The organism is Streptomyces sp. 4N124, from assembly GCF_052245395.1.
Taxonomy (GTDB): Bacteria; Actinomycetota; Actinomycetes; order Streptomycetales; family Streptomycetaceae; genus Streptomyces.
This window is the reverse complement of record NZ_JBQQBS010000076.1, coordinates 1-42,122: the sequence shown is the minus strand read 5'-3', so window position 1 is coordinate 42,122 and position 42,122 is coordinate 1. Positions and strand designations below refer to the sequence as shown.

Sequence of the window (42,122 nt, the reverse complement as noted above, 5' to 3'; positions counted from 1 at the left end):
TGTCCAACCTGCTGATCACCCGGGCCGACATGGATCCCCGGCTCACCGACTGGCTGACCCGCACCGTGATCAACAGCCGCGACGGCATCGGCAACCACGTCCACTCGGCCCAGCTGGTCGACGTACGCACCGCGATCTACACCGACCCGCTGGCGCTGCATGAGGGCGCGCGGCGCTATTACCGGTCCGTCAAGCCGTAGGGCCGGCTGTCGGTCGAGCCGTGGGGCGTGAGGGCCACCAAGCGCTCCGCTGAGAGTGCCGCACCATGCCGCGCTATGCCGTCAGTCGCCTGCGGCACCGTCGTGGCTGGTCGCGCAGTTCCCCGCGCCCCTTCGGGGCGCTGCCGCACCGCAGTGGACTTCGCCGGGCCCCGCTTAGGACACCGGCTCCGACCTCGGCACCGTCACCGTCGCCGTCAGTCCCTGCGGCTCGTGATGGCCGAACGAGAGCGAGCCGCCTGCCGCCCCCAGCAGCGCACGCGTGATGGACAGGCCGAGGCCGGAGCCCTTGATGTTCTGGTGGCGGCCGCTGCGCCAGAAGCGGTCGCCGATGCGGGCCAGTTCCTCGTCGGTGAGTCCGGGGCCGTTGTCGGTGACGACGACGGTCGCGGTGTCGCCGTTGGCCGTGACGGTCACCTCCACCCGCTCGTCCTTCGGCGTGAACTTCACCGCGTTGTCGATCACCGCGTCCAGCGCGCTGGACAGGGTGACGGGGTCGACCCAGGCCGTGGTGGGCGGGCAGTCCCCCAGCAGCCGTACGCCCTTGGCCTCGGCGGTCGGCGACCAGGCCGCGACGCGCTCGGCGGTCAGCTCGCCGATGTCGGTGAGCCTGAGGTCCGCCTCGGCGTGCTCGGCCAGGGCGAGGTCGAGCAGGTCGTCCAGGACCTGGGCCAGCCGCTTGCCCTCGGCCTGGACGGAGGCGATCTCCTCATTGCCCTCGGGCAGCTCGAAGGCGAGGAGCTCGATACGCAGCAGCAGCGCCGCGAGCGGGTTGCGCAGCTGGTGCGAGGCGTCGGCGACGAAGGCGCGCTGCTGCTCCAGGACACCCTCGACGTTGTCCGCCATCTCGTTGAACGACCGGGCCAGCCTGCGGAGTTCCGGCGGGCCGCCCGCCGCCGCGACCCGGGATTTCAGGCTGCCGCTCGCAATCGCGTGGGTGGTGGAGTCCAGGACCCGCACCGGCCGGAGCACCCAACCGGTCAGTCTCAGCGCCGCGCCGACCGCCAGCAGCATCGCGGCGCTCTCGCCCGCGGCGATGATCAGCCAGCCGTGCAGGATCCGCGAACGCATCTGCCCGGTGGGCGAATCGGTGACGACGACGGCGACGACGTCTCCGTCTCTGATCACCGGCGACGCGACGACCAGCCGGTTGCGCTGCCAGGGCCACACCTGCCGCGGGTCGTGGCTGCGGCGGCTGAGCAGCGCCTCACCGAAGGCATCACGTACCTCACCCTTTTCCGGCTGGTCCCAACTAGTCGGCGCACTGGCCATGGGGGTGCCGTTGCGGTAGAAGACACCGGCACGAATGCCGTAGACCTCGTAGTAGCTGAGCAGCTCGCGCTTGAGGACCTCCTGGCGCTCGTCGACGACCGTGCTGCCGGTCCGCCCGCTGGGCGCGTCGGTGACGAACTGGGCGAGGGCGGCGAAGCGTGCCGTGTCGTCGATCCGGTCGACGACCACCTTCTGCTGCTGGGCTCCGGCCACGCTGACGGCGAGCGGGAAGCCGAGGGCGAGCAGCACGGCCGCCATCAGGACGATGAGCAGCGGGAGGAGACGAGTGCGCACCCTTGCCCGCTACGAGGTGGGGGCGACGAGCCGGTAGCCGACGCCGCGCACGGTCTCGATCAGGGCCGGCATGCGCAGCTTGGCGCGCAGGGACGCGACATGCACCTCCAGGGTGCGCCCGGTCCCCTCCCAGCTGGTGCGCCACACCTCGCTGATGATCTGCTCGCGCCGGAAGACCACCCCGGGGCGCTGGGCCAGCAGGGCGAGGAGGTCGAACTCCTTGCGGGTCAGTTGGACAACCGAACCGTCCACACTGACCCGTCGCGTGGGCAGGTCGATGTGCATCTGGCCCAGCTTCAGCACGCTCTCACCGCCGGCCGTGGCGTCCTCGTGGACGGTGCGCCGGCTGACGGCGTGGATACGGGCGAGCAGTTCTCCGGTGTCGTACGGCTTCACCACGTAGTCGTCGGCGCCCAGGTTGAGGCCGTGGATACGGGAGCGGACGTCGGAGCGCGCGGTGACCATGATCACCGGGATGCTGGTGCGCTTGCGGATCTTGCCGCACACCTCATAGCCGTCCTGGTCGGGCAGGCCCAGGTCGAGCAGTACGACACCGAAACCGGCGCCCTCGGGAACGAGCGCCTGGAGAGCCTCCTCGCCGCTGCGGGCGTGCGTCACGTCGAAGCCGTGCCTGGCCAGGACCGCGGACAGAGCAGCGGCGACGTGGTTGTCGTCCTCGACGAGGAGCAGTCTCATCCCGGCTCCCTTCAGTTCATCGGCCGTACGGTGACGGTGTGTAGAAAAACGCGGGCACGCGCGCGTGCGCACGTTGCAGTCACGCTGATGGATGAGGACGGCGTCAAGAGGGTTCCGGTTGCGCGGCGCATCCGTTACCCGGAAGAAACCCGCCCAGGTCACAACTGCTACGACAGGTGTCCGATTGCTATCGGATCGTGATGCTCAGATTCCCCTCAGATGTAGAGACGCAGGTCGCGTAGGGTTATTACTGTCCTCCGGAAACCGAGGAGGACGGAGCCTGAGTGCGATGACCAAAGTATCGGTGGCCAAGGAAGATGTGGCCGCAACCGGCGACCTGGTCGTCCTGAAGAGCGTCAACAAGCATTTCGGCGCGTTGCACGTACTCCAGGACATCGACCTGACGATCGCCCGCGGCGAAGTCGTCGTGGTCATCGGGCCCTCCGGGTCCGGGAAGTCCACCCTGTGCCGCGCCATCAACCGCCTCGAGACGATCGACTCCGGCGCGATCGCCATCGACGGCAAGCCGCTGCCCGCGGAGGGCAAGGAGCTCGCCCGACTGCGCGCCGACGTCGGAATGGTCTTCCAGTCCTTCAACCTCTTCGCGCACAAGACCGTGCTCGAGAACGTGATGCTGGGCCAGATCAAGGTCCGCAAGGCGGACAAGAAGAAGGCCGAGGAGAAGGCCCGCGCCCTGCTCGACCGGGTCGGGGTGGCCAACCAGGCCGACAAGTACCCCGCGCAGCTCTCCGGCGGCCAGCAACAGCGTGTCGCCATCGCACGCGCCCTCGCCATGGACCCCAAGGTCATGCTCTTCGACGAGCCGACGTCGGCTCTCGACCCGGAGATGATCAACGAGGTCCTCGAGGTCATGCAGCAACTCGCCCGCGACGGCATGACCATGATCGTCGTCACCCATGAGATGGGCTTCGCCCGTTCGGCCGCCAACCGGGTGGTCTTCATGTCCGACGGCAAAATCGTCGAAGAAGCTGTGCCGGACCAGTTCTTCAGCAACCCGCGCAGCGACCGTGCCAAGGACTTCCTGTCGAAGATCCTCCACCACTGACCCCCACCCGTCGCGCCTACGCGACGAGCTGCGTCACCCGCACCACACGGCATTCTCCTCATCACACCAAAGGGATGTTCACCATGAAGCTCCGCAAGGTCACCGCAGCGGCCGCGGCTGCGCTCGTCCTCTCCCTGACCGCGACGGCCTGTGGGGGCGACGACAAGGACAGCGACACCGGGTCGGGCTCCACCGACGGCGGCGGCACGATCAAGGTCGGCATCAAGTACGACCAGCCCGGTCTCGGCCTGAAGGAAGCCGGCGGCGACTTCTCCGGCTTCGACGTTGACGTGGCCACGTACGTGGCGAAGGAACTCGGCTACGCGCCCGACAAGATCGAGTTCGTCGAGACCAAGAGCGCCGACCGTGAGACCGCGCTGGCGCGCGGCGACGTGAAGTTCATCGCGGCCACCTACTCGATCACCGACGAGCGCAAGCAGAAGGTCGACTTCGCCGGCCCCTACCTGCTGGCCCACCAGGACCTGCTGACCAAGGCCGACTCGGACATCACCGAGGCCACCGACCTCAACGGCAAGAAGCTGTGCTCGGTGACCGGTTCGACCTCGGCGCAGAACGTCAAGGACGAGATCGCCCCCAAGGCCCAGCTGCGCTCGTACGGCACCTACTCGGAGTGCATCGCCGGTCTGCAGAGCGGCGCCGTGGACGCGGTGACCACCGACGACTCGATCCTCGCGGGCTTTGCGGCGCAGGAGCAGTACAAGGGCCAGTTCAAGCTCGCGGGCCTGAAGCTCAGCAACGAGAACTACGGCATCGGCGTCAAGAAGGGCGACACCGAGACGGTCAACAAGATCAACGCCGCTCTCGAGAAGATGGTCAGCGACGGCGCCTGGGAGACCGCGGTCAAGGAGAACTTCGGCCCGGCCAACTACAAGAACGAGCCTGCCCCGAAGATCGGCGACATCAAGAGCTGAAGCAGCGCCTGACAGGTGCGCCGCCCGGCGGGGCGGCGCACCCGGGCATCTCTACACCCGGAAGCGCGGGAGATCGTGTTCGATTTTCTTGAAGGTTACGACGTCCTAGGGGCGTTCTGGACGACGGTGCAACTCACCGTCCTCTCCGCCATCGGCTCGCTGATCTGGGGCACCCTGCTGGCGGCCATGCGGGTCAGTCCCGTCCCGCTCATGCGCGGGTTCGGCACCGCGTACGTGAACATCGTCCGGAACATCCCGCTGACGGTCATCATCGTCTTCACCTCACTCGGCCTCGCCGACATCTTCAGGGTGACGCTGGGCGCCGCCGACGACTTCGAGGCCCTGAGCTTCCGGCTGTCGATCCTCGGTTTCGTCGCCTACACCGCGGCCTTCGTCTGCGAGGCGATCCGCTCGGGCATCAACACCGTGCCCGTCGGACAGGCCGAGGCGGCCCGTGCCATCGGGCTGAGCTTCGCCCAGATCCTCTGGCTCATCGTGCTGCCCCAGGCCTTCCGTTCGGTGATCGGCCCACTGGCCAACGTGCTGATCGCGCTGACCAAGAACACCACCGTGGCAGCCTCGATCGGTGTGGCGGAGGCCGCCCTGCTGATGAAGGAAATGATCGAGAACGAGGCGCAGGTCGTGCTCATCGGCGTCGTCTTCGCATTCGGATTCGTGGTTCTGACCATGCCCACCGGCCTCTTCTTCGGCTGGCTGAGCAAGCGACTGGCGGTGAAGCGATGACCTCGGTCCTCTACGACGCTCCCGGCCCCCGGGCCAAGCGGCGCAACATCATTCTCTCGGTGGTGTTCTTCGCCCTCCTCGCCCTGCTCGCGTGGTGGATCTACAAGACGATGGACGACAAGGGCCAGCTGAAGTGGGCCCTGTGGGAGCCGTTCACCGAGTCCGAAGCCTGGACGACGTATCTGCTGCCCGGCCTCGCCAACACCCTGAAGGCCGCCGCACTCTCCATGGTCATCGCCCTGCCGCTGGGCGCGATCTTCGGCATCGCCCGTCTGTCCGACCACCGATGGGTGCGGATCACGGCCGGTGCGGTGGTTGAGTTCTTCCGGGCGATCCCGGTACTGCTGCTGATGCTGTTCGCCAATCAGTTCTACTCCAGCTACACGGACGTCAGCACCGAAGACCGTCCGCTGTACGCGGTCGTCACGGGTCTGGTGCTCTACAACGCCTCGGTCCTCGCCGAGATCGTCAAAGCCGGCATCCTCGCCCTGCCCAAGGGGCAGACGGAGGCGGCCCAGGCGATCGGGCTGCGCAAGGGCCAGACGATGACCAGCGTCCTGCTGCCGCAGGCCGTCACCGCGATGCTGCCGGCCATCGTCAGCCAGCTGGTCGTCATCGTGAAGGACACCGCACTGGGTGGCGTGATGATCGGCTTCACCGAGCTGCTCAACTCGCGCGGCACACTCGCGGCGTTCTACGCGACCGTCATCCCGAGCTTCATCGTGGTCGCGGCCATCTACATCATCCTGAACTTCATCCTGACCACCTTCGCGAGCTGGCTGGAGGGCAGGCTGCGGCGCAGCAAGCGGAGCACGGGCGCGGTGCTCGGCGGCGACGCCGTCGAGGACCTCAACGCGGCGGAGGTCGGCGGCTCCTACGGGACCGGCGCCGGCGGCGGCTTCGGGGGAGCCACCAACACCTGATCAACCGTCAAGTGGCACGACCGTACGGAGGGCAGTGGCATGATCGCCACTGCCCTCCGTCACTTGACGCAAGCACCGGCAATGGGTTGCATACGTTCTGTGATCGTGCACCCTGCTCCAACTTCCTGTTCACACACGTCCCTGAGGACACCGCTGCGGGCAGGGGGCGCCGCGCCGTGGACCCGGTGATCATCGTCGGGGCGGGGCCTGTCGGGCTCACGCTCGCACTCGCGCTGGCGCGTCAGGAAGTGCCGTCCGTGGTCCTCGACGAGGGCCCGGGCAAGGACGAACCGCGTCCCGCACGCACCGTCGTGCTGCGCGAGGACACCGCCGCCCTCGTGGAGCGCCTCACCGGCGTCCCGTCGGCCGAGGCCGGCTGCCGCTGGGCCGGATGGCGGTCGATGCGCCGCAAGCAGGTGATGCGGGCGGTCACCTTCGACGAGACCGAGACCGGGCTGGCCGCCCCGCTGCACCTCGCACAGCACGTGCTGACGGCCTCCCTGCGCGCGGCCGTCACCGGCGAACGGCTCGTCAACATCGCGACGGACAGCCGCCTCGACACCATCGAGCAGGAACCTTCAGGCGTCACCGCCCACACCCGCGGCCCCAAGGGAACGTGGTGGCGCGGCAGTTATCTGGTCGGCTGCGACGGCCCGCGCTCGACCGTGCGCAAGCTCCAGGACATCCGCTTTCCCGGCCGTACGGCGGTGGAGCGACACGCCGTGGCCGCGCTGCGTGCGGAACTTCCGTGGCCCGACGAAGCGTTGCTCCATCGGATGCCGCCGTGGCGGACATCGGGACCCTCGGGCGGGGAGGTGACCGGACGCCCGCTGCCGGACGGTGTCTGGCGGCTGGACTGGCTGCTGCCGCCCGGCAAGGACCTGGTCACGCCGGAGCTGCTGGTGTCCCGCGTCCGGGAGACGCTCGCGGGCTGGACGGGCGGTTCGACACCGCCGTACGAGCTGCTGGACACCGGAGTCCACATCGTCCACCACCGCCTGGCCCGGCGGTGGCGAGCGGGCCGGGTCTTTCTCGCGGGGGACGCCGCCCATCTGCTCGGCGCCCTGGGCACACAGGGGCTGGACGAGGGGCTGAGGGACGCCGACAACCTCGCCTGGAAGCTGGCGCTGGCCTGGCACCACGGGCCGCACGAGGCACTGCTCGACAGCTACCAGGCCGAGCGGCGCGGCATCGTCGCCGCCCGGCTGCGCGCCGCCGACCAGGCCCTGCCGCTGGTGCGCGGGGGCGGAGGGCTGCGGTCGTACGTCCCCGGATCGGCCCGGGGCCATGACGCCCTGCTCACCGACGGCCATCTGGGGCAGGGAGCACTGGGTGCGACGGGGTCGTACGACCGTTCACCGCTCGCGCCCCGGCCTCTCGAGGGCGAGACCGTCGTGGACACACTGCCCGGGGCACAGGTCACCGACGTCCGGGTCACCGCGGAGGACGGCTCCTTCGTACGGCTGCGGGACCGGCTCGGCCGCGGCGCGCTGCTCGTCGTGCTGGTCGCGCCGGGCACGGGCGTGTGGGAGCGGCGGCACTGGGTGACCGCCGGGATCATGCCCCGGCTGGCGGCAGCGGTGACGGCGCTGCCACACCCGGCCGAGCTACTGGTCACGGAGAGCTACCCGGGGGCGCCGGCCCACACGGTGCTGCTGGTGCGGCCCGACGGACACCTGGTCACCGCCCTGAACGGCGTGCGCCCGGCCGACCTGTACACAGCGGCCGAGGCGACACTGGGCGGGCCGGTACAGGCGAGGGCGGGGGCAGAGGCAGAGGCGGAGGCCACGGCGGGGTCGCGCTGAGCGGCACCCGTCGTCATCCGATCCGGTCCACATGGTGAGCGGCACCCAACCCTCGTCCGGTCCACATAGTGACGGTGAGTTGACCGGTCCACACCGACATGGTGTACTCCGCATCGTGATCGACACGTGTGTGCACCTGTGGCGGAGGGTCCATATGGACCTCGTCCGCTATGCGGGCTGCATGTGTAGCCGGTCCTGCTGAATTCGCATCCCTCTTCACCCGCGCGCGCCGCCGAAGTGCAGCCGCGGGCCTCCGCGAACGCTCATCAGGACGGTGTACGTGTCTGTCTCCCCCTCTCCCTCCAGCTCTGCCCCTGTCTCGGCGCCTACCGCGCCCACCCAGGCGGACCTTCTCGATTTTGTACGGCGTACGGCGGCCGACGCCGAGTTGATCGCCTCGCTTCCGCTCGACCCCGAAGGCCGCACCTGGGTGCGTCTGGAGGGGCCCGGCGGCAGTGAGGCATGGCTGATCGGCTGGCCGCCCGGCTCGGGCACCGGCTGGCACGACCACGCCGACTCGGTCGGTGCCTTCCTGACCGCCGCCGGCGAGCTCAAGGAGAATTCGCTCGCCGCCCGGCTGCCCACCGACGGCTGGAAGACCCTGGAACTCAGCGAGGACGTGGACCGGGAGCGCCGACTGCCGGCCGGCCGGGGCCGCTCCTTCGGCCACCACCACGTCCACGAGGTCCTCAACGAGTCGCCGGACCGGCACGCCATCTCCGTCCACGCCTACTACCCGCCCCTGCCACAGATCCGCCGCTACAGCCGCACCGGGCCGATCCTGCGCCTGGAGCAGGTCGAGCGCCCGGAGGACTGGCAGTGAGCGGCAGCAGCAGTACGAGTGAACGGCCGGTCGGCATCGACGAGTTGCTGGAGCAGGTCCGCGAGAGCTACGACCGCATCGAGCCGCAGGATGCCTACGACGCCGTTCAGGCCGGTGAGGCGCTGCTGGTGGACATCCGGTACTCGGCCCTGCGCGAGCGGGACGGCCTGATTCCGGGCGCGCTGGTCGTCGAACGCAACGAACTGGAATGGCGCCTCGACCCCCAGGGCAGCCACCGCGCACCCGAGGCCACGAGCCACGACCTGCGCGTGGTCGTGGTGTGCAACGAGGGATACGCCTCCAGTCTGGCGGTCGCATCCCTGCATCAGCTGGGGTTGCGGCGGGCCACTGATCTGGTGGGCGGCTTCCAGGCTTGGAAGGCGGCGGGGCTTCCAGTCACGTCGTAGGGCTTGGCTGTTCCGTCCCGGCGGAGGCCCCGCGGAGCGGGTCCGGCCCTGGGCGCGATGGGCGCCCCCGCGCGTCCACCGTGTCCGGGGCCGACCGACATGTCAGGTCTCCTCCGTGAAACCGCACCCCTTCAGAACCCCTCATCGCCGAGGAACTCCGTGTCCTCGCCCTCCTCTTCGAGCGCCTGCCGGACCACCCGCAGGGCCATGCCCTCGGGGTAGCCCTTGCGGGCGAGCATGCCCGCGAGGCGGCGGAGTCGCTTGTCGCGGTCGAGGCGGCGGGTGGCGCGCAGTTTGCGGGCGACGAGTTCGCGTGCGGTCGCTTCTTCCTGCTCGGAGTCGAGCTGCGACACGGCCGCGTCGATCAGCGTGGAGTCGACGCCCTTGGTCCGCAGTTCCTGGGCAAGAGCGCGCCGGGCCAGGCCCCTGCCGTGGTGCCGGGACTCCACCCAGGCGTCCGCGAACGCACTGTCGTTGATCAGCCCGACCTCCTCGAACCGCGACAGCACCTCCTCGGCGGCATCGTCTGGGATCTCGCGCTTGCGCAGGGCGTCCGCGAGTTGCTTTCGCGTGCGCGGGGTCCCGGTGAGCAGGCGCAGACAGATCGCCCGCGCCCGCTCCACCGGGTCCCCTGAAGGTTCCTCCCGCTCGGCCCTCGACGAGGAGGAGGCGCCTTCGTCCTCACCGGACGGCTCCACGCGGCCACGCCGTCGGCGCCCCCGCCCACTGCCCCCGGCGCGAGTTCCGCCGCCCGTGTCGCGGACCCCGCCATCCGCGTCCCGAGCCCCACTGCCCGCGTCACGAGTCCCGGCGCCCGCGCGACGAGACCGGCCACGGCGGTGTGAACCGCCCGCCGAACCCGCGCCGGGCACCGCACCACCGTCCGGCGGCCCTCCCCCGTCCAGCCACGCCGCACCGTCCGGCTCGGCGCCGTACTCCCCGCCCATGCCGTACCGCTCCGCATGGTCGTACAGCACGGCCGCGTCGCGGTCACCGCGGTCGTCCGCCGCGGCAGAGCCCCCGTCATCCGGTCTCTGCCGCTCACGCGGAGCGTCCGGGTAGACGTACTCGGCCCAGTCGGTTCGTCGTGTCACGGCGTCAGCTCTTGGCGGTCGCGGCCTTGGTCTTGGCGACCTTGGCGGCAGCCGGCGCGGGCACCGTCTTCGCGGCGTCGCCAGCGGTGGCGGAGACCGCGGCGTCCGCGCCCGGTTCGGCGGCCGGCTCCTCCGGTCGTACGCCGACGCCCAGCTTCTCCTTGATCTTCTTCTCGATCTCGTTGGCCAGGTCGGGGTTGTCCTTGAGGAAGTTGCGCGCGTTCTCCTTGCCCTGGCCGAGTTGGTCGCCCTCGTACGTGTACCAGGCGCCGGCCTTGCGGACGAAGCCGTTCTCCACGCCCATGTCGATCAGGCCGCCCTCGCGGCTGATGCCCTGGCCGTAGAGGATGTCGAACTCGGCCTGCTTGAAGGGCGGCGCGACCTTGTTCTTGACGACCTTGACGCGAGTGCGGTTGCCGACCGCGTCGGTGCCGTCCTTCAGGGTCTCGATCCGGCGGATGTCGAGCCGCACCGAGGCGTAGAACTTCAGCGCCCGGCCACCGGTCGTGGTCTCCGGCGAGCCGAACATCACGCCGATCTTCTCGCGGAGCTGGTTGATGAAGATCGCGGTGGTCTTCGACTGGTTGAGCGCACTGGTGATCTTCCGCAGCGCCTGGCTCATCAGACGGGCCTGCAGACCGACGTGGCTGTCGCCCATCTCGCCCTCGATCTCCGCGCGCGGGACGAGCGCGGCGACGGAGTCGATGACGATCAGGTCGAGGGCACCGGAGCGGACCAGCATGTCCACGATCTCCAGCGCCTGCTCGCCGTTGTCCGGCTGGGAGAGGATCAGGTTGTCGATGTCGACGCCGAGCTTCTTGGCGTACTCGGGGTCGAGGGCGTGCTCCGCGTCCACGAAGGCGACCTGGCCGCCCGCCTTTTGAGCGTTCGCCACCGCGTGCAGGGTCAGCGTGGTCTTACCGGAGGACTCCGGTCCGTACACCTCCACCACGCGGCCGCGCGGCAGGCCGCCGACGCCGAGGGCGACGTCGAGCGCGGTCGACCCGGTGGGGATGACCTCGATGGGCTCGTTCGGCCGCTCGCCCAGGCGCATGACCGCGCCCTTGCCGAACTGCCGTTCAATCTGTGCGAGCGCGGCGTCCAGTGCCTTCTCGCGGTCGGTACCTGCCATGGGTTCCACCCGGTTTGCTTGAGTCGATCGCTTCACGTCAAAGACGCTAACGCCTGCCACTGACAATGCGCCCCGACGCCCGTCCGGCCTGTGGATAACTCGGGCACTTCTCCATCCAAACCCGATGGAAATCCCCGTCGAGAGCCTCGCCGGAGCTTCCATAAGAATGGATGTTCGATTTTCGTGTCAAGCGCACCATGCGACACCTCCGAGCCTACGTTCACGGCCCGACAACGCCGCGAATACGCCGGATCCGCCCGGGAATCAGCGCTCCGTCGGGGAGTCAGCGCCCGTCCGGGGCCTGCCCGCCCACAGCTCACGCGCCCGCATGAACAGGCCGGGCCCGGACTCCCCTCTCCGATGCCCATGGACACGGGGGTCGTCCGTGACGTCGTACCGCTTCACGTAGGCCCCGAGGAACGCCTGCAGCGTGGCGACCGCCGGGATGGCGATCAGCGCGCCGACGGCACCGAGGAGGGCGGTGCCGGCGACGACCGAGCCGAAGGCGACCGCGGGGTGGATGTCCACGGTCTTCGAAGTCAGTTTGGGCTGCAGCATGTAGTTCTCGAACTGCTGGTAGATCACGACGAAGATCAGCACCCACAGCGCGTACCAGGGCTCGACCGTGAAGGCGATCAGCATCGGCAGGGCGCCCGCGAGATAGGTGCCGATGGTGGGGATGAACTGCGAGACCAGACCCACCCACACGGCGAGCACGGGCGCGTTCGGCACGTCCAGTATCTGGAGCAGGATGTAGTGCGCGACTCCGGAGATGAGCGCCATCAGGCCACGTGAGTACAGATAGCCACCGGTCTTGTTGACGGCGATCTCCCACGCGCGCAGCACCTCGGCCTGCCGGGCGGGCGGCAGCACCGAGCAGATCGCGCGCCGCAGCCGGGGGCCGTCCGCGGCGAAGTAGAACGAGAACAGCGCGATCGTCAGCAGCTGGAACAGGCCTCCCAGGACCTGGGTGGAGACATCCAGGACGCCGGTGGCGCTGTTCTGCACGTAGCTGCGCAGCCAGTCGGAACGGAGCAGGCCCTCCTGGACGTCCACCCGCTTCAGATCGGTGTGAAAGTGCGTGTTGACCCAGTTGATCACGGAGTCGAGGTAGTTCGGGAAGTCCTCGACGATCTTGATGATCTGCTCCGCGAGCATCGAGCCGAGCAGCGTGACGAAGCCCGCGGCCGCGATCGTCACGGTGAAGAAGACGAGGAAGGTGGCCAGTCCCCTGCGCATCCCGCGCGCGGCCATCCAGCTCACCGCGGGCTCGATGGCCAGGGCCAGGAAGAACGCGATGAGGATGTTGATCAGCAGGCCGGTGAGCTCATGGAAGGCCCAACTGCCCAGCTGGAACACGGCGAAGAGGGTGAGCGCGAGCACCATGGCGCGCGGCAGCCAGCGCGGCATGCGGGCGTTCGACCCGGCGCCGTCGGCCGGGGGCCGGGTGGGCGGCGTCGTGCCGAGCGGGGATGCCTGCGGGGTGACCTGGCCGGTCTCGTCAGTGCGTGCCACGGAGCAAGTCTCGCCCACGGAACCGACAATCGGACCCCGTCCTGCGATCTTCGTGACCTGTCAGCGCTTGTCCTGTGGCACGTTCATGACCGCGCAAACCACGCGCCATACGTCCTTGGCCTCCCAGCCGGCATCGAGCGCCCCGTACACCGTGCGCCCGTCCAGCTCCGCCATCACGTGGTCGCGCGCGAACGTATCGGCGTATCCCTGACCGAAGTGGTCAGCCATCCGCTGCCAGAAGACCGTCAACCGCATGACTCCAGTATCCCGCCCCTGAGAGTGGGCCTCGGCCGGGAGCCCTCGCCGGGACCACGTTGCGCCCTACGGTCTGTCGCATGGCCGAATCCGGAGCTTCCCCACTCCCCCCGACGCCCCCGGCGCACTCCCCGCTCTTCCGCGCCGAGCAGTTCGTCTGGCTCACCGCGCGCGTGCTGGAACAGCGCCTGTTCGCCCACCACTTCCTGCACGGCGGCCCCGACCCCGTGGAGACCGCGCTCGACGCCTACCGCAACGAGGACGGCGGGTACGGGCATGCGCTGGAACCCGATCTGCGCGGCCCCGTGAGCCAGCCCCTGCACACCGGTCACGCCCTGCGCGTGCTGGACTCCATCGGACGCTGCGCCGGGCAGCGGGTGGAGCGCGTGTGCCGCTATCTGACGTCCGTCTCCACTCCGGACGGCGCACTGCCGTCCGTCCATCCCGCCCAGCGCGGCTACCCCACCGCTCCCTTCGTGCCGATCGTCGACGACCCACCCAGCGAACTCCTGGCCACCGGACCGGTGGTCGGCCTGCTGCACCGCAACGAGGTGTGGCACGCCTGGCTGTTCCGGGCCACGGACTTCTGCTGGCACACGATCGAGTCCCTGAAGCAGTCCCATCCGTACGAGATCGAGGCGGCCGTGGCCTTCCTGGACTCCGCGCCCGACCGCCCGCGCGCGGAGGCGGCCGCCGACCGTCTCGGCCGTCTGGTGCGCGAGCACCGGCTCGCGGCACTGGACCCCGAGCACGTCGACGCCTTCCCCGTCGCGCCCGGCTACGCCCCGGGCGAGCACCACTTCCCGTACGACTACGCCAGGACGCCGAGTTCGCTCGCGCGCGCGTGGTTCACGGACGAGGAGATGGAACGCTCCCTGGACCACCTGGCGAACCGGCAACAGGAGGACGGCGGCTGGCCGATCACCTGGCGCCAGTGGGCACCGGGCACCGCACTGGAGGCACGCCCCATGGTGACGATCGAAGCGCTGCGCACCCTCAGGGCGTACGGCCGGACCATCGGCTGAGCCCGGTCACCCGCCCAGGGCGCGCACCCCGGCCGTCACCACCACGGCCGCCGCGACGACCAACAGGAACGGAGCGCGCAGCACCAGCGCGACAGCGGCTGCGGCGAGACCGGCGGCTCTGGCGTCCAGTACCAGAGCACGGCCGTCGGCGAAGGTCTGCTGGGCCGTGAGGGCGGCGAGGAGGGCGACGGGCAACAGGGCTGCCAGGCGCCTGACGAGCGGCCTCTCAAGGGCACCCGCGGGCACGAGCAGTCCGGCGAGCTTGACGGCGTAGCAGCCGACGGCGGTCGCGGCGATCGCGATCCAGATGGTCAACGGGTCTCCTCTTCCGCCTCGTCGCGTACGGTGCCCCTGCGCCGCCCCTCCAGGAAGAGCACCACCGGTGCCGCGAGCGCGGCAGCCAGGACCGGCACTCCGGCGGGCAGGACGGGCAGTAGGCCAAGGCCCAGGAGGACGGCGAGAGCGGCCACGGCCCGCTCGGTGGTGGACTTCAGCATCGGCGCGAGCAGTGCCAGGAAGACGGCCGGCCCTGCCGCGTCGATCCCCCACGCGTCCGTGTCGCCGATGGCCTCGGCCCCCAGCGCGCCGAGCAGTGTGGTGAGGTTCCACAGCACATACAGGGTCAGTCCGGTGACGGCGAAGCCGATACGGGCGCCGCGCCGCATCGGCTGCGCGAGCGCCACGGCCGCCGTCTCGTCGATGACCCACTGGGCGGCGAACGGCCGCACCGCGCGCGGGAGGGCCAGCAACTGCGACAGCCGCAGCCCGTAGAAGGCGTTGCGCACGCCGAGGAAGAAGGCACCCGCGGCTGCCGTGAGCGGGTTGCCGCCCGCCGCCAGCGCCCCCACCAGCGCGAACTGGGACGCACCGGTGAACACCAGAAGGCTCAGCGCACAGGTCTGCAGGAGCGTGAGCCCGCTGCCGGCCGAGGTCACCCCGAAGGCGAACCCGGACAGTCCTACGGCGACCCCGACTCCGAGGGCATCGCGGACGACGGCGGCGTCGGCCCTGTCTTCTGCTCCGGCGCGTATCTCCGGGAGAGCTGTCTGGTCTGCCACGCCTGGGACAGTAGGTGCGGCCCCTGCTGGGCGTCTTGTACGTTCTTGCGCTCACGCCGATACGCCCCCGGAGGGACCCCCACGATCCGGCTGAAGTGGCGGTTCAGGTGGGGCTGATCGGTGAACCCCACCGCCGCGGCCACCTCGGCGGGCGTCGAACCCGCGTCCAGCAGGCGCCGCGCCCGCCGCACGCGCGCGTCGGTCAGCCAGGCATGTGGCGGCATCCCGTAGACGTCCCGGAAGGCCCGAAGCAGCGCGAAGGGACTGGTTCCGAACTCGGCCGCCAGCCGCTCCAGGGTCGGCGGCTCGGCCATCCGCTCCTCCAGCACGGCACGCGCGCGTGCCGCGATCCGCGCGCCTGCCGTCCGCGGTTCTCGCCGCGGCAGCGGCCCACCGTTCAGCCTCAGCAGCCGGGTCACCGCGACCCTCAGCAGGGTGTCGGCGGCCAGCGCGTTGCCCTCGTCGGCGGCTCGGAGCACCTGATGCACCAGGCTCACGGTGTACGGATCGTCGATCACGGGGCTGAGGAAGCCGGGGGTACCGCGGATCGTCGTGGTCTCCGCGGCGATCTCGGCCACGACCTCCGGCGAAGGATAGACGGCGCCGTACCGCCATCCCTCGGGCACGCCCGCGCGGCCCGTGTGCGCGGTGTCCGGGTTGACCAGCGCGAGCGCTCCGGGGCCCGCGTGCTCGTCGGCACCGCGGTGGTGGAACACCTCCACGCCCTCGGCTATGGCGGCGATGACGAAGTTCTCGTGCGTGTGCCGCACGAAGGTCTTGCGGATGTACCGGGCCCGCAGCAGATCGACACCGGGCAGCTCCGCGTACTGCCAGTGCCGCGCTCGCTCACCCGAACCGGCCATGCCCCCATTCTCACCACGCCCCCGCCCAGCCCGCTGCCGGATATGTCGTCGCAGGTCAGAGCGATTGTCAGTGGCCGGGTGCAGGATGGACGCATGGTCAGCTCCGCACATCGAGCCCTGGACGGCTTCTCCCCCGCGACCCGCGGCTGGTTCACGGGGGCCTTCTCCGCGCCCACCGCGGCCCAGGCAGGCGCGTGGCAGGCCATCGGGGAGGGCTCGGACGTGCTGGTGGTGGCCCCGACCGGCTCCGGCAAGACCCTGGCCGCCTTCCTCGCCGCCCTCGACCAGCTCGCCTCCACACCCCCGCCGGCCGACCCGAAGAAGCGCTGCCGTGTCCTCTATGTGTCTCCGCTGAAGGCCCTGGCGGTCGACGTCGAGCGCAACCTCCGCAGCCCATTGACCGGCATCCGGCAGGAATCCGTGCGCCTCGGCCTGCCCGAGCCGGAGGTCAAGGTGGGCATCCGCTCCGGCGACACCCCGGCCGCCGAGCGCCGCGCCCTGTCCACCCGCCCCCCGGACATCCTGATCACCACACCGGAGTCCCTGTTCCTGATGCTGACGTCGGCCACCCGTGACGCGCTGACCGGCATCGAGACGGTGATCCTGGACGAGGTGCACGCGGTGGCCGGCACCAAGCGCGGCGCCCACCTCGCGCTCTCCCTGGAGCGGCTCGACGAACTGCTCCCGAAGCCCGCCCGCCGTATCGGCCTCTCCGCCACGGTCCGCCCGGTCGACGAGGTGGCCCGCTATCTCTCTCCCCGCCGCAAAGTGGAGATCGTCCAGCCCAAGTCCGGCAAGGAGTTCGACCTCTCGGTCGTCGTCCCGGTCGAGGACCTGGGCGAACTGGGCGGCTCCCCGGTGGCCGACGGCAGCGACGGGGCGGAACGCCCGTCGATCTGGCCGCATGTGGAGGAGCGCATCACCGATCTGGTGCAGGCCCACCGCTCGACGATCGTGTTCGCCAACTCCCGCCGCCTCGCGGAACGGCTGTGCAACCGGCTCAATGAGATCGCCTACGAGCGGGCCACCGGCGAACCTCTGGACGAGCACCACGCGCCCGCCGAACTCATGGGTGGCTCGGGAGCCGCCCAGGGCGCCCCACCCGTCATCGCCCGCGCCCATCACGGCTCGGTCTCCAAGGAGCAGCGCGCTCTCGTCGAGGAAGACCTCAAGGCGGGCCGCCTCCCCGCAGTGGTAGCCACATCCAGCCTCGAACTGGGCATCGACATGGGCGCGGTGGACCTCGTCGTCCAGGTCGAATCACCCCCCTCCGTGGCCTCCGGCCTCCAGCGCGTAGGCCGCGCGGGACACCAGGTGGGCGCGGTCTCCACCGGCGTGGTCTTCCCGAAGTACCGCGGCGACCTCGTCCAGGCGGCCGTGGTCACCGAGCGCATGCGCACCGGCTCGATCGAGTCGCTGAAGGTGCCGGCCAATCCCCTGGACGTCCTCGCCCAGCAGATCGTCGCCATGACGGCGTTGGACACCTGGCAGCTCGACGACCTCCTCGCCACGGTCCGCCGGGCCGCACCCTTCGCCTCACTCCCGGAGTCGGCGTTCACAGCCGTGCTCGACATGCTCGCGGGCCGCTATCCGTCCGACGCCTTCGCGGAGCTGCGTCCGCGCGTGGTGTGGGACCGCGTCGCCGGCACGATCACCGGCCGCCCCGGCGCCCAGCGTCTGGCCGTCACCTCCGGAGGCACGATTCCCGACCGGGGCCTCTTCGGGGTGTTCCTCGCCGGAGCCGACCCCAAGAAGGGCGGCGGCCGGGTCGGCGAGCTCGACGAGGAGATGGTCTACGAGTCCCGCGTCGGGGACGTCTTCACCCTCGGTACCAGCTCCTGGCGGATCGAGGACATCACCCGCGACCGCGTTCTGGTCTCCCCCGCGCCGGGCGTACCGGGCAGGCTCCCCTTCTGGAAGGGCGACCAGCTGGGCCGCCCGCTCGAACTGGGCCGCGCGGTCGGCGCGTTCCTCCGCGAGGTGGGCTCCCTGCCCAAGGACGACGCCCGCCTCCGCCTGCTCGCCGCGGGCCTGGACACGTGGGCCGCGGACAACGTCCTGTCCTACCTGGACGAACAGCGCGAGGCCTGCGGCCACATCCCGGACGACCGCACGATCGTCGTGGAGCGGTTCCGCGACGAGCTCGGTGACTGGCGGGTCGTCGTCCACTCCCCCTTCGGCGCCCAGGTGCACGCCCCCTGGGCCCTGGCGCTCGGCGCCAAGCTCTCCGAGCGGTACGGCATGGACGCCCAGGTCATGCACGCCGACGACGGCATCGTGCTGCGCCTGCCCGACGCCGACATCATGGGCCTGGACCTGCTCGACCAGGCACCGATGAAGGCAGGCACGGAGTACGACGCCGAGCAGGCGCCGGTCGGCGCGGCGGACGTGGTCTTCGACAAGAGCGAGGTCGACCAGGTCGTCACCGACCAGGTGGGCAGCTCGGCGCTGTTCGCGTCCCGCTTCCGCGAATGTGCCGCCCGCGCGCTGCTGCTGCCGCGCCGCAACCCCGGCAAGCGCACGCCCCTGTGGCAGCAGCGTCAGCGCGCCGCCCAACTGCTCCAGGTGGCCAGCGAGTTCGGCTCGTTCCCGATCGTCCTGGAAGCGGTCCGCGAGTGCCTCCAGGACGTCTTCGACGTCCCCGGACTCGTCGAGCTGATGGGCGACCTGGAGGCCCGCAAGGTCCGCCTGGTCGAGGTCACCACCCCCGAGCCCTCCCCCTTCGCCCGCTCCCTCCTCTTCGGGTACGTGGCCCAGTTCCTGTACGAGGGAGACTCCCCGCTCGCCGAGCGCCGCGCCGCCGCCCTCTCTCTGGACTCGCGGCTGCTGGCCGAGCTGCTCGGCCAGGCGGAGCTGCGCGAGCTGCTCGACGCCGAGGTTCTCACCGAGCTGGAGAAGGAACTCCAGTGGCTCACCGAGGACCGCCGCGCCAAGGATGCCGAGAGCGTCGCCGACCTGTTGCGCCTGCTCGGCCCGCTGACAGAGGCCGAGTTGGCCGAGCGGGGCGCCGAACCGCAGTGGGCCCAGGACCTGGCCGGCGCGCGCCGCGCCATCCGGGTCCGGATCGCCGGCGCCGACCACTGGGCGGCGATCGAGGACGCGGGCCGCCTGCGTGACGCGCTGGGCACGGCGCTGCCGGTCGGCGTCCCGGAGGCCTTCACCGAGCCGGTCAAGGACCCGCTCGGCGACCTCCTCGCCCGGTATGCCCGCACCCACGGCCCGTTCACATCGGCCACCGCGGCGGCCCGCTTCGGGCTGGGCGTGGCGGTCACCGAGGGCGCGTTGCAGCGCCTGGCGGCGAACGGCCGGGTCGTACAAGGGGAGTTCCACCCCGCCGGCATCGGTCAGGAGTGGTGTGACGCGGCGGTCCTGCGCCGTCTCCGGCGCCGTTCGCTGGCCGCGCTGCGGCATGAACTGGAGCCGGTGTCGCCGCCCGCGCTGGCCCAGTTCCTGCCCCAGTGGCAGCACATCGGCAAGGGCCACGGACTGCGCGGCGTCGACGGACTGGTGCGTGCCGTGGAGCAGTTGCAGGGCGCGTCCGTGCCGGCATCGGCACTGGAGAAGCTCGTCCTGCCGTCCCGCGTCGCGAACTACACGCCCGCGTTGCTCGACGAACTCACCGCCGCCGGAGAGATCGTCTGGGCCGGCGCGGGCGCGCTCCCCGGCAAGGACGGCTGGGTGTCCCTGTACCTCGCGGATGCGGCCCCACTGCTCCTGCCACCCCCGCACCCCCTGGAACTGACCGCGCTCCACCAGTCCGTCCTGGACGCCCTTTCCGGGGGCTACGGCCTGTTCTTCCGCCAGATCGCCGACCAGGTCCGGGCCACCACCCACCCCGACGCCACGGACCCCCAACTGGCCGACGCCATCTGGGACCTCGCCTGGTCGGGTCGTCTGACGAACGACACCCTCACCCCCATGCGCTCCCTCCTGGGCTCGGGCCGTACCGCGGGCTCCACGGCCCACCGCGCCAAGCGCGCGGTCCCGCGCGGTCGCTACGGCTCGCTGACCGCCGCCGCCCGCCCCGCCTCCCGCAGCGGCCCTCCGACAGTCGCCGGCCGCTGGTCCCTGCTGCCGGAGCGGGAGCCCGACACCACCGTCCGCGCCCACGCCCTGGCCCGCACCCTCCTCGACCGGCATGGCGTGGTGACGCGGGGAGCCGTCTCGGCCGAAGGCGTCGAGGGCGGCTTCTCGGCGACGTACCGCATCCTGTCCGCCTTCGAGGACAGCGGCCAGGCAAGGCGTGGCTACGTGGTGGAGGGCCTCGGCGCCGCCCAGTTCGCCATGGACGGAGCGGTCGACCGCCTCCGCGCGGTGGCGTCCGCCCGCGAACGGGGCGAGGCCCTGCCGCCCCAGTCGTACGACGCCTCCCACGGCTTCCCGCCCGGTGCCTCCGAGCCGCTGGACGGCTTCACGCCGGAGGGCTTCGACGCGCCCGACGGCTCCACAGCGGACGGCTTCGCGGAAACCGACGGCTCCGCTCCCGGCCGTGACTACGGCGCCACACCCGGTCGTGCCTACGGCTCCACTCCCGGCCATGACTTCGGAACCCCCGGCTTCGAAGATGCCTTCGGCACCCCCCGCTCCCACGCCTCCGGCCCCAACTCCCCCCGCTCCCGCGACGAGTACACCTCACCGCGCGACTTCCCCCCGCCCCGTACGACCCCGCACCGCACCCGCACCACCGACTCCCGAGCCGTCGTCCTCGCCGCCGCCGACCCCGCGAACGCGTACGGCGCCGCGCTCCCCTGGCCCGAGCCACCGACCGGCGCCGGGCACAAGCCGGGTCGCAAGGCGGGCTCCCTCGTGGTCCTCGTCGACGGCGAGCTGACGCTCTACATGGAGCGCGGCGGCAAGACGCTCCTGGCCTGGCCCTCCACCCCGGACGGCGCGGCCACGGACGACCCACGCCTGCGGGAGGCCGCCGACGCGCTCGCCACGGCAGCCCGCGCGGGCTCCCTCGGCACGGTCACGGTGGAACGCGTCAACGGCGCCTCGGCCCTGACTTCCCCCCTCGGCAGCCTCCTGGAAGGATCCGGGTTCATCGCCACCCCCAGGGGCCTCAGACTGCGGGCCTGACCCACCCGCACGCCGGGCACGGCATCAGAGCACCACGACGGCAGCCTCGTCGGAGCACCAAGGCAACCCCGTCAAAGGGGACAGCCCCCGAAGGAGAAACGGACCCACATGCCCGAAGGAGACACCGTCTGGCAAGCCGCAAGGCGCCTGCACGGCGCGCTCGCGGGCCAGATGCTGACCCGGAGCGAACTCCGGGTCCCCAAATTCGCCACCGTCGACCTCACCGGCCGGACCGTCCTGGAGGTCACTCCCCGCGGCAAGCACCTGCTCGCCCGCATCGAGGGCGGCCTGACCCTCCACTCGCACCTGCGGATGGACGGCTCCTGGAAGGTGTTCGACGCGGGCCAGCGCTGGACCGGCGGCCCCGCTCACCAGATCCGCGCCATCCTCGGCGCAGCCGCCCACACAGCCGTCGGCTACCGCCTCCCCGTCCTGGATCTCCTCCGCACGACCGACGAGCACCGGGCCGTGGGCCACCTCGGCCCCGACCTCCTGGGCCCGGACTGGGACCCCGACCGCGCCCTGGTCAACCTCCTCGCGGACCCCGCCCGCCCCCTCGGCGAGGCCCTGGTCGACCAGCGCAATCTGGCCGGTATCGGCAACGTCTACAAGAGCGAGCTCTGCTTCCTGCTCGGCGCCACCCCCTGGCTCCCCATCGGCGCCCTCCCCACCGAGCACGCCGCACAGCTCCCCGCCCTCGCCAAACAGCTCCTGGAGGCCAACCGCGACCGCCCTGCCCGCACCACCACGGGCCGCCGCGGCCAGGACCTCTTCGTGTACGGCCGCGCACCCCGCCCCTGCCTCCGCTGCCACACCCCGATCCGCGTGGCCGACCAGGGCGACGGCCGCCGCGAACGCCCCACGTACTGGTGCCCGACCTGCCAGACGGGCCCCGCCCCGGCGCCCGGCGCCCCTCGCAGGAGACGGAACCCACCCTCGTACGACTGAACGAACCGGTCGATGCGACGGAACCCGCCCCCGTCCAACTAATTGACGACCCGTCAGAAACCCTCGTACCGTCCCTTCATGCCCGTCAAGGCGTACGACCTCACCGGACGCACCGCATTCGTCACCGGGGCCGCCAGCGGAATCGGCCGGGCCTCGGCGGTCCTGCTCGCGGAGGCGGGAGCCACCGTGCACTGCGCGGACCGCGACACACAGGGCCTGCACGAGACGGCAACCCTGATCAAGGACACCGGCGGCACCGCCCACACCCACGCCCTCGACGTCACCGACCGCGCGCAGCTCCAGCAGGCCGTCCACTCCTGCGAGCATCTGCACGTCATGGCCGCGGTCGCGGGAATCATGCACAGCAGCCCTGTCCTGGACACCAGGGACGAAGACCTCGACCGCGTGCTGAACGTCAACTTCAAAGGTGTGCTGTACGCCTGCCAGGAGGCCGCCCGGCTGATGCTCGCCCAGCAGATCAGGGGCAGCATCGTCACCATGGCGTCGGGAGCCGTCGACACCGGCGGGCCCGGCCTGCTCTGCTACGGCGCAGCCAAGGCGGCCGTGGTCCAGCTGACGAAGACACTGGCGGCCGAGGTCGGCCGGCACGGCATTCGCGTCAACGCGGTCGCTCCGGGCTGGATCCGCACGCCCATGACAGACCGCCACGACAGCGAGGCCCAGGCGCACACCGAGTCGCTGATGGCCCGGAGGTCGCCACTGGGCCGGGTCGGCGAGCCGGAGGACGTCGCCCACGCGGTCCTGCATCTGGCGTCGGACGCGTCGGCGTTCACGACGGGCCAGATCCTGCGCCCGAACGGCGGGGTGGCGATGCCCTGGTAGCGAGGGCCACCCGCCAAGCCTCCCGCCAGCGCCCGGCCCGCACGGCGCCTACCGCCCGCGTCTTCGGCACGCAGTGCACCGGCAGCAGGCTCAACCCCCACCCCCCGGCGGCGACGGCGCCTTCCAGCACCCCGGCATCGGGCGCCAGCGCGAGCCGCAGCACGGCCCACCACCACAGCGCCCCGAGCCCGAGGACCGCCCCCCAGCGCACTATCGACCCCGTCATGGCTCCACCTCCGGCCCGACGCTAGGGGGCCGCCTCACCCGCCGGAAGGGCGCACCCACGGCACACGGATGCAGCACAGGCCAATACCGTCACAGCCGGGAGGCACGACCCCGCCAAGCACGGCGACCTCAAGCTCGCGGCCCGGATCAACCCGCGAGCACGACCACGTCACGGACCTGCGGCTCGGAACATCCCGCGAGCACCTCCACGTCACCCGTTCTCGGCCTGGAACATCCAGTGATGCTTCTCCAGGTCCGCGGTGACCCCGATGAAGATGTCCTGGCTGACCGGATCGGGCTCGGCGGTCGCCCCGATCCGTTCCCGCATGCGAGTGATCACCGCGCCCAGGGCATCCACCAGCGTGGCCACCGCGTCGCCGTCCGTGACCCAGCCCTCGCGCACCGGACCGATGCCGCTGCCGACCGCCACCGTCGCGGCACGCCCGTCCGCCGAGACACCCAGCGCCGAAGCGCGCTCGGCGACGGTGTCGGAGTGCGTCCGGGCCAGGGCCACGACCTCGTCGAGCTGAAGATGGACGGAGCGGAAGCGCGGGCCGACCACGTTCCAGTGGATCTGCTTGGCCACCAGGGCGAGGTCCACCAGGTCGACGAGGGCGCCCTGCAGCGCCTCGGACACGGTCTTCAGATCCGCGTCGGACAGCGGGCTCTTGACGACGTACATCCGAACCTCCGTTGGGTCGCCCCGTCACATCTCTCCACCATGACCGCCCCACCCGACACCGGCAAACGGACCAAAGGGGACACGTGAGGCACGAGAAAACCCCGGCAGCGCTCCCCCGGATCTTCCCGGCGGAGCCCCGACCGGGGCTTCACACACTTCGTCAGCTCATGCGCGTACGCGCATGACTCACGCGGCAACCACGTCCACGGCCTCGGCGGGCGCCTTGATGGTCACCCGTTCCGGTGGCACACCGGTCACCGATACGGAACCCAGCATCGGACGCACCGACGTGGGTACGGACTCGCTCGAAGTGGCCGCAGCGGACCGGGCCAGCTCGGCGAGTGCGAGCTCGTCGCTCACTTCCCGCATGAGTTCGGACATCCGTACGTCCAGCGCGTCGCAGATGGCGGACAGCAGCTCGGAGGAAGCCTCCTTCTGCCCCCGCTCCACCTCGGAGAGATAGCCGAGTGAGACTCGGGCGGACGAGGAGACTTCGCGCAGAGTACGGCCCTGGCGTTGGCGCTGCCGACGCAGCACGTCACCCAATAGGCGACGGAGCAGAATCATCGGTGGCTCCCTCCTCGGACCGCGTAGCCGCATCCTTCACGCCCCACCGTACCGCCTTGCGCCGCGGCCGTGCGGGGAGCGATGTCGTGTTCACTCAGGGCTGCAAACATCAAAACCCCCCGTTCTGTTCCGTATCCTGTGCCCGCTCATTCCCGGTCTGTTCGCTCGCAAGCTGCTGCAGGAGCAGAGCGAGTACGCTCCGTACACTCTCCATACGAATTTCCGCCCGCTGGCCGTTCAACCGCAGCGAGGCCACTTTCCCGCCACCGGTAGCCGTGGAGTCCGCTGTGAAGGGGCCGTCGACGGCGATGAAAACCGTGCCGACGGGCTGCCCGTCCTGGGGTTCCGGACCAGCGACACCGGTCGTCGCGAGGCCCCAGTCGGCGCCCAGCGCCTTGCGCACTCCTGCCGCCATCTGGGCCGCGACCTGCGGATCCACCGCTCCCCGCTGCGCCAGCAGGGTGGCGTCGACACCGAGCAGTTCATGCTTCAGCTCGGTGGCATAAGCGGTCACCGATCCGCGGAAGGCCTTGGACGCTCCTGGTGCCGCTGTGATTTCCGCCGCAACCAGCCCACCGGTCAGGGATTCGGCGACAGCCAGCGTCTCACCTCTCACAGTGAGTAGTCGCACCAGCTCGGCGGCTGCGGAATTCATGCGTCCGCCTCCTCCGACGCGGCCTTGCGCTCGGCGATTCCCTGCCTGCGCAGCACAATGGCTTGTCTCACATAGTCGAGCCCGGTCACCACGGTCAGAACCACGGCCGCCGCCATCACCCACCACCGCAGGGTGGCGAGCCATCCCGTGAGCGCCAGGACATACATCCCGACCGCGATGCCCTGGGTGAGGGTCTTCAGCTTGCCGCCGCGGCTCGCCGGAATGACGCCGTACCGGATGACGATGAAACGCAGCAGGGTGATCCCGAGTTCCCGGCCGAGGATGACGATCGTCACCCACCAGGGCAGATCACCGAGAGCGGACAGACAGATCAGCGCCGCGCCCATGATCGCCTTGTCGGCGATGGGGTCGGCGATCTTCCCGAAGTCGGTGACGAGGTTGTACGCGCGCGCCAGATGACCGTCGAACAGGTCGGTGATCATGGCGATGGCGAAGGCCGCCCAGGCGAGCGAACGCCACGCCGGGTCGTAGCCGCCGTCGGCCAGCATCAGCGCGACGAAGCCGGGGACGAGGACCAGCCGGAGCATGGTCAGGAGGTTGGCGATGTTCCAGACGCTGGCCTGATCGACGGCCGCGGCCGCCAGTTTCTTTCCACCCCGCGCCGACTTGGCACCGCCCGATGCGCCGGAGGGACCACCGGAGACGGACGCGGAAGCACCCCCGGAGACGGACGCGGCCGAGGTCACCGGTCCTTTCGCCTTGGCGGAGCCGCCCGCGGCGGACGCCGGGACTCCGGTCATCTGGTCGCCTCCTCTCCGTATCCGAGCGAGCCCTGCAGCGGCTCGGCCACCAGGTCGACACCCTCCGTACCGACCACCTTCGCCTCGACCATACGACCGACGCCGAGGCCTTCGCCGCTCGTGAGCAGCACCTGGCCGTCCGTCTCCGGAGCCTGGTGCGTACCGCGGCCGTACGCGCCCTCCTCGTCGTCGACCGATTCGACGAGCACATGCACGGTCTCGCCCACGCGCTCCTCCGCGCGCTGCGAGACGAGTTCCTCGGCCAGCCGGGAGACATGTGCCAGTCGCTCGGCGACGACGTCCTCGTCCAGCTTGTGGTCGTACGTCGCCGCCTCGGTGCCCTCCTCGTCGGAGTAGCCGAAGACGCCGATGGCATCCAGCCGCGCGCCGTTCAGGAAGCGCTCCAGCTCGGCCAGGTCGGCCTCGGTCTCGCCGGGGAAGCCCACGATGAAGTTGGAGCGCACGCCGGCCTGCGGGGCCTTGCTCCGGATGGTGTCGAGCAGTTCCAGGAAGCGGTCGGTGTCGCCGAAGCGGCGCATCGCTCGCAGCACGTCCGGGGCGGAGTGCTGGAAGGACAGGTCGAAGTAGGGCGCGACCTTCGGAGTCGACGTCAGGACGTCGATGAGCCCGGGGCGCATCTCGGCCGGCTGCAGATAGCTGACGCGCACCCGCTCGATGCCGTCGACCTCGGCGAGCTCCGGCAGCAGGGACTCCAGCAGCCGGATGTCGCCCAGGTCCTTGCCGTACGACGTGTTGTTCTCGGAGACCAGCATGATCTCCTTGACGCCCTGCTCGGCCAGCCACCGCGTCTCGTTCAGCACATCGCTGGGCCGGCGCGAGATGAAGGAGCCGCGGAAGGACGGGATGGCGCAGAAGGAGCAGCGCCGGTCACAGCCGGAGGCGAGCTTCACCGAGGCGACCGGGGAGCCGTCCAGCCGGCGGCGCAGGGGCGCACGCGGCCCGGAGACCGGAGCCACACCTTCCGGTAGGTCGGCCGGAGCGCCATGGCCGGGGATGGCGACGTCGGACACCGTCTGGCGCTCCGCCGGGCTGATCGGCAGCAGCTTGCGCCGGTCACGCGGGGTGTGGGCGGCGTGGATGCCGCCGTTCAGGATGGTCTGGAGCCGGTCGGAGATGTCCGAGTAGTCGTCGAAGCCGAGCACGCCGTCGGCCTCCGGCAGTGCCTCCGCCAGCTCTTTGCCATACCGCTCGGCCATGCAGCCCACCGCCACGACGGCCTGGGTTCTGCCATGCCCCTTGAGGTCATTGGCTTCGAGCAGGGCGTCGACGGAGTCCTTCTTGGCGGCTTCGACGAAGCCACAGGTGTTGACGACGGCGACATCCGCGTCCCCGGCGTCCTCGACGAGTTCCCAGCCGTCCGCCTCCAAGCGGCCTGCGAGCTCCTCCGAGTCCACCTCGTTACGGGCGCAGCCAAGGGTGACGAGTGCGACGGTACGGCGTTCAGGCATGGGCTCAAGACTACTTCGTCCCACTGACACCCCACGTCGACGGGGTTGGCCGATCTTGGCCAACCCCGTGAGTGCTTAACCCGATGCGACCGCTTATCCGACCTGCGGATCGCCCTTCGTGTACGTCAGCCGCTCGACCGCCCCCGGCTGCCAGTCCTCGTCGATCTTCTTGCCGTTGACGTAGAGCTGGATCGCGCCGGCGTCACCGAGGACGAGGTTGATCTTCTCGTTGTCCTGGAAGGTCTTGGACTCGCCCTGCTTGAGCAGGCCGTCGAAGAGCAGCCGGCCGTTGTGGTCCTTGGCCGAGATCCAGCTGCGGCCGTCGGCGGCGCTGACCTGGACGGTCACCTTGTCCTGGGGCGCGGCCGCGATGGCGCTGTCCGTCGGGTCGGGCTTGGGTTCGTCGGGCTTGGTCGGCGTGGGTGAGGCGGTCTTGCCGGTCGAGGGCGTGGACCCTTCGGCGACCTGGGTCTTGTCGCCGCCGCCGTCACCGCCCTTGAACGCGGTGAACCCGACGAAGCCGACCACGGCGACGATCGCGGCGACCATGGCCGCGGTCCAGTTGGGCCCGCGCCGCTCGGGGCGGATGCGTTCCGCCTCGAAGAGCGGGGCCGCCGGGGTCGGCGCCGGACGCCCGCCGTGGTCGGCGTCGTACTGGGCGAGCAGCGGGGCCGGGTCGATGCCGACGGCCTTGGCCAGGGTCCGGATGTGACCGCGGGCGTACACGTCTCCGCCGCAGGGGCCGAAGTCGTCCGCCTCGATGGCGTGCACGATGGGCAGGCGGACCCGGGTGGCGTTGGTGACGTCGTCGACGGTCAGCCCGGCCGCGATGCGTGCCTGCTGAAGGGCACGGCCGATCGAAAGGCGGGTTTCCTCGCGGTCGTCTTCGAACGGACGCTCGTCTTCAGGGGAGTTGCCGATGGACACGGGGGCGCCTTTCGAGCGTATAGCCACCTGTGCTGGAGGTTCAGTCTAGGGGGGGTGCGAAAGGGTGGGGCAACCGGGCGGTGGGACTTTGTACGCCATCGGAATGGCCGGGCATCCCGATGGTGGGGCACAAGCTTTTCGCTTCCCTCAACTTGACGTACGTCGAAGGGAAACAGTTGCTCAATGATCCCTTACGGGTGGGTCACGGTTGAACATCGGCCCGCCGCGCATCCACACGCAAGGTGACCACTGCGACCTGGTTCCTACCCGTCAGACTCCCCACGGATCACGGCCAGCACGCCATCCAGCTCGTCAGGTTTCACAAGAACATCACGTGCCTTGGACCCCTCGCTCGGTCCGACGACACCCCGGGACTCCATGAGGTCCATCAGCCGCCCCGCCTTGGCGAAGCCGACACGCAGTTTGCGCTGGAGCATCGAGGTGGACCCGAACTGCGTGGAGACGACCAGTTCGGCCGCCTGGCACAGCAGGTCCAGGTCGTCGCCGATGTCCTCGTCGATCTCCTTCTTCTGCTTGGTGCCCACGGTGACGTCGTCCCGGAAGACGGGCGCCATCTGGTCCTTGCAGTGCTGGACGACGAGCGCGACCTCTTCCTCGGTCACGAAGGCGCCCTGCATACGCGTCGGCTTGTTCGCCCCCATCGGCAGGAACAGGCCGTCGCCCTTGCCGATCAGCTTCTCGGCACCGGGCTGGTCGAGGATGACCCGCGAGTCCGCCAGCGACGACGTCGCGAAGGCCAGCCGGGAGGGCACATTGGCCTTGATCAGACCGGTCACGACATCCACCGACGGCCGCTGCGTGGCCAGCACCAGGTGGATACCGGCCGCGCGCGCGAGCTGCGTGATCCGCACGATCGCGTCCTCGACGTCCCGCGGCGCGACCATCATCAGGTCGGCGAGCTCATCGACGATCACCAGCAGATACGGATAGGTCTTGAGCTCCCGCTCGCTGCCTTCCGGCGTCTTGAGCTTGCCGTCGCGGATGGCCTGGTTGAAGTCGTCGATGTGCCGGTATCCGAACGCCGCCAGATCGTCGTACCGAAGATCCATTTCCCGTACGACCCACTGGAGCGCCTCGGCGGCCCGCTTCGGGTTGGTGATGATCGGCGTGATCAGGTGGGGAATGCCCTCGTAGGCGGTCAGCTCGACGCGCTTGGGGTCGACGAGGACCATGCGCACGTCCTCGGGGGTCGCTCGCACCATGACCGACGTGATCAGGCAGTTGATGCACGAGGACTTACCCGAACCGGTGGCTCCGGCGACCAGGACGTGCGGCATCTTCGCGATGTTCGCCATCACATAGCCGCCCTCGACGTCCTTGCCGAGCGCGACCAGCATCGGGTGGTCGTCCTCGGCTGCCGCCGCGAGCCGCAGGACGTCGCCGAGGTTGACCATCTCGCGGTCGGTGTTCGGGATCTCGATGCCGACCGCGGACTTGCCGGGGATCGGGCTGATGATCCGCACGTCCGGGCTGGCGACGGCGTACGCGATGTTCTTCGTCAGCGCGGTGATCCGCTCGACCTTCACCGCGGGGCCGAGCTCGACCTCGTACCGCGTGACCGTCGGCCCGCGCGTGAAGCCGGTGACGGCCGCGTCGACCTTGAACTCGGAGAAGACGGTGGTGAGCGAGGCGACGACGGCGTCGTTCGCGGCGCTGCGCGCCTTACCGGGGCCCCCGCGCGTGAGGAGGTCGAGCGACGGCAGGGAGTAGGTGATGTCTCCGGAGAGCTGGAGTTGCTCGGCGCGCGGCGGCAGATCGCGGATCTCGTCGGGGGCGGACTTCGTGAGATCCGGTACGTCCGCCTTGAGCTTCTCCTGCTTCGGCCGGGCGGCCGGGACAGGCGTCGGTGTAGGGGTCGGCGTGGCCTCGCGGTCGCCCACGCTCACGCCCTGGGTGAGGTCGGCGACGATCGGCGAGGGCGGCATGCCGTGCATGACGGCCCCGTCCAGCGCGGCAGCGGCGGCGGCTGCGACGTCCACGGCGTCCATCTGCCGGTCCATCGCCGGCTTGGGCACCGCGGAGCGCCTCGGGCGACCGCGACGCCGTGAGAGAGCCTCCTGCTCCGCACTGTCGGGGTCGTACGCCTCGGGCTTGGGACTGCGCCGGCGCGGGCGCGCGGGCAGCGCGTCCCGCCACTGGTCGTCGTAGCGCTCGTCGTCGTCGAAGAACTCGTCCTCGTCGTCGGCCGGGTCGTGGAGGAGCCCGAGCTTCCTGCCGAGCAGCCGCAGCCGCTGCGGGATGGCGTTGACCGGGGTCGCCGTGACGACCAGCAGCCCGAAGATCGTCAGCAGCACGAGCAGCGGTACGGCGAGCAGTTCACCCATGGCGTACGTCAGCGGGGTCGCCGCGCCCCAGCCGATGAGACCGCCGGCTGCCCTTATGGCCTGCATGCCGTCGCTGCGGGCGGGCGCGCCGCAGGCGATGTGGACCTGGCCGAGCACGCCGATGAGGAGCGCGGACAGGCCGATCACGATGCGGCCGTTGGCCTCGGGCTGCTCGGGGTGCCGGATGAAGCGCACGGCGATGAGGGCGAGCAGCAGCGGCACCAGCAGATCGAGGCGGCCGAAGGCGCCGGTGACCAGGATTTCGACCAAGTCGCCGACGGGACCGCGCAGGTTGGACCAGGTCCCCGCGGCCACGATCAGCGCGAGTCCGAGCAGCAGCAGGGCGATGCCGTCCTTGCGGTGCGCCGGGTCGAGGTTCTTCGCGCCCTTCCCTATGCCGCGGAAGACCGCGCCGACGGCGTGCGCGGCGCCGAGCCAGATCGCGCGCACGAGCCAGAAGATGCCCCCGGTGGGGTTCGGCGCCGGCTTGGGCGCGGGCTTCTTGGCCGCGGCCTTCTTGGCGGGCGCCTTCTTCGCCGGGGCCTTTTTGGCGGCGGCCTTCTTCGCCGGAGCCTTCGCCGAAGCGGCAGCCTTCTTCGAGGGCTGCTTCTTGGCTGCGGAGGGACGTGAGGCCATAGGTGTGAGGTTACCGGTGGAGACGGCAGCGGACACGTGTGCCCACTGCTTCACCCGTTCGTGTCGCCCTTGCCGGGGCGGGAAACTGACGCGCGCTCAAACACCACGTGCACGCAGCTACAACTGCGTCTGCGGCGGGCGTCAGTTCTGCGAGGGCACCGATGGGGCTCCACTGCCCGTGCCCGGCTCCAGAGCGTCCAGCGCCCGGCGCAGGCCGGTGAGTTTGCGCTCCAGGTGCGCGGCCGTGGCCACGGCCGCCGCGTCCGCGGACTCGTCGTCGAGCTGCTTGGACAGCGCCTCGGCCTGCTCCTCGACGGCCGCGAGCCGCGCCGACAGCTCGGCGAGCAGCCCGGCCGGCTCCTTCGCCTCGCCGACCGCGGTCTTGCCTCCGCCGCCCTCCAACTGGAGCCGCAGCAGGGCCGCCTGCTCCCGGAGCTGGCAGTTCTTCATGTACAGCTCGACGAAGACGGAGACCTTCGCGCGCAGCACCCACGGGTCGAAGGGCTTGGAGATGTAGTCGACCGCGCCCGCCGCATAGCCGCGGAAGGTGTGATGCGGGCCGTGGTTGATGGCGGTGAGGAAGATGATCGGGATGTCCCGGGTCCGTTCTCGCCGCTTGATGTGCGCGGCGGTTTCGAAACCGTCCATGCCCGGCATCTGCACGTCCAGCAGGATGACCGCGAAGTCGTCCGTCAGCAGTGCTTTGAGCGCTTCCTCCCCGGACGATGCCCGCACCAGCGTCTGATCGAGCGCAGAGAGGATGGCCTCCAGCGCCAGCAGATTCTCCGGCCGGTCATCGACCAGGAGGATCTTGGCCTTCTGCACCATGGCCCGCCCTCCTCGCCCCGGCTTGGGGCCTCCCCTGTCCTCAGGACTTGGGGTGACGCCGGTGCGCGCCGCCCCAGGGGACGACTCCCTTGCGCCGCCCGTCCTTGTGCCGGTCATGGTAGCCGCACCCTGCCTGTCGCCACACCCTGTCACCGCGATGTCACTGTGCACGTAGCAGAAACGCAGCAGGAGACCAGAAGGTTCCCCGTATCCCGTACTTCTACACGGCTACGGCCACACTGCGTCAGCAACTCCGGGTGAACACCGAAGGTTCCCACTACTTCCCCGCCGCTTCGCCTCGCGCCCCGACGGTTCTCGTCACTCCTCCCTCATCCACTGTTGCATGACCGCCAGCAGATGGTCGGGGTCGACCGGCTTCGTCACATAGTCGGAGGCACCCGACTCGATCGCCTTCTCCCGGTCGCCCTTCATCGCCTTCGCGGTGAGCGCGATGATCGGCAGGCCGGCGAACTGCGGCATCCTTCGGATAGCCGTCGTCGTCGCATACCCGTCCATCTCGGGCATCATGATGTCCATCAGAACGACCGCCACATCGTCGTGCTGCTCCAGGACCTCGATGCCCTCACGCCCGTTCTCGGCGTACAGCACCGACAGGCCGTGCTGCTCCAGGACGCTGGTGAGCGCGAAGACGTTGCGGATGTCGTCGTCGACGATCAGCACCTTCTGCCCGCCGAACCGGATGCCCCGGTGCGACCGCGGCGCCGTGGCCTGGTCGTCGGCGACCCAGCGCTCCTGCCCCGACTGCTCGGCCGCCTCGATGGGCGTGGCCCTGCGCCGACGCCGGAAGAGCGCGGCGGCGCCGTTCTGCGTCTCGCGGTACGACCTCACCTCGGCCGGCGTCTCGACCTCCACCTCGGACAGCTCCTTCCGATCGGCCGCGGCCCGGGACGCGGCCGCCACCAGGTCACCGGCCTCCAGTACGGGCAGCCCCTGCTGGTAGCCCTGCGGCGGCAGTTCGCTCGGGTGCAGGGGCAGATACAGCGTGAACGTCGAGCCGCGGCCCGGCTCGCTCTGCGCGTGGATCTCGCCGCCGAGCAGCTGAGCGATCTCCCGCGAGATCGACAACCCCAGACCCGTACCGCCGTACTTCCGGCTGGTCGTGCCGTCCGCCTGCTTGAACGCCTCGAAGATCACCCGCATCTTGCTGGCCGCGATGCCGATGCCCGTGTCGGTCACCGAGAACGCGATCAGATCCGCGTCCGCGTCACGCAGGGAGCCCGTCTCCAGGAGCTGCTCGCGAATCGCCAGCGGGACGTCCGCGCCGGCCGGCCGGATCACCAGCTCGACCGATCCGGAGTCGGTGAACTTCACCGCGTTGGACAGCAGGTTGCGCAGCACCTGGAGCAGCCGCTGCTCGTCGGTGTGCAGCGTGGCGGGCAGCTCCGGAGACACCCGTACGGACAGGTCGAGGCCCTTCTCCGCGGTCAGCGGGCGGAACGTGGCCTCCACGTAGTCGACGAGCTGGACGAGCGCGATCCGCGTCGGCGAGACGTCCATCTTGCCCGCCTCGACCTTCGACAGATCGAGGATGTCGTTGATCAGCTGGAGCAGATCGGAACCGGCGCCATGGATCGTCTCGGCGAACTCCACCTGCTTGGGAGTGAGGTTGGAGTCCGCGTTGTCGGCGAGCAACTTGGCCAGAATCAGCAGCGAGTTGAGCGGCGTACGCAGCTCGTGCGACATGTTCGCCAGGAACTCGCTCTTGTAGCGCATGGAGACGGCGAGTTGCTCGGCGCGCTCCTCCAGGACCTGCCGCGCCTCCTCGATCTCCGTGTTCTTGACCTCGATGTCGCGGTTCTGCTGGGCCAGCAGCTCGGCCTTCTCCTCCAGTTCGGCGTTGGACTCCTGGAGGGCCTTCTGCCGGTTCTCCAACTCCGCCGACCGCTCGCGGAGTTGCTCGGTCAGCTCCTGCGACTGCCTCAGCAGCACCTCGGTCTTGGTGTTGACGGAGATGGTGTTGACGCTGGTCGCGATCATCTCGGCGATCTGGTTGAGGAAGTCCTTCTGGATCTGTGTGAAGGGCGTGAAGGAGGCCAGCTCGATGACGCCCAGCACCTTGCCCTCGAACAGCACCGGAAGCACGATCACTTGCGCGGGCGGTGCCTCGCCGAGCCCCGAGGAGATCTTCAGATAGCCGCTCGGCGCGTTCTCCACGAGGATCGTGCGCTTCTCCTGGGCGGCCGTCCCGATCAGCGCCTCACCGGGCCGGAACGACGTCGGCATGGAGCCCATCGAGTAGCCGTACGAGCCGAGCATGCGCAGCTCGTACGCGTCCTCCTGACCGCTGCTGATGTCCTTGCCGTCGAGCAGCGGCATGGCGAGGAAGAACGCGCCGTGCTGTGCGGAGACCACCGGCGTCAGCTCGCTCATGATCAGCGAGGCCACGTCGTCGAGGTCGCGGCGGCCCTGCATGAGCGCGGAGATACGGGCGAGGTTGCCCTTGAGCCAGTCCTGCTCCTTGTTGGCGATGGTGGTGTCGCGCAGGTTGGCGATCATCTTGTTGATGTAGTCCTGGAGTTCCTGGATCTCGCCGGAGGCGTCGACGTCGATCTTCAGGTTCAGGTCACCGCGGGTCACCGCGGTCGCCACGCGCGCGATGGCACGTACCTGCCGAGTAAGGTTTCCTGCCATTTCGTTCACGGACTCGGTGAGGTCCCGCCAGGTTCCGTCGACGTCACGCACGCGTGCCTGACCGCCGAGCTGGCCTTCCGTGCCCACCTCGCGGGCGACTCGGGTGACCTCTTCGGCGAAGGACGACAGCTGGTCGACCATCGTGTTGATCGTCGTCTTGAGCTCGAGGATCTCGCCGCGGGCGTCGATGTCGATCTTCTTGGTCAGGTCACCCTTGGCGATGGCGGTCGTGACCATGGCGATGTTGCGCACCTGACCGGTCAGGTTGGACGCCATCTGGTTCACGGACTCGGTGAGGTCCTTCCAGGTGCCGGCCACGCCCGGTACGTGCGCCTGCCCGCCGAGGATGCCGTCCGTGCCCACCTCGCGGGCCACCTTGGTGACCTGGTCGGCGAACGAACTCAGCGTCTTCACCATGGTGTTGAAGGTGTCCGCGAGCTGCGCGACCTCGCCGCGCGCCTCGATCGTCACCGTCCGCGTCAGATCACCGTTGGCGACGGCCGCCGCGACCTGGGAGATGTTCCGCACCTGCATGGTCAGGTTCTTGGCCATCAGGTTGACGTTGCCGCTGAGGTCCTTCCAGATGCCGGTAACGCCCGGTACGTGCGCCTGGCCGCCCAGGATGCCCTCGGTGCCCACCTCGCGGGCCACGCGGGTCACCTGCTCGGCGAAGGACGACAGCTGGTCGACCATCGTGTTGACGGTGGTGACGAGTTCGAGGATCTCGCCCTTCGCGTCGACGGTGATCTTCTTGGACAGGTCGCCCTTGGCGACGGCTGTCGTGACCTCGGCGATCTGACGCACCTGGATGGTCAGGTTGTTCGCCATGAAGTTCACGGACTGGGTGAGGTCCTTCCAGGTGCCGGAGACACCCTGCACCTCGGCCTGACCGCCCAGCTCACCCTCCGTGCCCACCTCGCGGGCGACCCGGGTGACCTCCTCCGCGAACGACGACAGCTGGTCCACCATCGTGTTCAGCGTGTTCTTGAGCTCCAGGATCTCGCCGCGCGCATCCACGGTGATCTTCTGGGAGAGGTCACCCCGGGCCACCGCCGTCGCGACCTGCGCGATGTTGCGCACCTGGGCGGTGAGGTTTCCTGCCATTCCGTTCACGGAGTCGGTCAGGTCGCGCCACACACCGGCGACGCCGGGCACCTGCGCCTGACCGCCGAGGCGGCCCTCCGTGCCCACCTCGCGGGCGACCCGGGTCACCTGGTCGGCGAAGGCGGAGAGCTGGTCGACCATCGTGTTGATGGTGTTCTTCAGCTCCAGGATCTCGCCGCGCGCGTCGACGTCGATCTTCTGGGACAGGTCACCCCGGGCCACCGCCGTCGTCACCTGGGCGATCTGCCGCACCTGCGAGGTGAGGTTGCCGCCCATGAAGTTGACGGAGTCGGTGAGCTCCTTCCACGTACCGGACACGCCCGGTACGACGGCCTGCCCGCCCAGCCGGCCCTCCGTGCCCACGTCCCGGGCCATCCGGGTCACCTGATCCGCGAAGGCCGACAGCTGATCCACCATCGTGTTCACGGTGTTCTTCAGCTGGAGCATCTCGCCGGAGACGTCCACGGTGACCTTCTGCGACAGGTCACCGTTGGCCACCGCGGTCGTGACCTGGGCGATGTTCCTCACCTGTCCGGTGAGATTCCGGAACGCGGTGTTGACGGAGTCCGTGAGGTCCTTCCACGTCCCCGCCGCCCCCGGCACCTGTGCCTGACCGCCCAGCTCACCCTCGACACCGACCTCCCGCGCCACGCGCGTGACCTCGGAACCGAAGGACGACAGCTGGTCGACCATCCCGTTGACGGTGTTCTTCAGCTCCAGCATCTCGCCGGCCACGTCGACGGTGACCTTCTGCGACAGGTCGCCGCTGGCCACGGCCGTCGTCACGGCGGCGATGTCCCGCACCTGGGTCGTCAGGTTCCGGAAGACCGTGTTGACGGAGTCCGTCAGGTCCTTCCACGTCCCCGCCGCGCCCGGCACATTCGCCTGACCGCCCAGCTGCCCCTCGGCACCGACCTCGTTGGCCACGCGCGTGACCTCGTCGGCGAAGATCCGCAGCGTCTCGGTCATCTGGTTGATCGTGTCCGCGAGCTGCGCGACCTCGCCGCGCGCCGACACCGTCACCTTCCGCGACAGATCACCGTTGGCGACCGCCGTCGTCACCTGCGCGATACCGCGCACCTGGGCCGTCAGGTTGCCGGCCATCAGGTTCACCGAATCGGTGAGGTCCTTCCACACGCCGGCCACACCCGGCACCTGCGCCTGCCCGCCCAGCTCACCCTCGGTGCCCACCTCGCGTGCGACTCGCGTCACCTCGGAGGAGAAGGAGGACAGCTGGTCCACCATCGTGTTGACGGTGTTCTTCAGCTCCAGCATCTCGCCGGCCACGTGAACCGTGACCTTCCGGGACAAGTCACCCTTCGCGACCGCGGTCGTCACCAGCGCGATGTCCCGCACCTGGGCCGTCAGCCGGTACGCCATGGTGTTGACGGAATCCGTGAGGTCCTTCCACGAACCCGACATACCGCGCACCTGGGCCTGCCCGCCCAGCTTGCCCTCGGTCCCGACCTCACTGGCCACACGCGTGACCTCGTCGGTGAAGGTCGACAGCTGGTCGACCAGATTGTTGACCGTCCGCCCGACCTTCAGGAACTCCCCGCGCAGCGGCTGCCCCGTGGTGCCGTCCGGCGCCTGCGTCCGCAGCTCCATGCGCGGCGACAGATCACCCTCGGCCACCGCCGAGAGCACCCGGCCGACCTCGGAGACCGGTCGTACGAGATCGTCGACCAGGGCGTTCGAGTGGTCGATGGCGGCCGCCCAGGAGCCCTCACAGGCGCCTGATTCCAGCCGTTCTGTGAGCTTGCCTTCACGACCCACCATGCGCCGCACGCGCGACAACTCACCCGTCAAGTGCAGATTGCGGTCGGCCACCTCGTTGAAGACCGCGGCAATCTCGGACATCACGCCGTCGCCGGACACCGTGAGCCGCTTGCGGAAGTTCCCGTCCCGCATGGACACGAGGGCCGCCAGCAGTCTGTCCAGGGACGCCGTGTCGACCGCGGTGGTCCCGCCCCGCGGTTTGCGCTGGTTACTCAGGGACTGTCCGCCTTTCGCGCGCGTTTTAGTGCCCCGCGTCGCTGCGCCAGACTCCACTTGTCCCTCCCGCAGGGGTCGACCGTTGCTGCTGTGATCCGGTACTGCTGCTCGGCGTACCAGTTACTACTGCGTATTCCTGCCGGATATACCAGGCCACACCCGGGGCTGCTGCCCGCCGGAGGCGGATCTCACTCTGCCTGTCCGGACCTTCACAAGAAGCTTGCCCAGTGTTTCACCCTTGCTGAACCCGGCCATAACAGTTCGGCAGCTTCCCACACCGTCCGCACACCCTCCGGACGGAAACACTGCAGACCGGCATCCGCATGGACGGGGAAGGTAAGTAACCTTGCATGCGGCTGTCCAGCCGCGCCGGTCCGTCCGGCCTGGGCGGTGGCACGAGAACGAGCGGGCATCGGAGGGGCGGCCGCACCATGACCACCGGACTGATCCCGGGGGGACATCCCCCGGACCCCCGGCCGACCGACGGCCTGCCGTCGCAAACGCGACGGGAGCCGGTCGGCCACGGAGCCCTGCACGTCGACAACCGGTCGAGGAGTTCTGTGATCACCGCGCGCGCGGCCGCCAGCTTCGAGCCCGTCGGGCGATCGGTCGCGACCGCCCGCGCCTTCGTCCGCGACACGCTCCAGGGCTGGGGCTTCGCGGACATCGTCGACGACGCCGTGGTCCTCACCAGCGAGCTGGTGACCAACGCCGTGGTGCACGCGGGCACCTCCGCGGACGTCCTGTGCCTGCGCAGCGACGACGGCGTCCGGATCGAGGTCGCCGACCGCTACCCGGAGCGCGAGATCCCGCTCCAGGGCTCCGCCGTCAACATGGGCAGCCCGGACCGCGAGGGCGGCCGCGGGCTCCAGCTGTGCGCGGCGCTGGCCGGACGCTGGGGCGTCGAGTACACGCCCACGCACAAGCAGGTCTGGTTCCAACTCGACCTCCCCGAGCGTGCGGTGGGCACCCGCACGGCAGGCCCCTCGCTCCCCGCCGACCTCCTGCCGCTGGCCGACGGCCGCGTCCGCGTCGCCGTCGTCCAGATCGACCGTACGGGCTGCATCTCCGCCTGGAACGAGGACGCCGAGGAACTCTTCGGCTACGCCTCCGAACAAGTCAACGGCAAGCCCCTCACCGACCTCGCGGCCTGGCCGCACACCCCGGGCACCAGCACCGGCATCGCGGAGGCGCTCCAACTCTCGCGCTGGGAAGGCAGCTACGGCATCCGCGGCGCCAACGGCCGGGTGACCCCGGTGTACGCCTCCCACCTCCGGGTCCGCGACACCGGCGGCGAACCGTCCACGGTCTGCCTTCTCGTACGGGACCACGAACGCGCCGTCCTGCAGACGCCGTTGCGCCTCCCTTCCGACGCCACCACCGGCCCGGACGGCCAGAACACCGACCCCTTCGAGGTGTTCATCGGCTCCCCGCCCCCGGACGACCTCGACGGCCTCCTCCAGCGCACCGTGGAACGCGCCCGCGACATGCTCGACGGCGACAGCGCGTTCCTGCTCCTCGCCACCGACGACGAAACGGAGTTGGAGGTCCGCGCCTCCACCGGCCTGCCCTCCGCCCGCCAGCGCTTCGCCCGCGTCCCCGTCGAGGCGGGCCCCGGCCGCTACGGCTCGGCCCGCATGCCGGCGGTCCACGAGGACCTCACCATGGTCCCCGGCGCCGTACCCCTGCTGAGCGGCACCGGCATGCGCTCCGTCGTCACCGTCCCGCTGAAGGTCGAAGGCCGCCTCACCGGCTCCCTGGGCGTCGCCGCGGAGGGCCCCGGCAGATACTCGAACGAGGAGGCACTGCGCCTCCAATTCGCCGCGGACCGCATCGCGTTGGCCGTCGAGTCGGCCCGTCTGGGTGAACTGGAGCGCCTGCGCCGAGGCTCGCTGAGCTTCCTGGTAGAGGCCTCCGACCTGCTCGCCGGCACACTCGACCGCGACCAGACACTCGCCCTCATGGCCCAGATGACGGTCCCGACCCTCGCGACCTGGTGTGCGGTCTACACGATCGCCGACCAGGCCTCGGAGCCGTATCTGTCGTACGTCCTGCACGAGGACGAGGAACTCATCGACGGCATCAAGTCGTTGCTCTCGAAGATCGCCCCGCCGGATCCCGTGCCCACGCCCGGCGCCCGCGTCTGGTCCGCCCCCGCGGAGTCGGCCCACCAGGCGGCGCTGCGCACGTCCATGCGCAGCCTCGGCCTGGGCGAGCCCATCCCGCGCGTCAGCTCGGGCATCGGCCCGACGCTGGCCACGGCCTCGGCGGTCGGCGGCGAGACCGTGGTCCTGCCCCTCGTGGCCCGCAACCGCGTCATCGGCATGCTGACTCTCGGCAAGCCGACGGACGAACACTTCCGCCAGGAAATCCTGGAACTGGCCGAGGACCTGTCCCGCCGAGCCGCCCTGGCCCTGGACAACGCCCGCCTCTACTCCGAGCGCACAGCCATCAGCCAGTCCCTCCAGCGCAGCCTCCTGCCGCCCGAACTCCCCGACATCGAGGGCGTCGAGGTCGAGGTCATCTACCGAGCGGCCGGCGAGGGCAACGAGGTCGGCGGCGACTTCTACGACGTCTTCCCCATCAGCGACGGTGCCTACGGCTTCGCCATCGGAGACGTCTGCGGTACGGGCCCGAACGCGGCGGCGGTCACGGGCCTGGCCCGGCACGCCCTGCGCCTGCTCGCCCGCGAGGGCCTCAGCGGCCCGGCGGTCCTGGAGCGCCTGAACTCCGCCATCCTCGACGAGGGCGCCCGCAGCCGCTTCCTGACGCTCCTGTACGGCGAGATGCGCCCCCAGGACGACGGCAGCGCGGAGCTGAAGGTGGTCTGCGCCGGCCACCCGCTCCCCCTCCGCCTCCGCCAGGACGGCACGGTCGAACCGGCCGCCGAACCCCAGCCGCTCCTCGGAGTCATGGAGGACCTCGAGCTGTACGAGCAGACGGTCACCCTGGACCCCGGCGACGTCCTCCTGTGCGTCACGGACGGCGTCACCGAACGCCGCGAGGGCAGCCGCATGCTGGGCGACGACGGCCTCACCGACGTCCTCACCACCTGCACGGGCCTCACGGCCGGCGCCGTCGCGGCCCGCATCATGCGCGCGGTGGAGCGCTTCGCGTCCGACGCCCCGTCCGATGACATGGCGATCCTGGCGATGCGAGTCCCGGGACTCCACAAGGACTAGGACATCAGCAGAAAGGCCCCCCGCCGATGGGCGGGAGGCCTTTTCACTGGAGCCCCCAAACGGAATCGAACCGTTGACCTTCTCCTTACCATGGAGACGCTCTACCGACTGAGCTATAGGGGCCTGTCGCGTTCCCGAGGTTTCCCTCGCGGCGACGGGATAGATCATACCCCGAACGAACCTGTGCTCCCAACCTGGCTCTTCCTGTCAGAAGGCGGGCTGAAGCAGTCCCCCGAGGGCATTGCACGCGGACACTATTCGCTGCATGTCCCGCTTCGTCAACGACGCGTCCACAGGCAGCGCCAACGTCTCGTCCGCGGCCCGCTCGGTCTCCGGAAGAGACACACACCGACGGAACTCCGGCAGCCGATGCACAGGCGTCTTCACCGGCACCCGGCACTCAACTCCCCTGGCCCGCAAGGCCCGGGCGAAGGCGTCCCGGTCGGGCCGCCCGTTCCCCGGCACCCGCACGACGTACTGCTGGTAGGTATGCCCGTCACCACCATCGGGCGTCAGCACACCCCTCAACTTCGCATCGAGATAGGAGGCACGCTCCCTGCGCTGAGCAACCTCGACGTAGGGCACCTCGGACTCCCCCTGCTCCAGCACCAGCAGCCCATGCCGCTGCCCGAGCTCATGCAGCCGCGCGATGTCCGCCGGCCGACCGAAGCGGTGTACGACAACCAGGGCCGCTGTCCGCGGACTTACGGCCGCCTCGGCAGCGGACGTGTCCAGGCAGTACGTCACCGGGTCTATATCGGCGAACACCGGCAGCGCACCGGCCATCGCCACCGCTTCGGCGACCTCCACGTTCCCGAACGCCGGGACGACGACCTCGTCACCGACTCCGACGCCGGCCGCCCGGAGCATTGCAGCAGTACCCATGCTGCGGATGCTCGTTGCGCAACGTGAACTTCAAGTAACGCAAAACAAAAAAGGGTTGGACCCGGAACCGAAGTTCCGGGTCCAACCCATTCAAATTTTGTTCGGCGGTGTCCTACTCTCCCACAGGGTCCCCCCTGCAGTACCATCGGCGCTGTAAGGCTTAGCTTCCGGGTTCGGAATGTAACCGGGCGTTTCCCTCACGCTATGACCACCGAAA

At 70.0% G+C, this 42,122-nt stretch carries 34 protein-coding genes, 1 tRNA gene and 1 rRNA gene; 14 read left to right on the top strand and 22 right to left on the bottom strand.

Annotated features, from left to right (window positions below):
- The coding region (locus ACTWQO_RS43370) for a TAXI family TRAP transporter solute-binding subunit (RefSeq protein ID WP_443242884.1) at nt 1-200 on the top strand (200 nt) is incomplete at its 5' end.
- A 174-nt stretch (nt 201-374) separates the two neighbouring features.
- On the opposite strand, the gene ACTWQO_RS43365 is transcribed toward ACTWQO_RS43370, so the two are convergent.
- Nucleotides 375-1,784 (bottom strand): ATP-binding protein, encoded by a 1,410-nt coding sequence (locus ACTWQO_RS43365; protein WP_443242883.1) that lies wholly within the window; start codon nt 1,782-1,784, stop codon nt 375-377.
- A 9-nt stretch (nt 1,785-1,793) separates the two neighbouring features.
- On the bottom strand, nt 1,794-2,480 hold the full coding sequence (locus ACTWQO_RS43360) for a response regulator transcription factor (protein ID WP_443242882.1): 687 nt from the start codon (nt 2,478-2,480) through the stop codon (nt 1,794-1,796).
- Nucleotides 2,481-2,769: 289 nt separating this feature from the next.
- Between ACTWQO_RS43360 and ACTWQO_RS43355 the strand changes: the two genes are divergently transcribed.
- From ACTWQO_RS43355 to ACTWQO_RS43320, 8 genes are all read left to right on the top strand, one after another.
- Entirely contained in the window at nt 2,770-3,546 is a 777-nt protein-coding gene (locus ACTWQO_RS43355) for an amino acid ABC transporter ATP-binding protein (RefSeq protein WP_210576832.1), read from the top strand.
- Nucleotides 3,547-3,629: 83 nt separating this feature from the next.
- The gene (locus ACTWQO_RS43350) at nt 3,630-4,478 is read left to right on the top strand and encodes a glutamate ABC transporter substrate-binding protein (RefSeq protein ID WP_443242881.1); all 849 of its coding nucleotides are present in this window, start codon (nt 3,630-3,632) and stop codon (nt 4,476-4,478) included.
- Between the two features lie 75 nt (nt 4,479-4,553).
- Nucleotides 4,554-5,222, top strand: coding sequence for an amino acid ABC transporter permease (locus ACTWQO_RS43345; protein ID WP_443242880.1), 669 nt, complete (start codon nt 4,554-4,556; stop codon nt 5,220-5,222).
- Nucleotides 5,219-6,145 carry an amino acid ABC transporter permease gene (locus ACTWQO_RS43340; protein WP_443242879.1) on the top strand — a complete coding sequence of 309 codons (927 nt, stop codon included), beginning with the start codon at nt 5,219-5,221 and terminating at the stop codon, nt 6,143-6,145. Before ACTWQO_RS43345 ends, ACTWQO_RS43340 begins: the two co-directional genes overlap by 4 nt.
- A 176-nt stretch (nt 6,146-6,321) precedes the next feature.
- Nucleotides 6,322-7,950, top strand: a complete 1,629-nt coding sequence (locus ACTWQO_RS43335; RefSeq protein WP_443242878.1) for an FAD-dependent monooxygenase — start codon at nt 6,322-6,324, stop codon at nt 7,948-7,950.
- A 31-nt stretch (nt 7,951-7,981) separates the two neighbouring features.
- Entirely contained in the window at nt 7,982-8,152 is a 171-nt protein-coding gene (locus ACTWQO_RS43330; protein WP_443242877.1) for a putative leader peptide, read from the top strand.
- 78 nt (nt 8,153-8,230) lie between these two features.
- Complete coding sequence (locus ACTWQO_RS43325) at nt 8,231-8,773, top strand: cysteine dioxygenase (RefSeq protein WP_443242876.1); 543 nt, start codon at nt 8,231-8,233, stop codon at nt 8,771-8,773.
- A complete protein-coding gene (locus ACTWQO_RS43320; protein ID WP_443242875.1) occupies nt 8,770-9,180 on the top strand; it encodes a rhodanese-like domain-containing protein in 411 nt (136 codons plus the stop codon). Before ACTWQO_RS43325 ends, ACTWQO_RS43320 begins: the two co-directional genes overlap by 4 nt.
- 131 nt (nt 9,181-9,311) lie before the next feature.
- Here ACTWQO_RS43320 and recX read toward each other — a convergent pair whose 3' ends face one another.
- From recX to ACTWQO_RS43300, 4 genes are all read right to left on the bottom strand, one after another.
- The gene (gene recX, locus ACTWQO_RS43315) at nt 9,312-10,274 is read right to left on the bottom strand and encodes a recombination regulator RecX (protein WP_443242874.1); all 963 of its coding nucleotides are present in this window, start codon (nt 10,272-10,274) and stop codon (nt 9,312-9,314) included.
- A 4-nt stretch (nt 10,275-10,278) separates the two neighbouring features.
- On the bottom strand, nt 10,279-11,406 hold the full coding sequence (gene recA, locus ACTWQO_RS43310) for a recombinase RecA (RefSeq protein ID WP_443242873.1): 1,128 nt from the start codon (nt 11,404-11,406) through the stop codon (nt 10,279-10,281).
- Between the two features lie 264 nt (nt 11,407-11,670).
- On the bottom strand, nt 11,671-12,921 hold the full coding sequence (locus ACTWQO_RS43305; protein ID WP_443242872.1) for an AI-2E family transporter: 1,251 nt from the start codon (nt 12,919-12,921) through the stop codon (nt 11,671-11,673).
- 60 nt (nt 12,922-12,981) lie between these two features.
- Complete coding sequence (locus ACTWQO_RS43300) at nt 12,982-13,176, bottom strand: DUF3046 domain-containing protein (protein WP_443242871.1); 195 nt, start codon at nt 13,174-13,176, stop codon at nt 12,982-12,984.
- A gap of 80 nt (nt 13,177-13,256) precedes the next feature.
- Between ACTWQO_RS43300 and ACTWQO_RS43295 the strand changes: the two genes are divergently transcribed.
- Nucleotides 13,257-14,201 carry a hypothetical protein gene (locus ACTWQO_RS43295; protein WP_443242870.1) on the top strand — a complete coding sequence of 315 codons (945 nt, stop codon included), beginning with the start codon at nt 13,257-13,259 and terminating at the stop codon, nt 14,199-14,201.
- 6 nt (nt 14,202-14,207) lie between these two features.
- Here ACTWQO_RS43295 and ACTWQO_RS43290 read toward each other — a convergent pair whose 3' ends face one another.
- The 3 genes from ACTWQO_RS43290 to ACTWQO_RS43280 are packed head-to-tail and all read right to left on the bottom strand — an operon-like array spanning nt 14,208 to nt 16,122.
- Nucleotides 14,208-14,516 (bottom strand): AzlD domain-containing protein, encoded by a 309-nt coding sequence (locus tag ACTWQO_RS43290; RefSeq protein ID WP_443242869.1) that lies wholly within the window; start codon nt 14,514-14,516, stop codon nt 14,208-14,210.
- Nucleotides 14,513-15,259, bottom strand: a complete 747-nt coding sequence (locus ACTWQO_RS43285) for an AzlC family ABC transporter permease (RefSeq protein WP_443242868.1) — start codon at nt 15,257-15,259, stop codon at nt 14,513-14,515. The genes ACTWQO_RS43290 and ACTWQO_RS43285 overlap by 4 nt, the downstream gene beginning before the upstream one ends.
- Complete coding sequence (locus ACTWQO_RS43280; protein WP_443242867.1) at nt 15,160-16,122, bottom strand: AraC family transcriptional regulator; 963 nt, start codon at nt 16,120-16,122, stop codon at nt 15,160-15,162. Before ACTWQO_RS43280 ends, ACTWQO_RS43285 begins: the two co-directional genes overlap by 100 nt.
- A 93-nt stretch (nt 16,123-16,215) precedes the next feature.
- Here ACTWQO_RS43280 and ACTWQO_RS43275 point away from each other — a divergent pair, with 93 nt between their 5' ends.
- The 3 genes from ACTWQO_RS43275 to ACTWQO_RS43265 all read left to right on the top strand — a co-directional run bounded on the left by ACTWQO_RS43275 (nt 16,216) and on the right by ACTWQO_RS43265 (nt 22,992).
- Nucleotides 16,216-21,201, top strand: a complete 4,986-nt coding sequence (locus tag ACTWQO_RS43275; RefSeq protein WP_443242866.1) for an ATP-dependent helicase — start codon at nt 16,216-16,218, stop codon at nt 21,199-21,201.
- A gap of 108 nt (nt 21,202-21,309) precedes the next feature.
- Nucleotides 21,310-22,149: an Fpg/Nei family DNA glycosylase gene (locus ACTWQO_RS43270; RefSeq protein ID WP_443242865.1), complete on the top strand. Its 840-nt coding sequence runs from the start codon at nt 21,310-21,312 to the stop codon at nt 22,147-22,149.
- 78 nt (nt 22,150-22,227) lie between these two features.
- Complete coding sequence (locus tag ACTWQO_RS43265; protein WP_443242864.1) at nt 22,228-22,992, top strand: SDR family NAD(P)-dependent oxidoreductase; 765 nt, start codon at nt 22,228-22,230, stop codon at nt 22,990-22,992.
- Here ACTWQO_RS43265 and ACTWQO_RS43260 read toward each other — a convergent pair.
- From ACTWQO_RS43260 to ACTWQO_RS43215, 10 genes are all read right to left on the bottom strand, one after another.
- Complete coding sequence (locus ACTWQO_RS43260) at nt 22,940-23,218, bottom strand: hypothetical protein (protein WP_443242863.1); 279 nt, start codon at nt 23,216-23,218, stop codon at nt 22,940-22,942. The genes ACTWQO_RS43265 and ACTWQO_RS43260 overlap by 53 nt on opposite strands.
- Before the next feature lie 210 nt (nt 23,219-23,428).
- Nucleotides 23,429-23,899 carry a Dps family protein gene (locus ACTWQO_RS43255; protein WP_443242862.1) on the bottom strand — a complete coding sequence of 157 codons (471 nt, stop codon included), beginning with the start codon at nt 23,897-23,899 and terminating at the stop codon, nt 23,429-23,431.
- Nucleotides 23,900-24,085: 186 nt separating this feature from the next.
- Complete coding sequence (locus tag ACTWQO_RS43250) at nt 24,086-24,466, bottom strand: helix-turn-helix domain-containing protein (RefSeq protein WP_328355504.1); 381 nt, start codon at nt 24,464-24,466, stop codon at nt 24,086-24,088.
- 109 nt (nt 24,467-24,575) lie between these two features.
- Nucleotides 24,576-25,121: a CinA family protein gene (locus ACTWQO_RS43245; RefSeq protein ID WP_443242861.1), complete on the bottom strand. Its 546-nt coding sequence runs from the start codon at nt 25,119-25,121 to the stop codon at nt 24,576-24,578.
- Nucleotides 25,118-25,882 (bottom strand): CDP-diacylglycerol--glycerol-3-phosphate 3-phosphatidyltransferase, encoded by a 765-nt coding sequence (gene pgsA / locus ACTWQO_RS43240; RefSeq protein ID WP_443242860.1) that lies wholly within the window; start codon nt 25,880-25,882, stop codon nt 25,118-25,120. Before pgsA ends, ACTWQO_RS43245 begins: the two co-directional genes overlap by 4 nt.
- On the bottom strand, nt 25,879-27,351 hold the full coding sequence (gene rimO, locus ACTWQO_RS43235; protein WP_443242859.1) for a 30S ribosomal protein S12 methylthiotransferase RimO: 1,473 nt from the start codon (nt 27,349-27,351) through the stop codon (nt 25,879-25,881). Before rimO ends, pgsA begins: the two co-directional genes overlap by 4 nt.
- A gap of 93 nt (nt 27,352-27,444) precedes the next feature.
- The gene (locus ACTWQO_RS43230; RefSeq protein WP_443242858.1) at nt 27,445-28,278 is read right to left on the bottom strand and encodes a helix-turn-helix domain-containing protein; all 834 of its coding nucleotides are present in this window, start codon (nt 28,276-28,278) and stop codon (nt 27,445-27,447) included.
- Nucleotides 28,279-28,541: 263 nt separating this feature from the next.
- Complete coding sequence (locus ACTWQO_RS43225) at nt 28,542-31,259, bottom strand: DNA translocase FtsK (protein WP_443242857.1); 2,718 nt, start codon at nt 31,257-31,259, stop codon at nt 28,542-28,544.
- A 141-nt stretch (nt 31,260-31,400) separates the two neighbouring features.
- A complete protein-coding gene (locus ACTWQO_RS43220; RefSeq protein ID WP_155058323.1) occupies nt 31,401-32,087 on the bottom strand; it encodes a response regulator in 687 nt (228 codons plus the stop codon).
- A 318-nt stretch (nt 32,088-32,405) separates the two neighbouring features.
- Nucleotides 32,406-37,895, bottom strand: coding sequence for a HAMP domain-containing protein (locus ACTWQO_RS43215; RefSeq protein ID WP_443242856.1), 5,490 nt, complete (start codon nt 37,893-37,895; stop codon nt 32,406-32,408).
- 374 nt (nt 37,896-38,269) lie between these two features.
- On the opposite strand from ACTWQO_RS43215, the gene ACTWQO_RS43210 reads away from it, so the two are divergent.
- Complete coding sequence (locus tag ACTWQO_RS43210; RefSeq protein ID WP_443242855.1) at nt 38,270-41,020, top strand: SpoIIE family protein phosphatase; 2,751 nt, start codon at nt 38,270-38,272, stop codon at nt 41,018-41,020.
- A 47-nt stretch (nt 41,021-41,067) separates the two neighbouring features.
- Here the strand turns inward: ACTWQO_RS43210 and ACTWQO_RS43205 are convergent.
- From ACTWQO_RS43205 to rrf, 3 genes are all read right to left on the bottom strand, one after another.
- Nucleotides 41,068-41,143: transfer RNA gene (locus ACTWQO_RS43205), tRNA-Thr, on the bottom strand.
- Nucleotides 41,144-41,227: 84 nt separating this feature from the next.
- On the bottom strand, nt 41,228-41,890 hold the full coding sequence (locus ACTWQO_RS43200; RefSeq protein WP_443242885.1) for a DegT/DnrJ/EryC1/StrS family aminotransferase: 663 nt from the start codon (nt 41,888-41,890) through the stop codon (nt 41,228-41,230).
- 114 nt (nt 41,891-42,004) lie between these two features.
- A 5S ribosomal RNA gene (rrf, locus tag ACTWQO_RS43195) occupies nt 42,005-42,121 on the bottom strand.
- Between the last annotated feature and the right edge of the window lies 1 nt (nt 42,122).

Excerpts from the sequence above, each read along its gene's own strand:
- ACTWQO_RS43360 (WP_443242882.1), bottom strand. The coding sequence starts at position 2,480 with ATGAGACTGCTCCTCGTCGAGGACGACAACCACGTCGCCGCTGCTCTG.
- ACTWQO_RS43355 (WP_210576832.1), top strand. The coding sequence starts at position 2,770 with ATGACCAAAGTATCGGTGGCCAAGGAAGATGTGGCCGCAACCGGCGAC.
- ACTWQO_RS43350 (WP_443242881.1), top strand. The coding sequence starts at position 3,630 with ATGAAGCTCCGCAAGGTCACCGCAGCGGCCGCGGCTGCGCTCGTCCTC.
- ACTWQO_RS43340 (WP_443242879.1), top strand. The coding sequence starts at position 5,219 with ATGACCTCGGTCCTCTACGACGCTCCCGGCCCCCGGGCCAAGCGGCGC.
- ACTWQO_RS43330 (WP_443242877.1), top strand. The coding sequence starts at position 7,982 with ATGGTGAGCGGCACCCAACCCTCGTCCGGTCCACATAGTGACGGTGAG.
- recA (WP_443242873.1), bottom strand. The coding sequence starts at position 11,406 with ATGGCAGGTACCGACCGCGAGAAGGCACTGGACGCCGCGCTCGCACAG.
- ACTWQO_RS43300 (WP_443242871.1), bottom strand. The coding sequence starts at position 13,176 with ATGCGGTTGACGGTCTTCTGGCAGCGGATGGCTGACCACTTCGGTCAG.
- ACTWQO_RS43295 (WP_443242870.1), top strand. The coding sequence starts at position 13,257 with ATGGCCGAATCCGGAGCTTCCCCACTCCCCCCGACGCCCCCGGCGCAC.
- ACTWQO_RS43280 (WP_443242867.1), bottom strand. The coding sequence starts at position 16,122 with ATGGCCGGTTCGGGTGAGCGAGCGCGGCACTGGCAGTACGCGGAGCTG.
- ACTWQO_RS43275 (WP_443242866.1), top strand. The coding sequence starts at position 16,216 with ATGGTCAGCTCCGCACATCGAGCCCTGGACGGCTTCTCCCCCGCGACC.
- ACTWQO_RS43270 (WP_443242865.1), top strand. The coding sequence starts at position 21,310 with ATGCCCGAAGGAGACACCGTCTGGCAAGCCGCAAGGCGCCTGCACGGC.
- ACTWQO_RS43265 (WP_443242864.1), top strand. The coding sequence starts at position 22,228 with ATGCCCGTCAAGGCGTACGACCTCACCGGACGCACCGCATTCGTCACC.
- ACTWQO_RS43260 (WP_443242863.1), bottom strand. The coding sequence starts at position 23,218 with ATGACGGGGTCGATAGTGCGCTGGGGGGCGGTCCTCGGGCTCGGGGCG.
- ACTWQO_RS43255 (WP_443242862.1), bottom strand. The coding sequence starts at position 23,899 with ATGTACGTCGTCAAGAGCCCGCTGTCCGACGCGGATCTGAAGACCGTG.
- ACTWQO_RS43250 (WP_328355504.1), bottom strand. The coding sequence starts at position 24,466 with ATGATTCTGCTCCGTCGCCTATTGGGTGACGTGCTGCGTCGGCAGCGC.
- ACTWQO_RS43245 (WP_443242861.1), bottom strand. The coding sequence starts at position 25,121 with ATGAATTCCGCAGCCGCCGAGCTGGTGCGACTACTCACTGTGAGAGGT.
- pgsA (WP_443242860.1), bottom strand. The coding sequence starts at position 25,882 with ATGACCGGAGTCCCGGCGTCCGCCGCGGGCGGCTCCGCCAAGGCGAAA.
- rimO (WP_443242859.1), bottom strand. The coding sequence starts at position 27,351 with ATGCCTGAACGCCGTACCGTCGCACTCGTCACCCTTGGCTGCGCCCGT.
- ACTWQO_RS43225 (WP_443242857.1), bottom strand. The coding sequence starts at position 31,259 with ATGGCCTCACGTCCCTCCGCAGCCAAGAAGCAGCCCTCGAAGAAGGCT.
- ACTWQO_RS43220 (WP_155058323.1), bottom strand. The coding sequence starts at position 32,087 with ATGGTGCAGAAGGCCAAGATCCTCCTGGTCGATGACCGGCCGGAGAAT.
- ACTWQO_RS43210 (WP_443242855.1), top strand. The coding sequence starts at position 38,270 with ATGACCACCGGACTGATCCCGGGGGGACATCCCCCGGACCCCCGGCCG.
- ACTWQO_RS43200 (WP_443242885.1), bottom strand. The coding sequence starts at position 41,890 with ATGCTCCGGGCGGCCGGCGTCGGAGTCGGTGACGAGGTCGTCGTCCCG.